Raw genomic sequence first — 55590 nt, 5'->3', positions numbered from 1 at the left:
GTGTCGCCGAGGTATTCGGCCGGGTAGTACGCGGCGAACAGTTTGATCGCGCGCGGGCCCATCGCCTTGAACCCGGAGGTCACGTCGGTGAGCTTGGTCTTCCCGAGCCGGGAGAAAACGACCGAGAGCGCGACCATCGCGTATTTCCGCGGGCCGCTCGCCTTGTACGAACCCTTGCCCGCGAACCGCGAGCCGATCGCGATGTCGGCGTCGTCGAGCGCGTCCAGCAGGGCGGCGACCTCGTCGGGATCGTGCTGACCGTCCGCGTCCACCTGGACGACGACGTCGTAGCCACGGGCGGCCGCGTACCGGAAGCCGGTGCGCATCGCCCCGCCGACGCCGAGGTTCACCGCCAGGCGGGCCACCTCCGCGCCCGCCGCACGGGCGAGCTTGGCCGTGTCGTCGGACGAGCCGTCGTCGACCACCAGCACGTCCATGCCCGGCAAGGACTGCTTGACCTGGGAAATGACCGCGCCGACACTGGCCTGCTCGTTCAGAGCGGGCATCACGATGAGTACGCGGCGGGTGGTCACGGACGTACTGGACACTGGATCACTCTATCTTCTTACTGGCCGTGAGCGGTGTCGGACCCGGCGGGGGCGCCGGCGGCGACCACACCTTGCTGACCTTCGATTTCGTAAACCGACGCGTCGAGGTTGTGGAAGACGCGCTTGAAACCCGGAGTGATGTCGAGGCGCTGGAGACCCACCGCGGACTGCGCGTTGGGGGCCACCTTGCCCTTGCCGACCAGCACGTAGCGCACCTTGAGGTCGGTGAGCGCCTCGCGCACACGCGGCTCGCGGTTGATGTCGTTGAGGAACACGCTGAGCCAGCCCGCCTTGGTGGTGAACTCGGCGCCGTAGTTGGTCCACTCGACCGGCTGAACCCCCGCGAGCGCGTACAGCCACACCGAGCCGTCGGCCTTGTCGTTCATCACCCGCTCGCCCGGGACGACGTGCTTCCCGAGCCAGGCGTAGGCCTCTTCCTCGCCCTTGCTGACCGAGGGACCGTCCGGGCCGTAGTTCATCGCGAGCCGTGCGGAGTTGCGGCCGATGTAGCCGCCCTTGCTCAGCACCGCGACGACCAGGCCGACCACCAGCGCGCCGGCGACGGCCGCGGTGAACGGGTTCAGGTTCGGTTTCCGCTCGCCGATCTTCTCGGCGAACTTGCCGGACGCGGTGTGCACGAACTCGCCGAACGCGACGGCGCCCGCCAGCGGCACGAGCGCGCCGATCCGCCAGTGGTCGTTGTAGAACACGCCGGTCAGGGTGTGGATGAGCGGGGTCTCCAGCGAGATCGTCGCGGCGAACAGGCCGCCGAGCACGACGTACGCGCCGACCATCCAGAGCATCCGCCGGTGCTTGACCAGGAGGAAAACCCCGATGATCGCCGGGATGCCGATCCACCACTGCGGGAACGACGCCATCGGCGAGAACGTGATCGTCTGCCCGAGCGCGCCGGACACGCTGGTCTCCGAGGCCCAGAACGCGCTCGTCACACCACCGGCGTTGTAGAGCGCGGGAAGGACCTGCGGGACGCCGAGCACGACCGCCATCACGACCGTGGCCACCAGCGAGGCGGCGCTGCGGCGCCAGCCGATCTTCTCGAAGCGGAACAGCACAGCGAGCAGGATCAGCAGGAAGTAGACCATGATCACGAAGATCAGGCTGGTGTGCAGGCCGGCCAGCCCGGCGACGCCGACGCCGATCGCGAGCGGTCCGGCGACGCCGTTCGGCTTGAGCAGCAGGCGGGCGAGCGCGAGCATGGCGGGCACGAGCGCCACCCCGGCGACATACGGCCACAGCGGGCCGCGCCACAGCGAGTCGTACGGGAACGCGGTGAACCAGGTGGACACGGCCGCGGCGGCGGCGGTCGCGAGGACCGGCATGCGCCAGGCGCGGCACATCGCCGCGACCCCGACCGGGACGGTCAGCACGACCGCGAGCGCCGCCAGGTTCAGCGTCGGCATCATCGTCAGGCCGCCCTTGCCGAAGATCAGGGCGAGCAGCGCGTGATAGGTGTCCGGATAGAAGTAGTCGTGCTGGTTCGGCAGGTTCGCGATGGTGCCGACGGTCGACGCGCGCGCGTCGCCGTGCTCGGCGATCCAGCGCACCAGGTTGCCGTGGAACGGTGCGTCCCAGCCCTGCTGGACGTTCTCCAGTGAGTGCGAGCCGCGCAGGAAGGTCACCGTGCCGACGCCGAGGCCGACCACGACACCGGCGCCGATCAGCAGGTGGTCGCGCAGGGAGCGCTTCGTCTCGTCGTCGTCTTCGTCCTCGGCCCACTCGGGGTGCCGCTTCGCGGTGAAGCGGAGGACGAGGAACGACAGGGCGAAACCGACGACGGACAGCAGCAGGACCCAGAGGCCGACGTTCAGCATGGTCCAGCGGATGCCGAAGCGGCCGAGGATCGGGATGCCGATGGCGACGAGACCGAAGGTCAGCAGCGGGGCCGCGGCGGCGAGCGTCCAGCCGCGCAACCTGATGGCGGCACCGAAGACGAGCCCCGGCAGCCAGAACGCCAGCAAGACCAAAAGAACGTTCATCGAATTCGCTGTCCAACCCTATTCGGCGTCAAGGACGCCACCTCGTTCGCGGCGCGCGATGCGCGGCCACACTATCGAGACGTTTCGGAAGGTCGCGCGTTGCCCGTCGCGGGGGTGCCCCTCACCACGAACGCCATGACGACCAGCAGGCCGACGGTCGGTCCTGCGGCGAGGCCGACGACGGCGCGCACGACCGTGTCGCCGGGGAAGAACAGCAGGACCAGCGCGGTCGCGACGACGACCGCCGCCCAGGTGATCAGCACCTTCGTGGCCTTGGCCTGCGCGACGAGGACGGCGGCGAGCAGCTGCATCGCGGCCAGCAGAACCGACGACCAGACCAGTCCGGCCATCCACCAGGCTTCGGGATCGTTCTTGGCGCTGTAGACCAGGCGCACCACCCACGGGCCGATCAGCCAGCCGATCAGCGCGCCGAGCGCCGCGAGCGCCAGCGCGCCGGCCGAGCCGAGCGCGAGCAGCCTCCGCAGCCGGTGCTTGCCCTCCTCGGTGCTGGACAGGCGGACCACGGTCGGGACCGCGAGGGCCTGGACCGGCGCCATCAGCGTGAGCGGCGTCCTGGCCACGAACAGGGCGACGAAGAGCACGCCGAGCTTGTCCTTGTCACCACCGGGCGCGAGCAGGCTGACCAGTGCCGGATACCCGGTGATGACACTCGCGGTGAGCCCCGCGCCCGCGAGGAGCATCAGCATGTTCTTGACGATCGGCTTCGCGGGCACGTCGGCTTCGAGCTTGGGATCGACCAGCTTGGCGGCGCCGCGGGCGAACAGCAGCCAGGCGAACGAGCCGGTCGCGGCGGCGATGGCGAACCAGTACAGCTGGGTGAGCCCCGCGACCACCAGCGCGGCGACCACGAGGATCCGCACGGCGGCCTCGACCAGGATCAGCCACGAGTAGGACCGGACGTGGTCCTGGCCGATCAGCAGGCCTCGCGCGGCGAACTGGAAGGCGAACGACAGCCCGCCCGCGAGCACGATCACCGCGAGCGCGAACTGACCGCCGTAGACCTTGTCGGTCACCGGCGGGATGAGCGTGAACAGGGCCGCTACGGCGACCGCGACCAGGCTGGTGACGAAGGCGATCACCGCCGGGCGGCCCGCCTTGCGACCGGCGAGCGCGGCGTGCGCGGACTGGCGCGAGATCTCCTGTTCGAGCGGGGACAGGGCGGCGCCCAGCCCCATCAGCATGCCCCAGAAGGAGAGCAGGACCGCGTTGTCGGCCGTCGACAGCGTCCGGCCCCAGACGACGGTGAGGACGTAGCCGAGCGCGATGGCGATCAGCAGGTAGACACCGATGCGACCGGCGGATTTCCCGGTGTCCTTGGCCAGTTTTTCGCTGCTCACCGTGCTGCTCATCGACGCAGCCGGGCCCGCAGCGCCATGAACAGGCCGCGGAGCGCCCCGGCCCCGAAGCCGGCGGCGAACACCGGGGTGAGCTGGGCGACGGCCTTGGCCTCGGCCTTGGTCGCGCCGAACTTCGTCACCGCGAACCCGGCGGCCGTCGACCCCGCGGCGGCCAGCGCGACGGCGGTCTTCGGCCGCTTCGCGGCGACACCGAGGCCGAGCACGCCGACGGCCATCGCGGCGAACAGGCCGTTGCGCGCGGGCCCGGGCGACGCGAGATACGAATCGACGAACGTGGTGCCGCGGAAATACGACTGCCCGACGAACTTCTTGAACGAATCGCGGCCGTGGTAGGTCGCGGAGAACTCGGGCGCGAGGAAGATGCGGTGGCGTTCCGCGATCCAGCGCAGAACACCCGTGTCGTCACTGGCGAAACGGACGTCTTCGAAGAGTGACTCGAACGCGTTGGACGAATCCTCGAGAACGTCCTTCGGCGCGGAAAAGAATCCGGTGCCTTTGGGGAAGACGTCGAACTCCTCGATACCGAACGACATCAACCGCGGGTTCGCGCAATAACGGCGCCACGGGATCTTGACCAGTCCCGCCATGAATCCCGCATACGGATTGTGTTCGGACGCGACGTCGATGTGACCGTTCCACACGGTGCGCCCGGGATGGTCGACGAGCTGGTCGCGAAGGAAGGTGAGCGAACCGGAATCCACGATCACGCGGCTGTCGAGCAGCAGGATCTGCCGCCCGGACGCCTTCGCGATCCCCGCGCGGCGGGCTTCGAACCGGCCGCTGTTCGGCTGGGTGAGGACGGTGATGCCGTACAGCTCCCGCAGCTTGGCGAGCTTGGCGCCGGTGCCGTCGGTGCTGCCGTCGTCGACCACGACTACCTCGACCGGCCAGTTCGCCGACTGCGCCGACGCGATCAGCGCGCCGACACTGCGATCGATCCAGTCCTGCTCGTTGTAGACGGGGATCACGACGGACAGGGCCGGGAGGAGCGAATTCGCACTCACCCCGGCGAGGCTACCTTGCGCGGCCCACCAGTATCCTTCGGGCACCGCAGACCCCGACAGAATGGCTCTTCCGGTGATTTCCTTCATTCTCGGCACCACGGCGGAACTGATCAAAATCGCGCCGGTCTACCACGGCATCCTCGAACGCGGGGTCCGGCCGAAGATCTGGTTCACCGCGCAGCACGTCGACGAGGTCTCGGACGTTCTCGCCGACCTGAACCTCCCGGAGCCCGACGTCTGGCTCGTGCCGAAGGAGAAGGCGCACAACCTGGAGTCGCCCGCGCAGGTGCCGGGCTGGGCCGCGCAGGTGCTGCGGACCGCGTGGAGCCGCCGCGCCGAACTGAAGGCCGCGCTGGTCGAGGACGGGCGTCCGCCGCTGGTGCTGGTGCACGGCGACACCTTCACCACGCCGTACGGCTCGCTCATCGGGAAGCGGATCCTCAAGTCGCGGGTCGGGCACGTCGAGGCGGGCGCGCGGTCGGGCAGCATCATGTCGCCGCTGCCGGAGGAGCTGAACCGGAAGATCGCCGCGAAGATCGTCGACATGCACTTCGCGCCGAGCGCGCGTGAGGTGAACAACCTCCGCAACGCGCGCGGCGTCGTCGTCGACACCGAGGCGAACACCGCGATCGACGCGATGCGGATGGCCATCAACGGGCCGCTCGACGTCGAGGGCCTGCCGGAGAAGTTCGGCCTCGCCACCCTGCACCGGTTCGAACTGGTCTCGCGCGCGGAGAAGTACCGCGAGGCGCTGGAGATCCTGCGCGAGCAGAGCAAGCAGATGCCGATCCTCTACATGGCGGGCGCGCCCGAGCGGGAGAAGATCCGTTCGCTCGGCCTGGCGAACCTCTTCGACGAGAAGAACTTCATCATCCAGCCGAAGATGCGGTACCTGAAGTTCCTGCCGCTGGTCGCGCGCGCCGAGTACGTCGTCACCGACTCGGGTGGCCTGTCGGCCGAGTGCTACTACCTCGGCCTGCCGTGCGCCGTGCACCGCGAGCGCACCGAGACGCCGCAGCACCTCGGCGAGACCGTCGTGCTGACCGAGATGCGCGGGGACAAGCTGCAGAACTTCCTCGACACCTACCAGAACCGCCGCGGCGAGTCCTGGGTCGACAAGTTCCACCCGTCGGAGATCATCGTCGACACGCTGGCGCGGCTGGGCTACTGCTGACGCTTCGCGCTCGCTTACGAACGCTATGAAAGGTCCTTTCCTCGCAAAATTTGCGAGGAAAGGACCTTTCATAGCATCGGGGGACTAGAGAGCCCGCCGGCCCGAGAGCGCCCGGCCCAGCGTCAGCTCGTCCGCGAACTCCAGGTCACCGCCCATCGGCAGACCCGACGCCAGCCTCGTCACGGTCAGCCCGGGGAAGTCGCGAAGCATCCGCACGAGGTACGTCGCGGTCGCTTCGCCTTCGGTGTTCGGATCGGTCGCGATGATGATCTCGCTGATCTCCGCGCCACCGATCCGCGCGAGCAGCTCCCGCATGCGCAGCTGCTCGGGTCCGATGCCGGACAACGGGTCCAGCGCGCCGCCGAGCACGTGGTAGCGGCCCTTGAACTCGCGCGTCCGCTCGACCGCCAGTACGTCCTTTGGCTCCTCGACCACGCAGATGACCGTGAGATCGCGGCGGGTGTCGCGGCAGATCCGGCAGGTCTCCTGCTCCGAGACGTTGCCGCAGACCTCGCAGAACTGCACGCCTTCTTTGACCTTGCCGAGCACTTCCTGCAGGCGCGCGATATCCGCGGGATCGGCGGCCAGCAGGTGGAAGGCGATCCGCTGCGCGCTCTTGGGACCGACGCCGGGCAACCGCCCGAGTTCGTCGATCAGATCCTGGACGACACCCTCGTACAAGCTAGCCGCCGAGCCCGGGGAAGCCGCCGAGGTCGGGCATCCCGCCACCGAGGCCGCCGGCGAGCGGGCCGAGCTTCTGCTCGGTCAGCTTCTGCGCGTTGGCCGAAGCGTCCCGCACGGCCGCGACGACCAGGTCGGACAGGGTCTCGACGTCGTCGGGGTCGACCACCTTGGGGTCGATGGACAGCGACTTGAGCTGGCTGTCGCCGGACACGGTCGCGGTGACCAGGCCGCCGCCGGAAGTACCGGTCACCTCCGTGTTGGCCAGCTCTTCCTGGGCCTCGACCAGCTTCTGCTGCATCTGCTGGGCCTGTTGCATGATCTGCGACAGGTCGAAGCCGCCACCGGGTTGCACCATGATCCGATCGGTCCTCTCCTGGAAAATCCCGTGCCGCCTACCAGCCTAGCCGTCACGCGTGTGGCACCGTGGGCGCCGTGCGACGACGGCTGGGCCTTGTGGTGGCGATCGGATTGACGCTGTTCACGGCGTGCGGGGTGGACACCCCCGCGTCCTCGCCGTCGAGTCCGGCCCCGCCCGGCACCACGACGGTCTTCACCACCCTTCCGCAGCCGAGTCCCACGACGAGCACGCCGCCGTCTTCGAGCGCGCCGCCGCCTCCGAGCACGCAGCAGCCGAAAACGGGCAAGGTCGTCGTGCTCGATCCCGGTCACAACGGCGGGAACTCCGGCAAGCCGGGCGAGATCAACAGGCAGGTCCCGGCGGGGCGCGGCAAGACGAAACCGTGCAACACCACCGGAACGTCGACGAACTCCGGCTATTCCGAGCACGCGTTCACCTGGGACGTCTCGCAGCGGATCTCGCAGGCGTTGACGGCCAAGGGGATCCGGGTCGTCCTCACGCGGCAGAGCGACACCGGGGTCGGGCCGTGCGTCGACGAACGCGCCGCGATCGGGAACGACGCGCAGGCGGACGCGGTCGTGTCGATCCACGCGGACGGCTCGAATTCCGCCGGGGCGCACGGTTTCCACGTCGCCTACTCGGCACCGCCGCTGAACGCCCAGCAGGGCGAGCCCTCGGTGAAACTCGCGACGGCGTTGCGGGACGGGCTCCGCGCGGGCGGCTTCCCGACGTCGACGTACCTCGGGTCGAACGGGCTCGCCCCGCGCGCCGACCTCGGGGGGCTCAACCTCTCGACGCGGCCCGCCGCGCTCGTCGAATGCGGGAACATGCGCAACGCCGCCGAAGCCGCGGCGATGGCGAGCGAAGAAGGACGTCAGCAGTACGCCGCCGTCATCGCGAAGGCCATCGAGGACTACCTCGCCGGGTCGTGAGTGGCGATTCGGGTGAGAACCCGAATCGCCACTCACGACCACCTGGACCTAGGGCTTGAGCAGCGCCGGGCTGCCCGTGACCTCGACTAAGCCCGACCCGGTCTCCGGCCGCGTCCGTCCAGGGGTTCCACCGTGCCTGGGGCGGACAAGCGCGGTGCCGGCGGGCGCCCACGCGATCCGGAACTCCTCGCCGTCCCGCTCGAACCGGCATCGCCGACGGCGGTCCGCCTGGCCCGCGCCGTCGACCATTCTGTCCAAAGTGGACCATTCCGGCCTGCCACGCCGCGGTTCCAGGTTCTGCCAGCGGGTTCCCGAATCCCAGAGCCGGACGGCCCCGGCGCCGAACGACGGCATCAGCCCCGTCTCGCTGTTCGCGGTCACCCCGAAGAACTCTTTGCCCACCGGGGCCGGGAGGTCCGTCCACATCGGGGCGTGGACCGTCCGCGCGACCGGTTCCGCCGCGGGCACGGCGCTCGCCCCGACCAGGGTGACCATGACGAGCGAGGCCACCAGCGGCCACCATCCGATCCAGTGCCGCGCCCTGGACTCCGGCACCGGATCGGGCGCGGGAGGCGCGGACGCGACATCTCCCCTTGCCGCGTCCGCGCGTTCCCACAACCGGAAGAGCGCCGACAGTTCGTCGCGCCCCGCATCGCAGGCCGTCGCGATCCGTTCCAGCGGCCCGAAAGCGGCCGGGACGCTGGCACCGCTGCAGTAGCGGTGAACGGTCGAACGGCTCAGATGTGCCTTGACGCCGATCCGTTCGTAGCTGTGGCCGCTACGCCGTTTCAGCTCTTCGAGCAGTTCCGCCAAGGCCCGGCCGTGTCCTCCCCCTGCCATGGATCCCTCCCCGCGTGGTGCCTACTAAGCGTCACCGATGGACCCAGCGACGGGACACACCTTTTCGTCCCAGCGAAAACACCCCCCGGTGTGAGACCTCCCGATGTCGTCCCACGCGCCGGTGTCTCCGCAGGTCGGCGCCGGGTTTCCGTCCCACCCTCCCGGATTGGGCCGAATGGCTTGTCTCGGCATGTCCGGCACGTTTGAGTTACCGGCGGAGAAGAAAATGCCGTCTTGAGGGGGACTGGGCATGACTCTGCGCATGATCTTCGATCGGAAGGATCTCCAAGGGATCCGGATAGCCGAAGCACCCGACCCGCTGTGGGAGCTGGTCCTCGGTTCGCATCAGCTGAGGGAGGACCGCCCGTCGGCCTGGCGGCAGCGGGTCCGGCTGAACCTGCGCCAGAACGAAGAAGCGGCACGATCGCTGAAGACCTTGTTCACGCTGGTTCCACCGAAGGGGAACTTTCCCGACTTCCTGACCCCGCCCACCTCGGCGGGTTCCTTCGAAAGCGGGCTCGAGGCGGTGGCCTGCACGCCTCGAGGGCGGTTGCGCGCCGATCTCCGGACCGTGTTCACCGGCGCCGCGCCGCCCTGGGTGAAGCGGCTCGCCGACGGTGATCGCGAGGAGGTCAGCGGGGTCGTCGGCGCGCTGCGGGACGCGTACGGCTTGGTGATCGAGCCGTTCTGGCACAGCATGCGCGAGACCGTCGCCGCCGACCGGGCACGGCGGGTCCGCACGCTGGCCACCGAGGGGGCGGGGGCGATGATGCGCGGCATCCCCGGTGTCCGCGGCTGGGACGGCGAGGTGCTGGAGATCGCGTACCCACGGGAACGGACCGTCCATCTCGACGGCCGGGGGCTGACCTTGATCCCGAGCCGGTTCTGCGCGAACACGCCGGTCACGTTCATCGATCCGGCGCTGCCGCCGGTGCTGCTGTACCCGGCCAGGGTGACCGGTGCCCACCCCGCGGACGTGTCCCCCGAACTGGTGGCGCTCCTCGGCCGGACCCGCGCCGAAAGCCTCGGCGCGCTGCGTGTCCCGCGCACGACCAGCAAGCTGGCCTCATGCCTCGGCACGTCGATCGGCACGGCCAGCAAACAGGCCGCCGTGCTGCGCGAGGCCGGGCTCGTCACCAGTGCCCGGCAGGGCAGCGCCATCCTGCACCACCTCACCCGGCTCGGCACGGCACTGCTCGCCGGGGAACTCCACGAAGGGACCGCTCCATGAAATCGGTACTCGCCGCCGTCGCCCTGATCGTGGGCACGGCCGCCCCAGCCGCCGCGGCGACGGGCTTCCCGGTGCTGCAGATGAACCTGTGCCGGAGCGGGGTCGCGAACTGCTTCGACCAGGGCGGGACGAACCCGATGGCGAAGGTGGCGAGCACGATCGTCGCGGTGAACCCTGCCGTCGTGACCTTGAACGAGGCCTGCTCGTCGGAAACGACGAAGCTGGCCGCCGACGTCAAGGCGCGGTCCGGCCGGGCGTACACGGTCGTGTGGCAGCCCGTCGGCAAGAAGGAGAACGGCCGGACGTCACCGTATCCATGCACGTCAGGGCGTGGCGAGTACGGCATCGCGGTGCTGGCCAGGCAAGACCTCGGCGCGGTGAAGGCGCGCGAAGGCGGCTACTACGGGCCTCAGGACGGCGGCGCGGAACAGCGCGCCTACCTGTGCGCGAAGTTCGGCACGGTCACCGCGTGCACGACGCATTTGTCGACAAAGCGACCCGCGGTCGAGCGGCAGTGCCAGGACCTGAAGGGCCTGCTGGCGAAGTACGGCACCGGCACCGTGTTCGGCGGTGACCTGAACCTGCGCTACCCGGGCGACCCCAGCGCGCAGGCGTGCGTCCCCGCGGGCTCGTTCCGGAAGGGCGACGGCGGCGTGCAGCACATCATCGCCGGTGGCGCCTTCCGCTTCGGAAGCTCCGGGAAGACGTCGATCCCCGGCACCGACCACCCGGCGTGGCGGGTCACCTTGACCCGCTGACCCCGCGTTTCGTCCTCTGGATGCGGTCGTTGCGCGTGCAAGGACCGCATCCAGAGGACTACTTGCGCTCGTCGAGCGGGCGGGCGTTGAGATGGTCGGCGAGCAGCTTCCGGGCGATCTCTTCCGGATCCTGCTCGGGCGGGAGCGGCGGAGGCGGCGGGGCGGGGCTCGCGTCCTCGTTGTAGAGGTCCTCGTCCTCCTCGACCGGCTCGGGCGGGAGCGGGATGTCCGGCTCGGAGGTCGTCACCTTCGGCCGCTGGGGCTCCGGCTTGGGCGCGGGCGGCGCAGGAGGGGCGGCGGGCGCTTCGACGGACCGGCGGGTGAAGGACCGCTCGGGCGCCGGTGGCTGCGGCGCGGCCTTGGGCGCGGCGGCCTGCCGGGCCTGTGCGGCGCCGTGGACGCAGCGCACCTGCCAGTCGCCGCCGAAGACCTCCTTGAACGCGGTCGCGACGCGCTCCGCGTTGTGCGGCTCGGAAAGCCGTCGGGCCAGCGGCTCGGCGCTGTGCGTGAGCGTGACGGCGTTGCCCTCGACACTCACCACGCTGGCCTGCGTGAGCATTGCTTCGGTGCTGCGGCCGCCCGGCACCTTGCGGATCGCGGCGAGCACCTGCGGCCAGCGGCCGCGGATCCCGTCCACGTCCGTCGCGCCATCGGAAGCCGCGGCGGGAGCGGGCGCGGCGGCCGGGGGCGGGGTGGGCCGCTCGATGACCGGCTCGGGCCGCGCGGCGGGCCGTGGAGCGGGCTGCTGGGCGGCTTGGGGAGCCGGTGCGGCCTGCGGCTGCGCGGGTGCGGCGGCCCGTTGCGACGGCCGCTGGAACTCGCGCACGGGCTCACCCGCCGGAGCGACCGGAGCGGACTGGGCCACCGGAGCGGCTTGAGCGGCCGGCGACGGAGCGGCGGCGACGGCCGCCGGAGCCGAAGCGGCACGGCGTTCGAGCCGTTCGAGCCGGGCGAGCAACGCGTCGGTGCCCTCGGCGACCGACGGCAGCAGCATCCGCGCCGTGAGCAACTCCAGGACCAGCCTCGGCGAGGTCGCGCCCCGCATCTCCAAAAGTCCATTGTGGACGATGTCGGCGTAGCGCGAGAGCGTGGCGGGCTCCAGTTTGCCCGCCTGCTCCTTCATCTTCTTGAGTTCGTCGTCCGGCGCGGCGACGAGTCCGCGCTCACCCGCGTCGGGCACGGAACGCAGCATCACCAGGTCGCGCAGGCGGTCGAGCAGGTCGGTGGCGAACCGGCGCGGGTCGTGCCCGGCCTCGGCGAGCCGCTCGACGGTGCCGAACACCGCGGCGGCGTCGTCCGCGGCCAGCGCGTCTACCATGCCGTCGATGAGCGCGACGTCCGTGACGCCCAGCAGCGACACCGCGCGCGAGTAGTCGACGCCGTCCGGCCCGGCCCCCGCCAGCAGCTGGTCCAGCACCGACTGCGTGTCCCGCGCCGAACCCCCGCCCGCGCGGATGACCAGCGGATACACCGCGGGCTCGACCTTCGCGCCCTCGGCGGCGACGTTGCGTTCCAGCAGCTCGCGCATGGAACTGGGCGGGATGAGCCGGAAGGGGTAGTGGTGCGTCCGCGACCGGATGGTGGGAAGCACCTTGTCCGGTTCGGTGGTCGCGAAGATGAAGATCAGGTGCTCCGGCGGCTCTTCCACGATCTTCAGCAGGGCGTTGAAGCCCTGCGTGGTGACCATGTGCGCCTCGTCGATGATGAAGACGCGATAGCGCGAGTCGGCCGGGGCGTAGAAGGCCCTGTCCCGCAGCTCGCGGGCGTCGTCGACGCCACCGTGGCTGGCTGCGTCGAGTTCGGTGACGTCGACACTGCCGGGGCCTTCGGGCGCGAGGTTGCGGCACGAGTTGCACTCGCCGCACGGATCCGGCGTCGGGCCCTTCGCGCAGTTCAGTGACCGCGCCATGATGCGGGCACTGGACGTCTTGCCGCAGCCGCGCGGGCCGGAGAAGAGGTAGGCGTGGTTGATGCGGCCGGCGGACAGCGCCGTGCGCAGCGGATCGGTCACATGCTCCTGCCCGACGACCTCGGCGAAGGTAGCCGGACGGTACTTTCGGTATAGAGCTAGAGCCACGGCCGCGAGACTACCGGGAAGGTCCGACGGTGAGACCAGCACCGACCCCAGGCACGTATCCGGTCCGCTTCGGCACCGCCGAACTGCTCCAGGACGCCGACCGCCCCGACGCCTGGCTGATCTCGGTCGACGGTGTGGCCCAGTCGCACGTCAATCTCGACGATCCCACGGATCTCGAGTTCGACTACATCCGCCGGATCGCCGACGTCGTCGACTGTCTCGGCGAAGGCCCGCTCGACGCGCTGCACGTCGGCGGGGCGGCCTGCACGCTGCCCCGCTACATCGCCGCGGCGCGGCCGCGGTCACGGCAACTGGTCTTCGACGCCGACGGTGAACTCGTCGCGCTCGTCCGCGAGCAACTGGGCCTGAAGGGGCTGAAGGTCCGTGTCGGCGACGGCCGCGAAGGCGTCTCCGGCAGGTACAACGCTTCGGCCGACCTGGTCATCGTGGACGCTTTCGAACGCGGAGTCCTGGCCGGTGGGCTCGCGACCGTCGAGTTCACGAGCGAGATCGCGCGGGTCCTCCGCCCGGCCGGGACCTACGTCGCCAACGTCTCCGACGGGCCGAACCTGCCGTTCCTCCGCCGCTTCCTGGCGACACTGGCGAGTTCCTTCCCCCACCTGGCCCTGCTCGCGGAACCGGGCGTTCTCCGGGGCCGCCGGTTCGGGAACATCGTGGTCGCCGCTTCTCGCGTCGAACTCCCGGTCACGGACCTGACCCGCCGAGCCGCGTCGTCCGCCTACCCGGCTCGCTGCGTCGCGGGAGAAGACCTCCGGACGCTTCAGGGGACGGCCCGCCCCATCACGGATGCGGAGGCCCTACCGTCCCCAGTACCGCCGAAGGATGTGTTCGGGATCTTCTAGAACCCGCACGCGGTCACCCAAGCGACCAACCGTGGGGTCCGGGGGCGGAGCCCCGCCGGGCGGGCCTGGGGTCGCACCCCCAAAATAAGGCGGATCCCGCGCACCCGTCAGAGCTTGCTTATCCTTGCTGCCTTCCGGCCCTGGGGAGGTTCACAAGATGGACGCCGCGCGGGATCCGGGGACCAGTGTAGTCACTCCCGTCCATGCATGGAGGACAGTGGGGGGTATGAGCACTCCGACCTGGGCAGATGTCCGCAAGGCCGCCGAGGCCGTCCACCCGTTCGTGCGACACACGCCGCTGCTGCGCGCCGAGGTCGACGGGCGGCCGCTGATCCTCAAGCTGGAGCATCTGCAGCGAAGCGGATCGTTCAAACTGCGGGGCGCGGTGAACGCGCTGGTGAGCGGGCCGTTGCCGGAGCGCGTGCTGACGGCTTCCGGCGGCAACCACGGACTGGGCGTGGCGACGGCGGCTTCGCGGCTGAATCTGCCTGCGACGGTGTACGTGCCGGAGTCGGCTCCGCAGGCGAAGACGGCTCGGATCGAGGCGACGGGCGCCAAGCTGATCCGTCACGGAGCGACGTACGCGGAGGCGGCCGCGAAGGCGCTCGAAGCCGCCTCAGAGCCGGGTACGCGGTACCTGCACGCGTACGACGATCCCGCCGTCGTCGCCGGTCAGGGCACCGTGGCGGCCGAAGCGGTCCAGGACGCCCCGGACGTCGACGCGTTCCTGGTCGCGGTCGGCGGTGGCGGGCTGGTCGCGGGGACGTCGCTGGCCGGGGTGCCGACGTTCGCCGTCGAGCCGGAGCGATGCCGTGCGCTCAGCGCGGCGTTGGAGGCGGGCGAGCCCGTGGACGTGGAGATCGACTCGGTGGCCGCGTCCGCGCTGGGCGCGACCAGGATCGGGAGCGTCCCGTTCACCGTGCTCCGCGAGCGGGTGACGTCCGTGCTGGTCAGCGACGCGGAACTGCTCGCCGCGCGGGACCGGCTGTGGGACGAGTTCCGCCTCGCCGTCGAACCGGCGGCCGCGGTCCCGTTCGCCGCGTGGCTGGCGGGGCGGACCGAGGGCGAGCTGCCCTGCGTCGTCCTGTGCGGTGCTAACAGTGACTGGACGCCCTGAGCACGACCCGGAACTCCGTCCGCCCCGGACGGCTGGCGACCCCGACCTGCCCGCCGTGCGCGGCGACGACGGCCGCGACGATGGCGAGGCCCAGACCCGTGCTGCCGGCGGCCCGCGATCGCGAGTCGTCGCCGCGGGCGAAACGTTCGAAGACCTCCGGGAGGATCTCCGGCGGGATCCCCGGTCCACCGTCGACAATGGACAGTGTCACCGTCGAGTCCACTATGGACAAAGCGGTGGCGACCTCTGTCCCCGCCGGGGTGTGCGTACGCGCGTTGCCGAGCAGGTTGATCACCACCTGGTGCAGCTGATCCGCGTCGCCGAGGACGATGATCGGCTCCGGCGGGACCTCCAGCAGCCATTTGTGCTCCGGCCCGGCGACGTGCGCGTCGGCGACGGCGTCCGCGACCAGCCGGGAGAGATCGACCGGCTGGTGCACCACCGGACGACCGGAGTCGAGCCTGGCCAGCAGCAGCAGATCCTCGACCAGGCCGGTCATCCTGGTCGACTCCGACTCGACCCGGCCCATCGCGAACGCGATGTCCGGCGGCACCTCGGAGCCGGAGCGCCGGGTGAGTTCCGCGTAGCCGCGGATGGCCGCGAGCGGCGTCCGGAGTTCGTGGCTGGCGTCCGCGACGAACCGGCGCACCCGGCTTTCACTGGCCTGGCGGGCGGAAAGCGCGTTCGAGATGTGGCCGAGCATGCGATTGAGCGCGAAGCCGACCTTCCCGACCTCGGTCCGCGGATCGGTGTCCACTTCGGACACTCGCTCGGACAGGGCGACCTCGCCGCGGTCGAGCGGGAGCTCGGCGACCCTGGTCGCGGTGGCGGCCAGTCGATCGAGGGGTTTCATGGTGCGCCGCACGGTCACCGCGCCGAGCGCGCCCGCCAGCAGGATGCCGCCGACGGCGACCCCGCCGAAGATGAAACCCAGGTTCCACAAGGTGTCCGTGACGTCCTTTGTGGGCAGTCCGGTGATCGCGACACCGCCGTTGGACGACGGCTTGGCCACCACGCGGTACTCCCCGAGTGATCCGAGGTCCACGTCGGTGGGCTTGTCGGTGGGCGTCGACCGCAACAGGGCCGAGAGCTGGGCCGGGCCGATCGGGTCGTGGGGGAACGGGTCGGCGACCTTCGCGTCGTAGCTGGACCGCAGCACCGCCGCGACCACCCGCCCGTCCGGGAGGATGTTCACGAACAACGAACCGGTGCTCTGGCCGTACGCGCGCAAGCCTTCCGGCACCCGTTCCCCGCCAGGGCGCCCCGGCGGCGGCGGACGGCTGGCGCGTTCGCTGGTCTCGGCGATCCGCGCGTCGAGCTGGTCGATCAGGAAGTCCCGCAGCGCCAGTTCGGTCACCACGCCCACCACCAGGCAGACGAGCGCGAGCAGCCCCGCGACCTGCGCGATCAGCCGCCGCCGCAGGGACCAGGGCCGCCTACCCCGCGGGTTTGAGGACATACCCGGCGCCGCGCATCGTGTGGATCATCGGTTCCCTGTCGGCGTCGATCTTCTTGCGGAGGTAGGAAATGTACAGCTCGACGATATTGGCCTGGCCGCCGAAGTCGTAGCTCCAGACGCGGTCGAGGATCTGCGCCTTGGACAGCACGCGCTTGGGATTGCGCATGAGATAACGCAGCAGTTCGAACTCGGTCGCGGTCAGCGGCACCAGGTCGCCGCCGCGGTGCACTTCGCGGCTGTCCTCATCCAGGGTCAGGTCCCCGACGACCAACATCGATCCGCGCGGCCCGGCGACGCCGCCCGCGCGCCGGAGCAGCGCGCGCAGCCGCAACGCGACCTCCTCCAGGCTGAACGGTTTGGTGACGTAGTCGTCGCCGCCCGCGGTGAGCCCGGCGATCCGGTCCTCCACCGCGTCCTTCGCGGTCAGGAACAGCACCGGCAGGTTCGGCACCTCGGAACGCAGGCGCCGCAACACTTCCAGGCCGCTCATATCCGGCAGCATGACGTCCAGCACCACCGCGTCCGGCCGGAACTCCCGCGCGACGCGGACGGCCTCGGTGCCGTCGGCGGCGGTGCGGATGTCCCAGCCCTCCATGCGGAGCGCCATCGACACGAGTTCGGACAGGGTCGCCTCGTCGTCGACGACCAGCACCCGCACGGGGCTGCCGTCGGCACGGCGCAGGCCGGCCTTCGCGGAACCGGACGATGGGACGTTCACACTGGTCATGCTGCCATCCTGGGCGGCGGCGATGAGGCTTCTCTGTGTGCCGCCTGTGCGTTTCCTGTGAACGATCACCCTGCCGGGGCGGAATCACAGCGCGTGCCCACCGATGGCACAGCTCCCGCACAGCGACGGCGCCGAGCATGGCCGCAACCGACCACACGGAGGCGACCAGATGACCGAACCGACCCAACCCGCCGATTGGGGCGCGCCCGCCCCGGAAGGCGAGCACAAGAAGACCTGGTCGGGCCGCAAGACCGCGATCGCGGCCGGGGTGGCGGTGGTGATCGCCGTCGGCGGCGGAGCCGCGATCTGGGCCGGAACCGCCGCGAACGGCGCCGTCCAGGGCGGGATGATGGGCGGCCCCGACGGCGGCCGGGTGCTCATGGGCCCTGGCGGCGGCATGCCGCGCGACGCGCTGCACGGCGACTTCGTCGTCTCCGACGGCAAGGGCGGCTACAGCACCGAACGGATGCAGACCGGCGAGATCACCGAGATCAGCGCGACGTCCGTCAGCCTGACCAGCAAGGACGGCTACAAACAGGTCTACACGATCGACGCGTCGACGAAGAAGACCGGTGATCCCAAGACCGGCGAGACGGTGACGGTGAACGCCAAGGTCACCGGCGACACCGCGACGGTGACGAGCATCGGCAAGCCCGCGCAGAACCAGCGCGGCGGGCCGCCCGGCCAGCGGCGCTACTGAGCCACGACGGCGAGCAACGCGGCGGCCGTTTCGGCGGGTTCCTGTCCGGAGGTGTCGAGGACGACGCGATCGCCGCCGGAGCGCCGCATCCGGGCCGCCTCGGCGACCGCGCGCGCGGCCACCCGGTCCCGTACGCCGGGTGGCGCGCCGCGTAGCTCGTCGCCTGCCAGCAACGCGGACTCGCCTTCGGCCCGGCGCCGGACTCGCTCGGTGAGCGCCGGTTCGTCCGCGTCGAGGTGGACGACGGTGACCGCGTCGAAGACCCGCCGGTGCTCCGGGCGGAATTCCCGGGCCACGACGATCAACCGCTTCGCCCCGGCGTCGCGATAGCCGCGCCAGACCGCCGACAGGTGTGCCGCCTCCAGCGCCGGATCCGGGCCGGGGTGCGCGAACCCGAATTGGGCGAGATCGACGTACGCGACGGGCAGGTCGCGCCCCCACAGGTCCCGCAGCGCGCTGAACGCGGCCGTCGACTTGCCGACCGCCGTCGGGCCGGTCACCACGGTCACCGGTCCGGGCTGCGGCTGTCCGGGGTCCGGCGGCCGAACACTCCCGGCGTCCACGACGCAGCGGTGGAACAGCGCTTCCACGGTGTCCTCGGGTCGTTGCCCGGTCGTGTCCAGCTCCTCGCCGAAACCGGCGCGGTCGTAGGCGTCCGCCACCGCGAAGAGGTCGGGCAAGGCCGCGGCGGGTGAGCCACGCCCGAGGAACCGGCTCCGGAGTTCGTCGCGATCACACGTCAGGCGGACGAGCGTGAGGTCGAGGTCGCGGCTCTCGATGTACGGCTTCGCCGGATCCACCACACCGGACACGACGAGTTGCGCGGCACCCCGCGCGCGCAGGATTTCCAGTACCCGCAGCAGGTTGGCCGCCTTGATCGCGTGCGCGGCGTCCCCGCCGCCGGGCGGCGGGCCGATCAGCCCGAGCTGGTCGATGTCGACGTACGCGACGTTGCCGCCGGCTTCCACGACCCGGCGGTACAAACCCCAGGCCGTGGTGGATTTCCCGGCACCTGGCGCGCCTGTCGTCCAGAGCACGGGCGTCTTCGCGGTCCCCATGGCTTTCGATCTTAGGAACCCCTGTCCAGCGAAATAGGGCAGAGTTGAGCGCGTGCGGGACATCAGTGGTTCGCTGGCGAGACAGGCCTGGGCGGTCGCGGCCGTCTGCCTGGTCGCCGACGCCGGCCTGTTCCTCATCGCCGGACCGCCGCTCTCGCTCGGCTGGCAGGCGTGGGTGGTGCTGCTGGGCGGAATCCTCGCGAACGTCGCGCTCGCCGGGCCTTCACGGTATTCCGGCTGGGTTTCGGCCGCGCACGGCGTGCTGCTCACCGCCGCACCGCTCCTGCTGTACCCGTACGACCGCTACCTGCAGGCCACCAACGCGGGCGTGCTGATCGCGGGTTACCGCGCGGGCGCTTGGCTTTCGGCCAAACCGGCGCTGGCCGCGCTGGCGGTGATGCTCGCCGGGCTCGTCGCCTGCAACCTCATCCCGGCCGACCGGGACGACCGGGACTGGCGGCTCCTGCTCATCGAAGTCGGTGTGAGCGGCCTGCTGCCGTGGATGGTCGGCCGCTACACGACCGCGCGGCGCGCGTACATCGCCGATCTCCAGCGCGTGGAGGAACAACGGCGACAGCACGAAGCCGAAGCGGTCCGCCGTGCCGTCGCCGAGGAACGCACGACGATCGCCCGCGACCTGCACGACGTGATCTCCCACCATGTCAGCGCGATCGGCGTGCACGCGGGCGCCGCGCGGCTCGGGCTGCCGGAGGGCGGACCTGCCGTCCGGCGTTCGCTCTCGGCGGTCGAATCGTCGAGCCGGGCCGCGATGGCCGATCTGCGGCGTCTGCTGGATCTGTTGCACGGCAAGGAGAACGGTGACGCGCAACGGCAACCGGGGCTGGACAACCTCGACGAGCTGCTCGACAACCTCCGCACCGCCGGGCTGCCGGCGCGGCTGACGAGCCACGGCGGGCCGAGGGAGCTCCCGGGTTCGGTGGACATCGCGTTGTACCGCATCGCGCAGGAGGCGCTGACGAACGCGCTCCGGCACGGCTCCGGCGGGATCGTCGAGATCGACCTCGCCTACCGGCAGACGGAGGTGATCCTCACGATCACGAACGAGATCGGCCACGCGAACGCGGCGGCCGAGTCGACGAAACGCGGGCTCGCCGGGATCCGGCAGCGGGTCGCGTTGTTCGGCGGACAGGCGGAGTGCGGCCCGCTCGACGACGGCAGGAGCTGGCGGGTCCGCGTCGGTTTTCCTTTGGAGGCACAGTGATCCGGGTTCTGCTCGCCGACGACCACGCGATGTTCCGGTCCGGGATGCGCGCGGTGCTGGACACCCAGGCGGACTTCGAATGCGTCGGCGAGGCCGCCGACGGACGCGAGGCCGTCGCCCACGCGGCCGAGCTGCGCCCGGACGTCGCCGTGCTCGACGTCCGGATGCCCAAATTGGACGGTCTGGCCGCGACCGAGGCGATCATGTCCGCGCCGGGGAACGACACCCGCGTCCTCGTGCTGACGACCTACGACTCCGACGAGTACGTCTATCGCGCGCTTCGGGCCGGTGCGAGCGGGTTCCTGCTGAAGAGCCTCGCCCCCGAAGAGCTCGTCTCCGCCATGCGGGTGGCCGCGCGCGGCGACGCGCTGATCGACCCGACGGTGACCCGGCGGCTGGTCTCGACCTTCGCCACCAGCATCGAACCCGCGGCCGCCGAACCGGCGGAACTGGAACGGCTCACTTCCCGCGAACGTGAAGTCCTCCTCCTCGTCGCCGACGCCTCCAGCAACGCGGAGATCGCCGCGCATCTGCACGTGGGCGAAGAGACGGTGAAGACCCACGTCTCCCGGATCCTGGCGAAGCTCGGGCTGCGGGACAGGGTGCACGCCGTCGTCTACGCCTACCGGAACGGTCTCGTCGGCGGACGGTGATCGGTTCGCCGGACAGGGCTCCCGGTGCCAGAATCGCCGCAGGGCACGTCGAGGCGGGGAGCTGTGCATGAAACGCTGGGTCACGCTGACGGTCGGGCTGGTCTTCCTGCTGGTCGGCGGCGTCTGGGTGCTCCAGGGCGCCGGCGTGCTGACCGGCAGCTTCATGACCGGTCAGAAACTGTGGTTCCTGATCGGGCTCATCGCGTTCCTGGTCGGGGTGGTGCTGCTGGCCGCCACCGCCCGCCGCACGCGCCGGGCACCCACTGACGACTAGCCCGCGCGTTCACCGGCCGTGACACGCGTGTTTGAAAACGTGACTCACGTGCTTGGAGACGTGACTCGCGTGCTTGGGCGGCGAACACGCGTGATCGAAGGCGTGACTCGCGGCATCAGGTGAGCTTGAAGATCGGGTAGCCGGGCGCGATCTCCAGCAGCTTCTCGTCGGACGCCTTCGCGTCGACACCGTCGAAGAACACACCGACCTCGAACTTCCAGCGCTTGAGGTACGCGCGCAGGATTTCGGGCTTCTCGGCGTCGGCGAGTTCGGTGTAGGTGAACGTCTCGGTGCGGCGCCCGACGGTGAGCTGTCCTTCCCCGGCGACGCGCAGGTTCCGCACCCACTGCGTGACACCGCGCGGCGCGACCAGGTAGCGCTCCCCGTCCAGCTTCAGCAGGTTGACCGGCACCGAGCGCAGTTCGCCGCTCTTGCGGCCGCGGACCGAAAGCACCCGGCTGCCCAGGACGCTGACGCCCAGCCTCGTCAGCTTCAGCACGAATTCGTTGAACGCGCTGGTCGCCTTGGCGGGCTTGAGGTAGCGGGGCGTGCTGGCGGTGGCCATCTCGTCTCCTCGAAGTCGGCGAGAGCAGTGCTCTCTGTTAAGAGCAGTGAACACCAGAGCAGTGCATCATGTCAAGAGCGGTGCTCTCGTTTAGGTGCGATGCTCTATGGTGAGAGCATGGCCGCCACTCAGACCGCGCGGGAACGCGCCCGCGCCGAGCTCACCCGCGAGATCAAGGACGAAGCCCGCCGCCAGCTCGCCGAAGTGGGCGCGCTCGGTCTCTCGCTCCGCGCGGTGGCGCGGGAGCTGGGCATGGTCTCGTCGGCGCTCTACCGGTACTTCTCCAGCCGCGAGGAGCTGCTGACCGCCCTGATCGTCGACGCCTACAACGCCGTCGGCGAAGCCGCGGAGGCAGCCGATGACCCGAAGAAGACCTCACTGGAGCGATGGGAGTCGATCTGGCACGCGGTCCGCGCCTGGGCGAAGGCGCACCCGCACGAGTACGCGCTGATCTACGGCTCGCCGATCCCCGGCTACCAAGCCCCGCAGGACACCGTCGCTCCCGCCGGCCGAGTGGCGTTCGCACTGGTCGCCGTCCTGCGTGACGCGAACCTCCGCGTCGAGACCGAGGTCGGCGAGATGCCCGTCGCGCTCCTGCACCAGCTCGGCGCCCTCACTGGGATCCTCAAGATCAACCTGGCCCCGGAGACGGCTTCCCGGCTGATCATGGCCTGGACCCAGCTGTTCGGGATGATCAACTTCGAGCTGTTCGGCCAGTACGTCGGCTCGGTGGACCCCGCGGACGACTTCTTCGCGCACGGGATCCGTCAGATGGCCGAGTTCACCGGGATCAAGATGACCGGCTGAGCGCGGTCCACGACCTCATCAGCAGCTGGACGGCGTCCACCACGTCCTCGTCCCCGGTCCCTTCGGGGCTGAGGAAGCGCTGCAACAGGAGGCCGTCCTCGAGCGCGTGCAGGATCAGCGCGAGAAAGGCCGGGTCTGCGGGCGGTTCCACGCCCCGCGCCGCGAGTTCGGTCCGGACCGAGGTCTCCAGCAGCGCCCTTGTCGACTTCTCGCCTTCGCCGACCAGCGGGCGCGCGTCGGGATTCCGCAGCGCGTAAAGGGCCAGCTCGGTGCGCAGGGTCAGCCAGCCGGCGAGGTGCTCGGCGCGCTCGACGTTCCACGCGCGCAACCGGTCCATCATCTCGGCGAAGGAGCCGACGCCCTCCCGCAGCGCCGCGACCTCCTCGGCCTCGCGCTGGGTCCGGCGGCGCAGCAGTTCGACAACCAGCTCGTGCTTGCCGTCGAAGTTGCCGTAGAAGGCGCCTCGGGTGAATCCGGCCCGTTCGGCGATCTGTTCGACGGACGTGCCGTTGACCCCTCGTTCGGAGAACAGCTCGGCGGCCGCCGCGAGCAGGCGCTGTCTGGTCTGCTCGCGGCTTTCTTCCCGCGTCAAGCGTTTCGCCGTCACATGGCGATCTTAGAGTTCGGTGTCCGCCTTCCGGCCGGTCAGCCACACCCCGCCCGCGAGGACGGCGGCGGCGGCCACGACGGCCAGTGCGGTGAGCGACCACAACGCCTGGCTCGCCAGGAACGCGGCGACGGCGCCGAAGAGAACGGCGACGAGGAGCAACGGCGTGGTCCGGACGGCTGTGGCGGCGGGGACGGTGGCCATGGGAGCTTTCCCTTCGGGGTGGGGCGCGGAACACTCGGTTTTCGCGGAGGGGACCGCGCCCGGTCGGTGGCCTTACGCCGAGCAGGGCACGGATCACCCTTCCGGGCGAGGTATCGGCGTGGCGGCTAGCGTCACGCCGGGAACGACTTCGAGGGAAAGGCGGCTCGCGGTGGAGAAGTGGGCGGAGCAGGTCGGCAGGATCCGGGTCATCGGAACCGGGGTGATGGGCCGGGGCATCGTCCAGCTCGCCGTGACGGCGGGGCTCGAGGTCGAGCTCGCCGACGCCCGGCCCGACGCGGTCGGCGAGGCCATCGAGCACGTCGGCGCGATGCTCGGCAAGCTCGCGTCGAAGGGCAAGATCACCGAGGAAGCCGCCGAGTCGGCGAGGGGCAGGCTGATCGCGGCCGAGGGCCCGCTGGCCCCCGCCGAGGGCGTCGACCTCGTCATCGAGGCGGTGCGCGAGGACCTGGAGATCAAACGCACGCTGTTCGCCGAGCTGGAACGCGTGTGCGGGCCGGACACCGTGTTCGCCACCAACACCAGCTCGCTTTCGGTGACCGAGATCGGGGCCGCGCTGACCGATCCCGGCCGGTTGCTCGGCCTCCACTTCTTCAACCCGGTCCCGCTGATGCGGCTGGTCGAGGTCGTGCCCGGCGCGCGGACCGCCGCCTGGCTGCCCCCCGCCGTGACCGAACTCGTCCGCGGCTGGGGACACGAACCCGTCCTCGCCCGCGACGCGCCGGGCTTCCTGGTCAACCACGCCGGTCGCGGGCTGGGCACCGAAGCGCTGCAGATCCTCGCCGAAGGGATCGCGAGCCCGGCCGAGGTGGACCGCGTCGCCCGTGACGTGCTCGGCCTGAAACTCGGCCCGTTCGAACTGCTCGACCTCACCGGTCTCGACGTCTCGCACGCCGTGCTCGAAAGCATCTGGAGCGGTTTCCACGGCGAACCGCGGCTGCGGCCGTCGTGGCTGACGCGTCCGCGCGTCGCCGCCGGGCTGTTCGGCCGCAAGAACGGCGAAGGCTTCTACTCCTATGTCGACGGACAGCAGCAGGTCGAGCCGGAACCGGCCGCGCCGGTAGCCCCGGCCACTCCGGTGTGGGTCGACGACGAACGGCTCGGCACGCTGCTCTCGTCGGCGGGCATCCAGGTCGTGCACTCCGCCTACCCGGACACGGTCCTGATCGTCAGCCCGATCGGTACGTCCACTGTGGACGCCGCACGCGCGGCGGGCCTCCCGGCGGAACGGGTCGTCGGCGTCGACCCGCTCGGCGGCTACGGGAAACGCCTGACGCTTTCGGTCCACCCCGCGCTCGACCCGGCCGCCGGCCGCACCGCATGGGGCGCGCTCGCCGCGACCGGCCTGCCGGTGACCGTGGTCCGCGACGGTCCCGCGCCGATCGCGCAGCGGTTGCTGGCGTCGATCGTCAACACCGCCTGCTTCATCGCCGGGCAGCGGCTCGCGACACCGGAGGACATCGACATCGCCGTCCGGCTCGGCCTCGGCTACCCGCGCGGACCGCTGGCCTGGGGCGACGAGGCGGGCGCGGATCTCGTGCTGCGGGTCCTGCGCGGACTCGTCGCGAGCACCGGCGACCAGCGCTACCGGCCGAGCGCCTGGCTCACCGAACGCGTCGCGCTCGGCCTGCCCCTCACCTCGACCGGAACCTCACCGGCCGACCTCCTCCCCTGAGACCTCTACGCGCGTGAAGGCCCCCTTCCCCTTGGGTCAGCCCAAGGGGAAGGGGGCCTTCACGCGCGATCACCGCTTACCAGGGGCGGTCGGTCACCGCGCCGGTGGAGGAGTTCCAGAACACGTAGCCGCCCTGGAAGTTGTTCTGCCGTCCACCGGTGGCCGCCATCTCGTCGGTGGTCGGGTAGCGCAGGTACGAACGCTCCCAGCCGAGCGAGGCCCAGCGCTTGCGGATCTCACCCCACACACCGTGCGCGTCGGTCGCCGACGTCCAGTAGATGGAACCACCCTTGGTGAAGTGGTTGTAGCGGCCGACGCCGTCCGGCGTGCTTGTCTCGTCGGTGGTCGGGTAGCCCATCGGTCCGCGTTCCCAGTCGAGCGCGGCCCATCGGGCGCGGATCCGTCCCTGGATCGCCTTCACGTCCGTCTGCGCCGTCCAGTAGATGGACGCGGCCTTGCTGAAGTGGTTGTAGCGGCCGACGCCGTCCGGCGTGCCCATCTCGTCGGTGGCCGGGTAGCCCATCGGTCCGCGCTCCCAGTCGAGCGCGGCCCACTTCTGCCGGATCCTGCCGTAGATCGCGTTCGCCCCGGTTTCGCCGGTGTAGTAGATCGACGCCTGGATGATGCCGGGCCAAGCCGGGAAGTGGTTGTACCGGCCGACACCGTCCGGAGTGGACCGTTCGTCGGTCGCGGGCGGGCCGAACTTCGCGTGCCCGCCCGCGGCGAGGTACTTCTTCAGGATCTCGCCCTCGATTTGCTGCACGCCCGTGTCCTTCGACCAGTACAGCCGTCCGCGCTCGTAGGTGCGGAAGCGGACCGTGCCGTCGACTGCCTCCGGCGCGGTCGGCGCGCCGAGTCGTTGCGCCAGCGCGGGTTCGTCGCGGTAGCGCTTGTCGATCGGGGTGATGTAGTTCGCCGTGATCGTCTGGTCGGCGGCGCCCATGGTGATGCTGGTCAGCCGCTCGGTGGCCCCGGTGGACCAGCCGGTGAAGGTCGACGCGCCGTCCGAAGCGACTTCGGCCGCCTGGATCTCCACGGTCGCGCCTTCGACCACCATCGCCGAAGCGGCCCCGCCTTCCGGCGTGATGCCCAGCGCCGCGGCGACGTTGCCGATCAGGGTCAGCCGGTGTTCCCGAGGCTTCGCGACGTAGGTCTTCGAGACCGTGACTCCGGAGCTGTCGGTCGCCGACGCGGTGAACTCCAGGTTGGAGTCCGTGTGGTCGGTGAACGGCATGGCGAACTGGGGGCCGGTGCCGCTCTCGGCCGGATGCGCGTGGCAGACCGCGTTCTCCGGGCAGTGCCGGACCAGCGTGGTCCAGGTGACCGGGAGGTCTCCGTCCTCGGTGTCGGTGACGGTCGCGCCGATCTTGACCTCCTCGCCGACCGCGAACAGGCTGCCGCCTGGGTCGGTCATGGTCAGCTTCGGCGAGTGGTTCCCGGGTGCCACGGCGACGTCCGTGCTCCCGGACGCCTGCAGTCCGTCCTTCACGGTCAGTTTGGCGGTGAATTTCTCGGTCCCGGCCGCGTAGGTGTGGCTGACCTTCGCCCCGGTACCGGTGGTGCCGTCGCCGAAGTCCCACGCGTAGGTCAGCTGGTCACCGTCGAAGTCGTACGAACCGCTGCCGTCGAAGGAGACCGTGCGGGTTTCGGGGTTCGTCTCGGAAGTGGCGACCGCGACCGGCGCCTTGTTCCCGGTGGTGTAGCTGAGCCGTCGCAGCAGGCCGGTGTAGATGTCCGCGTAGACGATGTCGCCGTTGGCCGCGGCCTGGAACTTGACGGGCCCGCCGATACCGGTGAACTTCGGCGGCGTTTCCTGCGGGCGGACGACCCGGCCCTGCGTGTCGTACTTGGCCGTCCACAGCTTCTGGGTGGCGTAGTCGCCGAAGAAGTACGCGCCCCGGTATTCCTCCGGGTACGACTCTCCGTTGTAGACGATGCCGCCGGTGACGCTGTTGCCGTTGTCGGGGCCCTGGCCGTGCGGGACCACCAGCATCGGCGGGGTGTTCACGGCCGAAGCGCACTGCGGCATCGCGGAGAAACCGTCGGTCGGCTGGTTTCCCTCGAAGCACGGCCAACCGTGGTTCGCGCCCTTCTGGACGAAGTTGACTTCTTCCCAGGTGCCCCAGCCGACGTCGCCGACCACCGGCAGACCGGTGGTCGCGTCGAGGCTGAACCGGAACGGGCTGCGGAAACCGCTGGCGAACACCTTGGAGCGCATCGAGGTCGGGCTCGCGGCGAGGTAGTACGGGTTGTCCGGCACACCGGCGCCGTCGGTGGTGATGTGGAAGATCTTGCCGAAGATCTTGTCGACGTCGTACACGTTGAACGCGAACGGGTCCGCCGCGCCCTGGAAGCGGGCGCTGTCGCCGGTCGAGACCCACACCGTGCCGTCGGGGGCGGCCACGACACCGGTGATGCCGTGGACGTCGGTGTTGCCGGGGCCTTCGATCAGGATCTTCTCGCCGGTCAAACCGGTCGGCTCCGTGGTGCCGGACACCGTCCAGCTCGACGCCCGCAGGAGGAAGCCGCCACCGGCCTGGCTCACCGCGCGCGCTGTGTAGATCTTGCGCGAGGTGGCGAAGTCGGGCGCGATCGCGATACCGGTCAGGCCCAGGTCGCCGGAGGTCCGGACGTCGGTCAGGTTCGCGATCTCCCGGATCTGCCCGGTGGTGGACACCCAGGCGACCTTGCCCGCCTTCCCCGTGGTCAGGATCGAGCCGTCGGGCAGGTAGGCGAAGTCGGTCAGGTCGTACGGAGCCTGCCCGCTCTGCTGGTCGCGCAGGACGAAGCCGGACGGCAACAGCGGCGCCGCGGACGCCGAAGTGGTCGTCAACGGCACCAGCAAGGTCGCCAGCAGCACCGTCACGACGGCGTGACAGAGCGCACGGAATCTCGAAGGCATGCAAGGGCCCCTTTCCCCAGTCGAACGTCTCATCGACGGAGCCCACGTGGGCATTTCACACTTTCGAGTGGCTTGACCGAACTGTGATCACCACCGTCGGTCGATCACCTGGCCCGTGGTCCGGTTCCAGGTGACGTAGCCGCCCTGGAAGCTGTTCTGCCGTCCGATGTGGATGCCGAACTCGTCCGTCGTCGGGTAACGCAGGTACGACCGCTCCCAGCCGAGCGCGGCCCAGCGCTGCCGGATCGCCCCATAGACGGCGTGCGAGTCGGTGGCCATCGTCCAGTAGATCGAGCCGGCCTTCGTGAAGTGGTTGTACCGGCCGACGCCGTCGGGGGTGCTCGTCTCGTCGGTGGCCGGGTACCCCATCGGTCCGCGCTCCCAGTCCAGCGCCTCCCACCGGACGCGGATACGGCCCCAGATCGCGCGCGCGTCCGTCTGCGGGGTGTAGTAGATCGACGCCTTCTTGCTGAAGTGGTTGTAGCGGGCGACGCCGTCCGGGGTGCCCATCTCGTCGGTGGCCGGGTATCCCATCGGCCCGAGCTCCCAGCCGAGCGCCGCCCACTTGACCCGGATCCGCCCGTACACCGCGTGCGCGCCGGTCGACGGGGTCCAGTAGATCGACGACCGCATCGGGCCAGGCCGGTGCGGGAAGTGGTTGTACCGGCCGACGCCGTCCGGCGTGGCGGTCTCGTCGGTCGCGGGCGGCCCGAACATCCGGTGCCCGCCCAGCGCGAGGTACCTCGCCAGGATCTGGCCCTCCATCTGCTTCACACCGGTCTCGGCGCTCCAGTAGAGCCTGCCGTTCGTGTACGGCCGGTAGCGCACGGGCCCGTCGGTGACCTCCGGCCCGATGGGCACGCCGAGCCGTTGCCGCAGCGCGGGTTCCGCCTGGTAGCGCCGGTCGATCGGGGTGAGGTAGTTCGCGGTCAGGGTCAGGTCGCCCGCTGGGGCGGTGACGGTCACCGTGCGCGTGGTCCGCCCGTCGGACCAGTTCGCGAATGTCGAAACGCCGTCCGCGGCGACCTCCTCCGCCACGACCTCGAACGTCGCGCCCTCGGTCACCATCGCGGTGTTGACCCCGCCCTCCGCCGGGATGCTCAGCGCCGCGGGGACGGTGGAGGTCAGGGTCAACCGGTGCTCGCGTGGCATCGCGACGTAGGTCCTGCTCGCCGTCACCCCGGCGCGGTCGGTCACCGTCGCGGTGATCTCGACGCGGGAGTCCTGGTGATCGGTGAAGGGCACGGTGAAAACCGGCCCGCCGCCCGGCGAACCGGGATGCGCGTGGCAGGTCGCCTCCTCCGGGCAATGGCGGATCAGCGTGGTCCACGCGACCGGCAGCGCACCGTCCTCGGCGTCGGTGGCCATCACCTCGGCGACGACCGGTTCCCCGACGGCGAACGTCCGCGAACCGGGATCCGTCATCGCGAGTTCCGGCGAATGGTTGCCCGGCACCACGACGACGTCGGCGCTCGCGGACGCGCCGAGCCGATCGGTGACGGTGAGGCGCGCTGTCGCCCGTTCGACCTCGGCGCCGTAGGAATGGGTCACGCGGACACCGGTCCGGCTCGTGCCGTCGCCGAAATCCCAGTGGTACGTCAGCGGATCGCCGTCGAAATCGTAGGAACCGGCGCCGTCGAAGGTCACCGTCCTCGTCGACGGCTCGGCACTCGACGCCGCCACCGCGACCGGATCCGCGTTCGTCCCCGGATAGCTGAGCCGACGCAGGTTCCCGGTGTGGATGTCGGCGAAGACGATGTCGCCGTTGGCCGCGGCCGCGAACTTGACCGGCCCGCCGACGCCGGTGAACTTCGGCGGCCGCTCGGGCGCGCGGACGAGCCTGCCCTGGCTGTCGTACGTCATCGTCCAGATCTTCTGCGTGACGTAATCCCCGAAGAAGAACGCGCCTCGGTATTCGTCCGGATAGGACGATCCACTGTAGACGATCCCCGCGGTGACGCTGTTCCCTTCGTCGGCACCGGAACCGTGGTGGTACGCGGTGACCGGCGGCGTGTTGACCACTCCCGCGCAACCCGCGAGGCCGGAATACCCCGGTGTCGGGGCGTTTCCTTCCCAGCAGGGCCAGGCGTGGTTCGCCCCCGGCCGCACGACGTCCACCTCTTCCCAGGTGTTCCAGCCGACGTCACCGACGACCGGCAGGCCGAGCCGCGGATCGAGGGAGAACCGGAACGGACTGCGGTAGCCGCTGGAGAAGACCTTGGAACGAGTGGCGTCCGGCGCGGCGGCTGAGTAGTACGGGTTGCCGGGGACGCCGGCGCCGTCCGGGGTGACGTGCAGGATCTTGCCGTAGAGCTGATCGAGGTCGAGCGAGCGCAGCGCACCGGGATCCACCCGGGTGAAGTCGGCGGCGTCGCCGATGGAGATCCACAAAGTCCCGTCGGGTGCCGCGACGAGCCCGCTGATGCCGTGGACGTCGTGGAACCCGGGAAGGTCGACGAGCACTCGTTCGTTCGCGAGACCCGTGGGGACGTCCGTGCCGGTCACCGTCCAGCGCGCCACCCGCATGGTGAACGCGCCGCCGCCCGTGTCGAACGACCACGTGAGGTAGATCTGGCGCGAGGTGGCGAAATCCGGCGCGACGGCCAGTCCGACGAGACCGAGGTCCCCGTCGTCGTGGACGGGAAGGTTCGCGATCGTCCGCGCCGGACCGGCGGCGGGCACCCAGGCGAGCTTGCCGCTCTTGCCGGTGCTGAGTACCGAACCGTCCGGCAGATAAGCGAAATCGGTCAGGTCGAACGCGGCTTGACCGCTCGGCTGGTCACGCAGGACGAAGCCGGAAGGCAGGGAGGGCGCCGCGGTCGCTTCCGGCGCGCCCACCCAGCCCGGGAGAAGAAGGATTGAAACCGACAGTGCGACAAGTACGCGAGTGAGTGCCCTGCTCGGCTTCATCGGCGCTTCCCCATTTCCGGCGTGTCATGACACGTCGCCGGAGGCGGGTAAGTCATTGCCCTCAGGGGCTTTCGTTTATGTCAAAGCAATCGAACCGAAATGATCGTCACGCGGTGGAGCGGTCAGGCCACGACCTGTACGACGCCACCCTTCTGCAGCATCGTGAAGTACTTCTGCGAAGCCGCGGCGGACAGGTGGATGCAGCCGTGCGAGTACACCGAGAGGCTGCCGGTGTGGAACGCGATACCCGGCAGGAAGAACACGGAGTTCGGCATCGGCGCGTCGAAGGCCTTCGAGTGGTAGTTCTTGACCTTCGCCGAAACGTGGAAGACACCCGTCGGCGTCGCGTACCCCTTCTTGCCGGGCAGCTGCTTGACCGGGCCGTAGATGACCTTGCCGTCCTGCAGCAGCCACGTCTTCAGCGCGGAGAGGTCCACGCAGGCACTCACACCCGGCGAGGCCAGCGCGGCCTTGCAGGGAATGTCGGCGGCGTTCGGGGCGGGCTTGGGCGCCGGCTTCGGCGTGGGTTTCGGCGTGGGTTTCGGCGTCGGCTTGGGCTTCGAAGACGTCGGCTTCGGCGTGGAACTGGAGCTGCTCGGCGTCGGCGTCGGCGTCGGCGAAGACGTGGCAGGCGCGGACGTGGTCGTGGTCCCGCCCGCCGGGTCGCCCTGAGCGACGGCCCCGCCGCCGGGCGCGCCGCCGCCCGCGCCGCCGGAACACGCGGTCAACGCCAGCGCGGTGGCCAGTGCGGTCACGCCAACCAGGAACTTCTTCACGACCCGTACCCCCGTTTGCCCGTGGTCCGTCCGACATGGGTAAAGACGGAGCTCACCCGTCCGGGGTTGTTGATCGGAAGGTCACGATCGCGTCTCAGGGCACGCGGCCGACGACCCGCGCGTACATCCGGCCCGGATTGGCGCCTTCGTCCAGATATCCGGGCAGCGGCGGCAGCTCCCGCGCGAACCCGGCCAGCCTGCCGAACAGTTCGTTCGCGTCCACGGGACGCCGTTCCGGGTCCTTCTCCAGGAGGTCCGCGAGCAGGTCGTTCAGTCCACGCGGGACACCGTCCACTTCGGCCGGACTCTCCTTGACCTGTTTCTCGAACACCGCGTACGCCGTGGGCCCGGTGAACAGCTGCCTGCCGGTCAGCATTTCGTGCAGTACGCAGCCCAGCGCGTACAGGTCGCTGCGCGGTCCGGCGATTCCCCGCTGGATCTGCTCGGGCGCCATGTACGCGGGGGTGCCCAGGATCTGCCCGGCGCGGGTGAACTGGGCGACGTCGGTCTCGCGCAGCATCGCGAGGCCGAAGTCGAGCACCTTCACGCTGCCGTCGGGGCACAGCATCAGGTTGGTGGGTTTGAGATCGCGGTGGCAGATGGACAACGCGTGCGCGGCGGACAACACGGCGCAGGCCTGCGCGGCGATCGCGGCCGCCCACGGCACCGGCAGCGGGCCGTGTTCGGCGGCGAGATCCGCGACGGTCACGCCTTCGATGAACTGCATGACCTGGTACAACCGCTCGTCGTAGGTGCCGAAGTCGTACAGCGTCGGCGCGCCCGCGTGTTCCAGGGTCGCGAGGATCCGCGCCTCGCGGATGAACCGCTGTTCGAGTTCGGCGTCGGGACCACCGGGAAGGCCGAGGAACTTCACCGCCACGCGGCGGCCGAGATGCCGGTCGTGGCCGGCGTAGACCGCGCCCATCCCACCCCTGCCGAGCGGCAGCTCGTCGAGTTCGTAACGGTCCGCGATCAGCACCTAGTTCTCCGGCTTGAGCTGGCCCTCAGTCAGTCCCGTCAAGCCTAGCCTCACCAGCTCCAGGCCCGATTCCGCCGCCTCGCGCAGGGCGGCCTCGAAGGCGGCGAGCCGGGTGAACGCCTCCCCGTGGGCGCGCTGCGCATCGATCGGCAGGCGCGGGATCCGGGTGCGCTTGAGGTCGATCCTGGTCGAGGAGGTCGGGGCGATCTGCCCCGCCGCGCGCAGGCATCCGGCGAGGAACGCGGCGTCCAGCCGTTCGGGATCGGTGCGGTACTTCGACATCGTCGGCTCGGCCGCGACCGTCTCTCCACTGTGGACATGAGCGGGCGCGGAGGGCGACGCGACGACGTCGCCTTCTTCCACCGATTCCGGCACGGTGAGCACGCCGGACTTCAGCAGCTCGCCGATCGTGACGAACGAGGGCTTCTCGTCGGAGACCGCCAGCGACGGCAGCTCCGGCCGGATTCCCTCGAAACACCTTCGGACTTCGAGGAAGGCCTCGCCCGCGTGTTCGTCCCGATCCTGGTACCGCGCGGGGGAAAGGTCGATCTCCTCGTCGAGCAGATCGATGATCCGCACCGCACCCGGCACCTCGACGCCGCGCAGGTGCTCCCGCCACTGTTCCTCCACAGTGGACGGATCGGCCAGCAGGAGCACCCTGGACGGCGGCCGCTCCCCGGGCTCCGGCCGCCGCAGCAGCCAGAGATCCGCCCCGCCGACCGTGACCACGGCACGCAAAGCCCCGGCCCGCAACAAATTCCCGCGGATCCGCCGTCCGGTGCGGCGTCCGGCGGCGGCGGGCGGCATGCGGATCGCGACCAGCCCGCCGGGTTTCACATGCGCGAGACAGTGCTGCACCCAGGCCAGTTCCGGCTCGCCACGCGGCGGCTGGCCGTACACCCAGCGTGGGTCGCCGACGAGTTCGTCGTAGCCCCATTCCCGTTCGTTGAACGGCGGATCGCAGACGACGGTGTCCGCGAGAACCCCCTCGTAGGAGTCCATCGACAGGGCGTCCGCCCCGTACATCTCCATGTCCGCGCCCGCGAGCAGCAGCCGGTGCGCCGCGATGCACGAGGTCGCCGGATCGTCGACCTGGCCGAGCAGCCGGGTTCCGCCGGAGGCGAGCAGCAGCGTCCCGAGGCCGCACGCGGGGTCGAGCACCACGCCGGGTGCGGGACCGATGAGCCGGGACATCAACGCGGCCACCGGCCCCGCGGTGACGGACAGCTGCCGGGAGTGCGCCTCGACGTAGCGATCGCACAGGAACTCGTAGGCCTCGCGCGCGCCTCGCTCGGCGGCGAACCGGTCCAGCAGTTCGAGCAGCTCGGCGTCGTCGTAACGCGGCGAAAAGGTCCACGCATGCCGCCGCGAAAGGTACGACCCCACCCTGCCGACCCGGTCGCCGAGCGCCAGGTCGTCGCCGAGGTTCCGCAGCCGCTGCCAGATCCGGTCCCCGAGCGAGATCTCGACCGGCTTCCCCCGCTCACGCAGCCACTTTTCGACGGCGACCAGGGAAAAGAAGGGGCTCGACGCCGTCCCGCCGACAGGCGGCGGAAAATCGCCGTAACGTCGACGCCAGTTGCTGACGGCGGCGCGGCCGACGCCGGCGATCCGCGCGATGTCCGCCGCGGTGACGGTGGCTTGCTCCTCCATCGCCGCATCGTAACCGACAGCCGACTATTCCAACCCTTTGTTTGTGAACTCAGTACACAACTGCTTTACTGGGCTCCATGAGGTACACCCTTCGGTACGCCGCCGGCTCGGACGTCGGGCGGCGGCGCCAGGTCAACCAGGACTCGGTCTACGCCAGCACCAGGATGCTGGCCGTCGCCGACGGCATCGGCGGCCAGCCGCACGGCGAGGTGGCCAGCGCCGAGGCGGTGGGTGTCCTGTCCCGGCTCGACAAGGACCTCCGCGGCTTCGACCTCGCGGACGTCGACCTGGTCGAGGTGCTCTCCGGCGGCCTTCGCGCCATCGACGACCGGCTCGCCGCGACGGCCGAGCAGGAGCCCGAGACGCGGGGCATGGGCACCACTCTGACGACAGTGCTGTTCGACGGCTCCCACTTCACCGCCGCCCACATCGGCGACTCGAAGGGCTACCTCCTCCGCGGCGGCACGCTTCAGCGCTTCACCCGCGATCACACGCTCGCGCAGGCCCTCGCGGACGACGGGCGCATCGACCCGTCGGAGGTCGAGGGACACCCTCGCGGCTCGCTGTTGATGAAGGCGCTCTTGAGCACCGGCAGCGGCGAAGCGGACATCTGGACCTTCGACGCCGCGCCCGGAGACCGTCTCCTGCTGTGCTCGGACGGGTTAACGGCAACGGTTGTCGAAACCGTTATCAAGGACGTCCTGGGGGCCTTCCAAGATCCCGCCGAGACCGTCCCGAGGCTGATCGACCTGGCCAACGAAGGTGGCGGGCCGGACAACATCACCTGCGTCGTGGCCGACGTCGTCGACACCACCGTCCCCGCGGCCACTTGAGCCGCAAACGCAGGTCAGACCCGCCTTCGCGGGGGCGAAAGGGCATCCGGTAAAGTTCCCCACGGAGGATTGGCCGAGCGGCCTAAGGCGCACGCTTGGAAAGCGTGTTGGGTTCACGCCCTCGCAGGTTCGAATCCTGTATCCTCCGCCGTCAGCAAGGCCCCGGACGTTCCGACGTCCGGGGCCTTGTTGATTACTTAGCAGGACCTTCACTTAACAGAGTCAGTTGATCACGCTAAGTTTAATAGTGGTCGTTCCAGCCCCCCGACGTCCCAAGGGAGTCCGCCAAAATGGCCGGAGTCGAAGAGATCCGCGCTGGTATCGCGCTCGCGAACGAGAAGGCATCCGCGAGCATCGCCGCACTTCAGCAGGCAGCGCAGTCTCTCGAAGAAGCCCAGCTTTCGCTTTCCCAGGCCACCCAGGGCAGCACCCAGCACGAGGTGAGCCAGGCACACGGGCTCCTCGCCGAGGCCCTGCAGGGCATCACCGGGATGCAGAGCACCATCCAGGCGGGCATCTCGTCGGCCGAGTCGTACTCGACCCGTCTCTGACATGTACTTCGAGGAGCTGCACCAGCTGCTGACGGCGGTCCAAACCGGCCTCGCCGACGGACGCGCCCATGCCGAGCGGGCGAGGAGCCTGCTCGAGGAGTCCAGGCGCGCCATAGTGGAACCCCAGGCCCAAGCCGTGCCCTGGGTGCCGCCGCAGCTGGCGCAGGCCGACGAGGGAATGGAAAATCTCCTGACGCGCCTTTCCGCCGCTGACGACCTGGTCAGCGGCTACCAATCCCGCCTCTGAGATCGGCGAGCCGGTATGGGCAGCAAAGCGAGTGAACAGCGCAATCGCGTCGTTACGGCGCTGGAACGGGTCCGGCACCAGATCGGGCTCGTCCTCGGCGCCGCCGCCGGCGCCCGCCAGTACGCCGAGGCGGAACTGGCCAAACTGGAGCTGGAACAGCACATAGTCCGGGTGGGGATGAACAACTCCACCTCGGAGCAGTACGCCGAATGGTCCCGGCATCCCGCCGCGAACGAGGTGTTCGGCCAGCTCGGCAGCGTGCGCGGCCAGTTCTACGCGGACTGGGAAGCCGGCCCGAACGCGTTGCGCGAACTCGTCGCGCACAACGCGCCGGGGCCCGCGAGCCAGCCGCCGGGCAACTGGCTCGGCCGCGTCGGCGGAAATCCCGGCATCACCGCGCCGGGACTGTGGCGCGTCGGCTCGGCGACCGTTTCGGGCAAGGACGTCCCGCGCACGTTCGACGTCGCGGTGCCCCTGCTCGACGAGTCGCACCTGTCCATCACGTCGGCGCCCAAGACCAGGGCCGCGGTGGACGGCATCGTGCAGAACCTGCTGATGCGGATCCTGAGCACGTTCGAACCCGGCGCGGTGCGCGTCCACCTGTGGGATGTCGGGCAGCTGACCGCGATCCTTCCCGACCTGTACCCGCTGAGCCGCACGAGCGCGCTCACGCTTTACGACCCGGGACGGCTCGAAGACCTCCTCGACGAGCTGGCGGGTCACATCCGCCGCATCCACGCGACCGGGATGCAGGCGGGGCACACGTCGCTGAGGGAGATCCGGCGGGCGAGCGGCCAGCGCGTCGAACCGTTCCGCGTCGCGGTGCTGTACGGCAACGGCGAGACCCTCGAACCGGAGCGCGCCCGCGAACTGAAACGAGTCGCCACCGGGGCGCTCGCGGCCGGGATCTGCCTGATCCTGATCGACGTGCCGACCATGCTGTCGACGTCGGTCGAATCGCTGAGCCTGCACGACGAGCGGCGCGCGAAGAGCAGCATGACCGGCCCCGACCTGATCGTCGACCTCGACCCGCCGATGCCGTCCGGGCAGGTCATCCGCGCCGCCGGGCGGATCGCCGAGGCGCTGATCGCCAAACAGGGCGGGCCCCGCGCGTTCACCGACCTCCTGCCGACCGAGCTGGGCAAGGAGAGCTCGGCGCGCGAGCTGCGGGCACCGGTCGGGTTCTTCGAGGGCGAGCCGGTGGAGGTCGTCATCGGTGACGCCAGCCCGCACGTGCTCATCGGCGGTCCGAGCGGTTCGGGTAAGACGAACTTCCTGTACTCGCTGCTCGGCAGCCTCGCGGCCAGGTACTCGCCGGACGAGCTCGCGCTGTACCTGCTGGACTTCAAGGAGGGCGTGTCGTTCGCCGGGCTCGCGCCGGGGCGGCGGGACGCCAGCTGGCTGCCGCACGCCAAGCTCATCGGGGTCAACGTCAACACCGACCGCGAGTTCGGCCTGGCGCTGCTGCGGTTCCTCGCCGACGAGCTGCGCCGCCGGTCCGCCGCGGCGAAACTGCACGAGGTCACCAACCTCGCGGACCTGCGCGAACAGGACCCCGGCGGGCACTGGCCGCGGATCGTCGCGGTGATCGACGAATTCCAGTACCTGTTCGCCGGCCGCGACGGCGTGACGGCGACCGCGACCCAGCTGCTGGAGGACATCGCGCGGCGAGGCCGGTCTCAGGGCATCCACCTGGTGCTGGCGAGCCAGGACGTCGCCGGGATCGAGGCCTTCTGGGGCAAACCGGCGGTGTTCGAGCAGTGCACGCTGCGGATCGCGATGCCGAAGGCGCGGCGCGTGCTGGCCGAGACCAACAACGCGGCCGTCTCCGCGCCGAAGTGGCACGCGGTGATCAACCACGATTCCGGGGTGGCGCACGGGAACCAGCTCGCCCACGTACCGGACGCGAGCACCAAGGACGTCTTCAACAAACTGCAGCACCGGCTCTGGGAGCAGTACGCGGAGTCGTTCAAGCGGCCCCGGCTGTTCGACGGGGCGCATTCCCCTGTGCTGGAACAGTTCCCGGCGTTCGCCGACCTGAAGCCGACGGATCGGCCGCGGGCGCTGCTCGGCCAGTCCATCGACGTCGACGAGGCCGCCTGCGGGGTCGAGCTGCCGAAGGCACCGGGACGCAACGTCGCCGTCCTCGGCGCGGCCACCGCGGAAGCATTGTCCATCATGGACTCCGCCGCTCGATCGCTGGCTCGCCAGTATCACTGCGGGTCGGTGGAGTTCGTGCTCTCGTGCCCCATCGAAGCGTCCGTCCCCGCGGTGGCCGAACTCGCCGAGCGGCTGCGCGCGGAGGGACACCAGGCCACCCTTGTCGACGATTTACCCGCCCGGGTAATCGATATCGCGGAAAATCTGTCCTCTTTGGACAAAGCACAGGTTCTGCTCCTGTACGGCGTCGACGCGTCGATCCCCGCGCTGGAGGCGAAGGCACCCGGACAGCTCAAGAGCGGTCTGGATCAGCTGCGGGTGCTGCTGAAGCAGGGCCCGACACACGGCGTTCACACCATCGGCTGGTGGCGCAGCATCGCCCGCCTGAAGGACACGCTCGGTTTCGCGGGCACGGACGACATCGGGACCTGGGCGGCGTTGGACGTCCAGGGCAACGAACTGTCGCCGTTCGCCGCCGGCCAGGTCGTGCACTGGTCACCGCGACCGGGCCGGGCGCTGTTCTTCGACCGCACCACCCACGGCGCCCCCGAGGTGATCATCCCGTTCCAGCGTCCGGAAGGGCTTCTCGATGGATGACGGCATCACCGCGGCCATGCGGTACAAGGAGATCGTCGGCCTGGCGCGCGCTTCGGCGGAGAACCTCCGCAACTGGGAGATCGGCCGCGCGGACGAACTGGAGGCACGGCTCGCCGAGGCGCACCAGGCCGTCGCGGACGCCGCCGAACGCGAGCAACGCGCCGTCGACCGGTGCACGCGCTGGTGGAAGATGGCGCAGCACAACGTCGAAGGGCTCTCGTGGCTGCCCGAAGACGAGGACCCGAAACCGGTGCCGACCGCGCGGCCCGGGTACCTGGAGAAGTACCTGGAAGAGGTCAAGCCGAGCTACCAGGAACTCGTGCAGGCGGTGCTTTCCCTAGGGTGGCGCGCCAAACGCTCCTGACTTCACCCGCGTTTCGTCCTCTGGATGCGGTACTTGCGTGTGCAACTACCGCATCCAGAGGACTAATTGCGGATCACAGCTGGCCGAGCACCTTCTCCAGGTAGTCCGCCAAGTCGTAAAACGCGTCCTGGACGGGGTTGCCCGCACTCGGCCGGAACCGCAGCACCTGCGGGTCGTGGTCGCTAGCCTGCTTCGCGAACTCCGCGTTCAGGTGGACGACGTCGTAGTCGAGCCCGCGCGGCGCCTTCGACGCCAGGATGTGGTCCAGCACCTGCGACTGCCCCTCGAAAACGTAGCTGTACCGCTCGTTCTCGGGCAGCGACGCGATGAGGTCCTTCAGCGCGCCACCGGCGGTCAGCGTCTGCACGGCGGGCGAGAACGGGTAGTCGTTGATGTCACCGGCGACCACGATGTTCGCGTTCTTGTCCGACGCGAGCAGCTTGTCGACGAAGCCGCGTAGCACGGTCGCCTGCTTGGCCCGCTGCACCTCGGAACTCCGGACCGGCGGCTGGTTGCGGCCGTGGGTCGGCTGGTCGCCGCCCTTGGAGTTGAAGTGGTTCGCGATGACGAACACGGTGCGGCCCTTGAAGACGAACTCGCCGACCAGCGGCTTGCGGCTGGCTTCCCACGCCTCGTTCCCGGGCTCGACGCGGCCGGGCGAGACGGTGAGGTGGGTCTTGCCGCGCTCCTTGACCACGCCGGCCGGAGTGGTCGCGTCGCCGCCCTTGCGGTCCACAAAGGACACCCGCGCCGGGTTGAACAGGAAGCCGACGCGGATGTTGCCGCCCGGCTGGCCGCCGTCCTTGCCGTTCTCCGGGTCGATCTGACGCCACTCGTAACGCGGGCCGCCGGCGGCGACGATCGCGTCGGCGAACTTCTGCAACGTCTGGTCGGCGGCGACGGTACCGTCGTTCGCCGGCCCGTTGTTGTCCTGGATCTCTTCCAGGTTCAGGATGTCCGGCTTCGCCAGGTTCCCGACGACGGCCTTGGCCAGCTCGCCGAACTTCTCCGCACTGTCCAAAGCGGACAGGTTCTCGACGTTGTAGGTGGCCACCGAAAGCTCACCACTGCGCTGGGCGCGGGTGCTCTCGCGCTGCAACCCGTTGTCCTTGGCGGCGCCCAGCTTCGTCGCGAACAGCGTGTAGCCGCCGAAGTTGCTGTACTCCACCGGGCCGGAGGTCTCGCCGGTGAGCACGTCGCCGGTGTTGACCTTCGGGAACGGCTGCTGGGCGAACGGGATCAGCGACGCGACCTTGAGCACGCCGGTGTTGAGCCGGTCGTAGTCCAGGTACACCGCGCCGCCGCGGACGCTCGGGTTCTGCTTCGGCTTGGTGGTCACGTAAAGCTCGTTGAACCTCGACGTCGGGCCGACGACGCGCGCGTCGGAGACGCTGACGATCTCGCTCTCGTGCGTCTCCCAGAAGTCCAGCGAGTACTTCGCGGGCTCCAGCGGCAGCGGTTCGATGCTGCCGCCCGGAGCGGGGGCGACGGTGTCCGGGACCGTGTCCGGCGAGACGACGGTCGGGGCGGGCAGGGCGTTCCCGCTCGACTGGACCGTCCATTGTGCACTGGTCAGCTCGGTGAGCGACTGGTACGGCGAGGTCGCGGGAGCGTCCGGGTAGAACTCGCGGACGGTGCCCGCGGCGGTCACCGCGTCGCCGACGGCCACGGCGGGCGTGGTCGAGCCGGTGAAGACGAACAGGCCCTCGCTGGTGCGCGGGTCGGCGTCGGGCGCGGTGTCGGTGATCCAGAACCCGCGCGCCGAACCAAAACTCCGGATCGCGGTGACGACGCCGGTGACCCCGGCGACCTTCCGGTCCTTGAACGGCGAGATCCGGGTGGTGCCCTGGATGTCGTGGATCTTGGCGTCGACCGGCGGCGGGCCGGTCTCGCCCGGCGTCTCACCCTTGCCGTTGGTCGGGGTGGGCGAGCCTGAGGTGAAGTCCGCGGCGTTGTCGTCGGTGTCCGCGAGCGTCGTCCCCCTGGCGACGGAGGCGGTGTTGGACGGCGCCGGCGCCGTCGAACCCTCGCGGATGACGGCGGCGGCGCCGAAGCCGACCAGATCCTTGATCCGGGTGTCGGCCGCGCAGTCGGCGGCCGTCTTGCAGGTCAGCGCCGTGGTGCCCTGGACGAGCGCGATGGTGCCCGCGGTCGCGGACAGGGCCAGCGAACCGGTGGCGTCCGGTGACGGCAACGCGACCGTGCCGCCCGAGCCCTTCGCCTGCGCGATGAGGTACCGCGCACCCGGCGCGACACTGCCGGCCAGCGGCGTTACCTGCCAGCTGTTCCCCGACGCGGGCGCGTACTGGACGCTGAAGCCGTCGAGGCTCACGGCGGCCGTGCCGCGGTTGGCGAGTTCGACGAAGTCGTTGGTCAGCGTGGCGCCCGAATTGCCGCCACCGCCGTAGACCTCGGCGATCACGGCGTCGGCGCTGGGCGCGGCGAGCGCGGCCGGAGCGGAGACGCCGCTCACGACCAGGCCGGAGGCGACGGCCACGGTCAGGGCCCGTCTCCGGGCGGCACGTCGGGATGTGGTCACGCTGAGTCCCCTTTTCACAAGATCGGTCGAGGCATACTCCCCCGAACAAGTGAAATGAGGAAGACGACAAGACAACGATTCGTCACCGCTAGCCCGTTCGGACCCTGGTCGCGCCGAGTCACCGCGTGCGAAGATCAAGCTCCGCCGCCTGTTACACACCAGGAGGCGTCTTCATGCGCAGACTGCTTTGCGCGCTCATCGCGGCCGGTCTCGTGATCCCGGTTCCCCTGGCGGCCGCCAAACCACCGGAGAAGGCCGCGTTCGAGGTGATGACCCCGGCGAGCACGGTCGCGTCGCGCACCGACCGGCGGCCGAACGCGGGCGGGATCTTCGACCCGATCGCGCGCAAGACCTTCATCTCGTGGTCCGGCAAGGCCGCGGACACCTACGTCCAGGCCTACGACCACCGGACCGGCGTCTGGACGGCGCCGAAGAAGATCGCCGACGGCGAGTCCGATCCGCACAACTACCCCACGATGCTGCTGGCCGGCGACGGGCATCTGCTGATCTTCCGCGGCATGCACAACACGCGGACCGTGATCAGCCGCGCGCCGCTCGCCCATTCCCTCGACGGCACCTGGACCGGCGTCGAGGTCCCGGAGGGGGACGCGGCGAGCTATCCGATGCCGGTGAAGACCGTCGACGGCACGCTGTTCCTGTTCTACCGCGAGACCACGAAGGAACGGGATCCGACGGCGGACTCCGACTTCCGCCCGATGAAGTACCTCGTTTCCCGCGACCACGGGAAGACGTGGAAGAACTCCGTGCGGTTGACCGGGAAGCGGTGGGCGTTCGGCTCGCTGGGCCGGGCCGACCACATGGACGAGATCTATGTCGGGCAGCTGCGATACCTGCCGTCGAGCGGGCGGATCCAGTTCGTCTACACGCTCGCGGGCGGTGGGCCGTCGCAGCACAAGCACGACGTCTACCACCGGAACGTCTACCACCTGTCGTTCGACGTCCGCACCCTGCGCTTCTTCTCCGCCGCGGGCCACGACCTCGGCACGCAGGTCGACGACGCCGAACAGGAGCGGTATCTCAAGGTCGCCGAAACGCCGCTCGAACTCCCCGGCGGGCTCAAGTCGCCGGACTACATCCTGCAGGTCGGCACCCAGCGCGACGGCAAACCGTTCGTCACGTGGTTCCAGTTCGACGCCGCGGGCTCGCCGCGCGATTTCGCGGCCGCGTGGAACGGCCGGAACTGGGAGGTGCGCGAGGTCGCGAACGGGCTCCGATTGCGCGAGATCGAACAGCTCAATGGCGGCACTTGGCGCGTTTACGGAACCCGCGACGGAAAACCGGGCATTGAAACGTTCCTGCTCGAGAACGGCCGCGTCTGGCGGCCGGAAACGGTGATCACCACACCGAAACCGGTCCAGCGCGTCGAAGTGATCACCGGTTTCCGGGACCCGGCCCGCATTCTGGCGACCGGCGCGTCCAGTGCCCGTGACGTCTCCGTGGCCGACGGTGACATTTATGTCGCGGGAGTCCCGCGCAAATAGCCCATTGGTGTTCCGCTGCCTTAAATGAACCTCAAGTCCGGGTACGACCCGGCATTCCCGGAGCTACCTTTGGCGACGTGAGCGAGGACACAAATCCTCGGCTCGCGTCGCCGGAGGAGGTGTCCGATGAACTGGCTCATCGTCGGTACGGCACTGGTTCTGCTGCTGACCATCGCGCTCGCCGTCGATCTGCGCGACCGGAAACGCGGCGGGCGGCAGGTGGCCCATTTCGGCGGAGCGCGGCTCGACGCCGTACTGCGCGAGGCCGACATGGCCGACCGGCACACGACCTTCTGACGCTCGCCGGGGAGGGCGAGCAGGGGGAACTGGGGGCGCACCGCCGGTGCACGGGACCCGTCGGGGGAGGACGGAGCCCGTACACCGGCGGTGTGTCGTTTCGCCTCGTGAGTGGTAAGGACGGTTCTAACCGTCCTTGCCACTCACGAGGCGTTCGGTGGGCCCGTTCCGGCGCCCGTGCCCGCCTGAAGTACATGAAGGTCGAGTTCCCTCGGCTGACCCTGAAGGTCCGTGAAGGCCTCCTTCACTACCCTCAGGGTAGGCATGGAGGCCTTCACGGACACATGATCAGCCCCAGCCAAATCCAGTAGGCACCCAAGACGCTCTTGGCCCTAACCGTCCTTGCCACTCACGAGTCTTTTCGCGCCGGCGACCGCCGCCTTGCCCGCGCCCTTCGCGCTCGCGGCCAGGAACGTCATCCAGTCGAAGTAGTCGCGCCACAGCACGATCCGGCCGTCGCGCACTTCGAACGTGCCGCACACCCAGAACTCGGCCTCCCACGATCCACGTCGCAGGACGTCGGTGCGCTCGGTCAGCACGATCGGCCCGTCGGCGGCGATGTGGTGGGTGCGCGCCTCGAACCCGCTGCCGTAGCGGGCCATGGTGCGCAACTGCTTCTCCACCGCCGAAAGGCCGCGGGCCGGGGGGCAGCGGGACGTTCTGATAGACGATGTCGATCGCCACGAAGCCGAGCGCCCGATCGACGTCGAACTCTTCGAGGGCCTGAAGGAAACCGGTCACCACTGTCTTCGGATCCGTCATGCCCGCCAAGGCTGATCCGATTTTGAACCGCCGGAAGGTCACAGCCGTATCACAGGAGGAGAGGGGCCGCTTTCCCCTGACTACGGAGGTATCGATGCGACGGCGACTGCCGATGGCCCTGTTCGGGCTGGTCGTCTGGGTGCTCGCGGGCTGCTCGACGGCCACGGGCGCCGCACCGGCGACACCGGGCGCCAACCAGGCCGACATCACCTTCTCCCAGCAGATGGTGCCGCACCACCAGCAGTCGATCCAGGTCGCGAACCTGGCCTCGGAACGGTCGGCCTCGGAGTACGTGAAGGCCACCGCCGCCAAGATCGTCAAGGCCGAGTCGGCAGAGGTCCAGACGATGACCGGCTGGCTGCAATCGTGGAACGCGGCCGTTCTCCCCGCGGCGGGTCACGCCGGGCACGCGATGCCGGGGATGATCACCGAGGGACAGGTCGCCTCGCTGCAGAACCTGTCCGGCGCCGAGTTCGACAAGGTGTGGCTCCCGCTGATGGCCGAGCATCTGCGCAACGGCGTCGCGATGGCCAAGACCGTGCTGTCGTCGGGCGAGCACGCCGAGACCAAGGCGCTCGCGCGGGAGATCGTGGAGAACCAGACGGCGGCGATCGACGAGATCACCGCGCAGCTTTCCTGACCCCCTGAAGGCTCCGGAAGGCCCTCCGGTATTGTTCTCGGCGGTGGCGTGTCCGAGCGGCCGAAGGAGCACGACTCGAAATCGTGTGACGGTTAATACCCGTCCGTGGGTTCAAATCCCACCGCCACCGCAGCGAAGAGCCGGTCTCCACGGAGACCGGCTCTTCTGCGTCCGGGACTACTTGTTGAACTTGTCCTTGAGGTCCTGCACGCCGCCTTCCGCACGGTCGCGCAGGTCGTGCCCGGCCTCCTTGACCTGGCCTTCGGTCTGGTCGGCCCGGCCGGAGTTCGCGAGGTCCTGGTTGCCGGTCTTCTCGCCGAGCTTCTCCTTGGCGGCGCCGATGGCCTGTTCGGCCTTGTCCTTCGCCTTGTCGAAAACGCTCATGGCGGATGTTCCTCCTTCGACCGCGGCCGCCGTTTGCGGCCGCCTGCCTCCGGATTACCCGGGCCACGGGATCCGACACATCTGTCACCCGGTGCGGTTACCCCGTCGCCCGTGGAAGAACTCTTCGAGCAGGGCCGCGCATTCGGCCTCCAGCACGCCGCCGACGACCTCCGCGCGGTGACTGAGCCGCCGATCGCGGACGACGTCCCACAGCGACCCCACGGCCCCGGTCTTGGGTTCCCAAGCGCCGAAGACGACCTTCGCGACCCGGGCCATCACGAGCGCGCCGGCGCACATCGTGCACGGCTCCAGCGTCACCGCGAGCGTGCAGCCTTCGAGCCGCCAGCCGTCGCCATAGCTCTCGGACGCGGCCCGCAGCGCGAGGATCTCCGCGTGCGCCGTCGGGTCGCCGAGTTCTTCACGGGCGTTGCGCGCGGAAGCGAGCGGGGTCCCGTCCGGCGACAGGACGACGGCGCCGATCGGCACGTCGTCGCCCGCACCTCGCGCCGCCGCGATCGCCGCCCGGACGGCGGCGATGTCGGCGGCGGAGGCGGCGGGGCTCAGATCTCGTCCAGGATCTTGGAGAACTCGGCGGCGAACCCGCACCGCTGCGCGACCATCTGGAGCTGTTCGTCCGGATAGAGGTCGACCTCGCCGACGATCACCTGCAGTTCGGCCCCGGGGAGTCCGAGGTCGGACAGGATCTCCAGGTCGCCTTCCGGCCAGACCGCGTCGTCGTCCTCGTCCGGGGGATCGACTCTCAGCACGTCGAGGACGTCCGCGGCGATGTCGTAGTCGAGCGCCGCGGCGGCGTCGGACAACAGTAACGAGGGACCTCTGGGGCTCGGCCGGACGATCACGAAGAACTCGTCGTCGACCGCCAGCAGCCCGAACGCGGCACCTGTGGAACGCAGTTTCCCGAGCTCGGTGATCGCAGCGTCGAGTTCGGCGAGCGCCCCCGGATCAAGAGAGCTGCACCGCCACCGACCGTCCTCCCGCACCACGGCCACCGCGAACCCCGTGATCGGCTCTTGCACCGCCATGCGCACACCGTATTCCGCCCGCATTCGGAACGCACGCACGGTGCGCCCGAAGCGCCGCATGCGCCACTATCGAGACATGACCGGACCCACCGACCTGCCCACCCTCCCCGACGCGCGCTTCGCCGGATTGCTGGAGGAGGCCCGCGCGCTCCAGGCGAAAACCGTAGAGCTCCGCCGGGAGATCCACCGGAATCCGGAGATCGGGCTCCACCTGCCGAAGACCCAGTCCTCGATCAAAGCGGCCCTCGAAGGCCTGCCGCTCGAGATCATCGAGGGCAAATCGACCACCTCGCTGACCGCCGTCCTCCGCGGCGCGAAGCCGGGCCCGGCGATCCTGCTCCGCGGCGACATGGACGCGCTGCCGCTGCACGAGGACACCGGCCTCGACTTCGCCTCCGAGGACGACGGCGCGATGCACGCCTGCGGGCACGACACCCACGTCGCGATGCTGGCGTCGGCGGCACGGCTGCTCAGCGAGCACGTCGACGAGCTGGCCGGGTCGGTGGTGTTCATGTTCCAGCCCGGCGAGGAGGGCGAGCACGGCGCGCGCCACATGATCCACGAGGGTGTGCTCGATGCCTCGGGCGAGCGCGTCGAGAAGGCGTTCGGCCTGCACATCTTCACCTCGGCCGCGTCCGGCGTCGTGCAGACGCGGCCGGGGCCGATCATGGCGTCGGCCAACAGCTTCCACGTCACCGTCACTGGCAGGGGCGGGCACGGCTCGGCGCCGCACCAGGCGATCGACCCGGTGCCGGCGGCGGCCGCGATGGTGAGCGCGCTGCAGACGATGGTGACCCGCAAGGTCAGCGTGTTCGAGCCCGCGGTGGTCTCGGTCACCCGGATCGAGGCCGGGACGACGACGAACATCATCCCCGAGACGGCGTTCCTGGAGGGCACGATCCGCACGCTGTCCGAGCGGACGCAGGCGTTCGTCCGTGATGAGCTACCGAAGGTGTGCGAGGCGGTCGGCGCGGCGCACGGCGTCCGCGTGAGCGCCGAAGTCCTCCCCGGCTACCCGGTCACGGTGAACGACCCCCAGGTCGCGGCGCGGGTGCTGGATCTGGCGGCCGAGGTCCTCGGCGCCCGCAACTCCGAGGTCATGGAGAACCCGGTGATGGGCGCGGAGGACTTCTCCTACGTCCTGCAGCGGATTCCGGGCGCGTTCGCCTTCCTCGGCGCCTGCCCGCCCGGCGCCGACCTGGCCACGGTCGAGGCGAACCACTCGAACCGGGTGGTCTTCGACGAGGACGCGATGGCCAACGGCGTCGCGATGTACGCCGCTTTCGCGCTGGACGCCCTTCGGTAGCCATTACACAACAGCGTTGATTTAATGGGTGCCATGAGCGATGACACCCTGGCCGTCCTGGCCGCACAGGAGGAGCGCCTGGTCTTCCGCCGGTTCGACAACGAGACCGCGCTGAAGCTGGGTGCCCACCTGCTCGCGGCGGCACGGGACCGCGCCCTCCCGGTGACGGTCTCCGTGCGCCGCGGCGGGCAGCGGCTGTTCCACGCGGCGTTGCCGGGCACCTCGGCCGACAACGACGCGTGGATCGACCGCAAGAGCCGCGTCGTCGACCGTTACGGGCACAGTTCGTTCCTCGTCGGTGAGCAGTTCCGCGCGAAGGGCACGACGTTCGAAGCCGATTCCCGGCTCGACCCGGATCTCTACGCCGCGCACGGCGGCGTGTTCCCGGTGATCGTCGAGGGCGTGGGCCCGGTCGGCACCGTCGGCGTCTCGGGATTGCCGCAGGCCGACGATCACGCGTTCGTCGTCGAGCAGCTGGAACTCTTCCTCGCCACGCGGTCCTGAGCGGACTCCGACCCGCCTCTGACCTGCCGAAAGAGAGCAAGGGACCTTTGCTACCACCTCCCGCTGGGGAGCGCGGCAGCAAAGGTCCCTCGCTCTCCGCACCCGCCCGCTCCGACCACTCGTCCCAAGTTTCAGGACGCCCGGTCCATTTGTCCGCAGTGCTACCGTAAGGCGTCACATCATATATCAGATAGGACATGCCAGTGATCTCCTCTTCCCGCTTCGGCGAGCGGAAGCGGCGGCTGTCCGGGGTCGTGGCCATCCCGGTGACCCCGTTCGACGCCGACGGCGCCGTGGATCCGGACGCCTACGCGAAACTGGTGGACCGGGTGATCGACGGCGGGGTCGGCGTCGTGACACCGAACGGGAACACCGGCGAGTTCTACGCGCTGGACGCGGCCGAGACCCGGCACTGCCTCGAACTGACGGTCAAGGCCGCGGCGGGCCGGGCGAGCGTGGTCGCCGGGGTCGGGCACGACGTCCGGACGGCGATCGGCGCGGCGCGGCACGCCCGTGAAGTGGGCGCCGATCTGATCATGATCCACCAGCCGGTGCATCCGTATGTCTCGGCGGAGGGCTGGGTCGAGTACCACCGCGCCATCGCGGCGGCGGTCCCGGAGCTGGGTGTCGTGCCGTACGTGCGCGACGCGCGGATCGACGGCGAGCGGCTGGCCAGGCTCGCCGACACCGCCGAGAACGTCATCGGGGTGAAGTACGCGGTGCCGGATCCGGTGCGGTTCGCCGCGGTGGCACGGGACGCGGGGATCGATCGCTTCACGTGGATCGCCGGGCTGGCGGAGCTGTCGGCACCGGGTTACTTCGCCGTCGGCGCGACCGGGTTCACGTCGGGTTTGGTGAACGTCGCGCCGTCGCTCTCGCTGGAGATGTTCCGCGCGCTGCGCGACGGCGACTTCCGCGGCGCGATGTCCTGCTGGGAACGCGTCCGGCCGTTCGAGGAGTTACGGGCCGCGGACGGCAACGCCAACAATGTGAGCGTGGTGAAGGAAGCGTTGGCACAGCAGGGTTTGTGCCGCGCCGACGTCCGGCCGCCGAGCCGCGCGCTGACCGGTGGGGAACGGGAGCAGGTCTCCGCGGCACTGGCCGGCTGGGGCCTTTTCTGACCGTGTCCGCGCCTACTGGGGCGGGCGCGGACACGGTGACAGGTCAGAGGTCGTGGCCATCGACGATCGCGGCGTGGCCCTGATGGGCGCCTCGGGGCGCGCTGTAGCGCGGCGGGCGGCTGCTCACCGGCGAGGCCGGTGGGACCATGAGCGCGAAGAACGATGTCTGGCCGGTGCTCCTGTCTCCGATCGATTCTCGCGACCGGACGGAATCGGGGGAAATTTCCCTCGATGTCTTCGACTGTACGCCAGATCGTGCCGCTTTGGTGAATTGCTTCCGCTCCGTCGCCGTGGAACACTGGAAGCAGGCCACGGAGCGACCGTGGCGTGTTGTGGTACCAGTGCCCTTTCTCGGCCGAACCAGACCCTTTCGGTGTTTGTGAACCCGTTGCTGGATTGTCCACTTTCACGAACCAGAACGGTGTGATCCCCCATGACCTCCACACAGACGAGGCAGGGCAGCGACTTCGCCGAACTGTCCAAATTGGTCAAAGACGCCGGCCTCCTCGACCGGCGGCGAAAGTACTACGCGGTGAAGATCTCCTTGAACCTGCTCGCTTTCGCGGGCGGCTGGGTCGCCTTCGCGCACCTCGGGGACTCTTGGTGGCAGCTGTTCCTCGCCGCGTTCTTCGCGATGATGTTCACACAGCTGTCCTTCATCGGCCACGACGCGGGACACAAGCAGATCTTCCGCGGCCGCAAGGCGAACGACGTAACCGGTTTCGTCCACGGTGGACTGACCGGGCTTAGCTACGGCTGGTGGATCGGCACGCACACCCGCCACCACGCCAACCCCAACCACGAAGACGAGGATCCGGACGTCAACCTCGCCGCACTCATCTTCACCAAGGCGCAGGGCACCGAACGGCGTGGTTTCCTGCGCTGGATGGCGAAATACCAGGCGTTCCTGTTCTTCCCGCTGCTGTTGCTGGAAGGCCTGAACCTGCACGCGTCGAGTGTGACGGCGATCTTCCAGCGCGGCTTCAAACGGCGGAAGCTCGAGTCGGCGCTGATGCTGGCCCACGTCGCCGCGTACCTGACCGCGGTGTTCGTGGTCCTCTCGCCCGGTGTCGGCTTCGTCTTCATCGCCGTGCACCAGTGCCTCTGGGGCGTGTACATGGGCTGCTCGTTCGCCCCGAACCACAAGGGCATGCCGACACTGTCGGCCGGACACAACCTCGACTTCCTGCGCAAGCAGGTGCTCACCTCGCGCAATGTGCGCGGCGGCCCGGTCGCGGACTTCGCGCTCGGCGGCCTCAACTACCAGATCGAGCACCACCTCTTCCCGAGCATGGCGCGGCCGAACCTGAAGCACGCGCAGGTGATCGTGCGCGAGTTCTGCGCGAAGCACGGCATCGACTACGCGCAGTGCGGCTGGGCGGCGTCGTACGGCTACGTGCTCCGGCATCTGCACGAAGTCGGGGCACCCCTCCGTGCTCAACCGGCGGGTGCGCGATGACCTCCGCTTGCTCCCCCGGCGACGTCGCCGAGCCCGCCGCCGACGACCGGTGCCCGAGCTGCCCGCATCCGTTGTCCGCGCACGACGCGATCGCCCGCCGGTTCTGCACCGCGACCGCGGCCGGCGGCTTCAGCCGCGGCTGCACCTGCGCCACGAAGCCCGAAACAACCGAATAGAGGATCGCCATGAACGCCGACACCGTCCCCGTCTCCCGGTACGAAATCCGGGTCGACACCGTGAAGAAGATCGTCAACGAACACACCGACCTCGACAACGAGGCGGCGTTCGCGCTGGCCGTGCACATGGTGCGGGCGCTCGACACCGTGCCGGAGCCCGTGCGCTAGACGGTGTCCTGTAAGTCTGTTCGATGGGCTTCGTGATCCAGGTGGTTTCTGGCGGTGCGGACGGATCGGCCTCGTACCGGGTCGTACTCGGCCGCGTCCGCCCGTGCCGTCAGGGACCGCCTGAGCGCGGAGACCGCGAACAGGACTTGCAGGGCACCGCCTAGGTGTGGCCGGGGTTACTCACGCGTTAACAAGGCGTCAGCGAGGCCTCGCGAAGCGTCAGGGAGACGTTGCCGGAACGGCCGGGCCGGGTCGATCGGAGTTGTGCTGACAAGGCACTGACCGATCGACGCGGAGGTAACCGTGACGCTCAGCGAGCTCCTGCCCAGCCTCGGTTGCGAGGCCGCCGACCACCTCGAACCCGGGGTCTGGCCGCGGAGCACCCGGCTCGGCCCCGGCGGCGAACTGCTGTTCGCCGGCGCGCCGGTGTCCCACCTCGCCGCGAGGTTCGGGACACCGGCGTACCTGCTCGACGAGGACGAAGTCCGCCAGAACGCCCGCGCGTACCGGAAGGCGCTGCCGGACGCAGAGGTGGCGTACGCGAGCAAGGCGCTGTGCACCCGCGCGGTCCTGCGCTGGGTCGCCGAAGAAGGGCTTTCCCTCGACACCTGCTCGGCGGGCGAGATCGCGGTGGCCCGGTCGGTCGGCTTCCCCGCCGAGCGGATCCTGCTGCACGGCAACGCGAAAACCCCCGAAGACCTCAAGGCGGCGCTGTCCTACGGCGTCCGCCGGATCGTGGTGGATTCGCTCGACGAGATCGAGCAGCTCGGCGCGCTGGCCACCGGCGCGCAGCAGGTGCTGATCCGCGTGACACCCGACGTCGCGGCGGGCACGCACGCGGCGATCACCACCGGCACCGAAGGACAGAAGTTCGGCTTCTCGTTGCGTGAGGGCGTCCGCGACAACCTCGGCCGGGCCGTCTCCGCGGTGCTCGCGCAACCCGGGCTGCGCCTGGCCGGGCTGCACTGCCACATCGGCTCGCAGGTGTCGCGGGTGGACTTCTACGAACTGGCCGCCCGCAAGATGATCGGGGTGCTCGTCGCACTCCGCGAGACGCACGGTGTCACCCTGCGCGAACTGGATCTCGGCGGCGGGCACGCCGTGCGTTATCTGCCCGGGGACACGGGTTTCGACATCGACGGCTATGTGCGCCGTCTGCGTGTCGCGCTCGCCTACGAATGCGCGTCGCACGGCTTCCCCCTGCCGAAACTGACGATCGAACCCGGTCGCGCCATCGTCGGACCGGCGGGTATCACGGTGTACCGGGTCTGCGCGGTGAAACGCGGCTCGCGCACTTTCGTCGCCGTCGACGGCGGGATGAGCGACAACGCGCGGCCCGCGCTCTACGGGGCGGCGTACACCGCTCGCCTGATCGGCAGGCGCAGCCGCGCGGCCAGGCGGCCGATGACGGTGGTCGGACGGCACTGCGAATCGGGTGACGTCCTCGCGGACGGGCTCTCGCTCCCCGACGACGTCCACCCCGGCGATCTGCTCGCCGTCCCGTGCACCGGGGCGTACCACCACTCGCTCGCGTCGAATTACAACCTCGTCGGCAGGCCGCCGGTGGTCGGGGTCTCCCGCGGTACGGCGACGCTGCTCGTCCGCCGTGAAACCGAGGAAGACCTGCTCAAACGCGACCTCGGCTGACGTGCCGTCCGAAATCCTCACCGCCCGGCCTGTCACGCGACAGAATCCTTTGCCCGAAGGGGCGGCGAAAGAGAATCACGACAAACAACTTAACGGCGGTAGCATTCTGGACACTTATCGATACGCTGCGCGACAAGAATCGCATGCCGAAACAAAGGGAGGGACGGCATGGGTGACGAACCACGCGCGCAGATGGAGCAGCGCACGCCAAGAGGTCTGGACAATACCGATCGCACTCTGATCGCACTGCTGCAAGTCGACGGGCGGGCCTCGTTCACGGCCTTGGCCAAGGCCGTCGGGCTGTCGGAGGGCGCCGTGCGGCAGCGGGTACAGCGGCTGCTGCGGGACGAGACGATGCAGATCGTCGCGGTCACGGATCCGGCGAACGTCGGGCTCGGCCGTCAGGCGATGGTCGGGATCAAGGTCCAAGGCGATCCGCGGGCGGTCTCCGACCAGCTCTCCGGAATGCCGGACATCCACTACGTCGTCCTCACCGCGGGAGGTTACGACCTGCTCGCCGAGGTCGCCTGCCGGGACGACGAACACCTCTTGAGTGTGCTGAACGACGACATCCGGCCCATCCCGGGTGTCGTCAGCACGGAGACACTGGTCTACCTGAAACTCGCGAAACAGACCTACGCCTGGGGCAACCTCACGCGGTAGACCTTGTCCGGTCGTGAGTGTTTTGGGTCGCCGGAACGCCCCAAAACACTCACGACACTTCGAAACCCGCTAGACGCAGTGCAGGAACGCGTCGGGAGTCCGCCGCCTGGAATCAAGACCGCGGAGGACTTTCGGCAGCGTCCCGCTGTACAGGACCCCGAGCCGCTGCGTCGCCCGCGTCAGCGCGACGTACAGTTCCGCCTCACCGCTCGGGCCTTCGGCGAGGATCCGCTCCGGCTCGACCACCAGGACGGCGTCGTACTCCAGCCCTTTGGTCGCGGAGGGCGCGATCGCACCGGGCACTCCCGGCGGCCCGATGACGACCGACGTCCCCTCGCGACCCGATTCCACGCGGGTGAACTCGGCGACGGCGTCTTCGATGTCCATTTCGGACAGCCGACGCGCCCACGGCCGAACACCGCACGAACGCACCGAGTCCGGGGGAACGGCGCCTCCCGCGAAACTCGCCAGCAGTGAAGCCGCCACCGCCATGATCTCCGAGGGCGTCCGGTAGTTGACGGTCAGCTTCCGGTACACCCAGCGATCGGCGACGTACCGGGAGAGCATCGAGTCCCACGACCGCGCGCCCGACGGCGACCGCCGTTGCGCGAGATCGCCGACGACGGTGAACGAACGGCTGGGACAACGCCGCATCAGCACCCGCCAGTCCATTTCGGACAGTTCCTGTGCTTCGTCGACCACGACGTGGCCGTAGGTCCATTCCCGGTCGGCGGCGGCGCGTTCGGCCAGCTCTCGCTCGTCTCGTTCGGCGAACCGGTCCGCCAGCTCCTCCGCCATCAGCACGTCCGTCGGCCGGAGCGCGAACTCGTAGTCGTCGTGGTCCTCTTCCACCTCGACGATTTCCAGCACCCGCTCGGCGTATTCCTTCCGCGCCAGACGCTGCCGTTCCGCCGCCCGGCGTTCGGCGGTGCGGTCGACGCCGAGGAGTTCGACGGCTTCGTCAAGCAACGGCACGTCGGACACCGTCCACGCGTCCGCGTCCTCGCGGAACAGCGCCAGGCCGGCCCCGGCCGCCCGCAACCGCTCCGGTGAGGCGTAGAGGTCGGCGAGCAGCCGCTGCGGCGTCAGTGACGGCCAGAGTCGATCGAGCACCGCGCGGAGCCCCTCGCTGGCCTCCAGGTCGCGCCGGGCGTTCCGCAGCAGCTCCGGACGCGTGTGCTCGTCGTCGGACGGCAACCAGCCCGCGCCGAGCCGGTCGACCGCGCGCGTGGCGAGCGCGGCGATCACCTCCCGTTCGAAGACGGCCTTCGCCTCGTTGTGCAGCAGGCCGCTTTCCCTGGCGACCTCGCGCGCGGCGGCCGCGACCTCGGCGTCCAGCGGCACGGTGACGTCGTCGAGTTCGATGGACTCCGCCTCGACGGGGAGTTCCTGCCGGTCCGCCACCGCCGCCGCGAGCACGTCCAGGATCGCCAGTGAGCCCTTGAGCCGCTGCACCGGCGGCGGATCCTCGCGTTCGGTGCGCAGGCCGGCGACGAGGTCACCGGGCGTCGCGAAGACGGCGCTGGTCTCGCCGAGCGACGGCAGGACATGGCCGATGTGGTCGAGGAAACCGCTGCTGGGCCCGACCACGAGCACGCCGCGCCGTTCCATGCGCTCCCGTTTCGTGTACAGCAGGTACGCCACCCGATGCAGCGCCACCGCCGTCTTCCCCGTGCCCGGACCGCCTTCCACGACGACGACACCCGCGTGCTCCAGCCGGATGATCTCGTCCTGCTCGGCCTGGATCGTCGCGACGATGTCCCGCATCCCTTCGCCGCGCGGCGCGTTGACCGCGGCCAGCAGTGCGGCGTCGCCGCGTTCCCCCGTCGATTCCGGACGGCCGAAGACCTCGTCGGTGAAGTCGAGGACGTCACGGCCGAGGGTGCGGAATTGACGGCGCCGAGCCATTCCTTCCGGGGACGCCCCCGTCGCGCAGTAAAACGCGCGGGACGCCGGCGCCCGCCAATCGAGCACCAAGGGTTCGTAGTCGTTCTCTTCGTCGAAAAGACCGATCCGGCCGACGTACGAACGTTCTCCCGAAAGGGCGTCCAACCGGCCGAAACAAAGACCCTCGTCGGCGATCTTCAGCCTGGCCATCTCGCGCGCCTTGGCGCCGGCCGAGACCTCACGGTCGGAAAGCGCGAAGCCTTCTCCCCGCAGCGCAGCGGCATACGCCTCCTTCACCCGCGCGCGTTCGGCGTCCAGCCGCCGGTAGAGCGACGCGACGTACTGCCGTTCGGATCGCAATTCCTCGTCGTACCCCTGATTTGACAAGTTCCCCTCACAGCGGTTAGACTGGCAACACATTCGGCGCGTCGATCGGTAATTCTGATTCGGGCGCCGATTTTTTATTGTCCACCGCTTGTCAAGAGGGACCCGGTATTCCCCGGGAAACGATCGTGCGCGATAATGGGGACGAACATCCGCCATTACCGCGCACGATCCGCTCAGCCGAGCATGAACTCGCGGGGGTCCA

The 55590-nt window shown here is 69.7% G+C and carries 53 protein-coding genes, 2 tRNA genes, 1 other RNA gene and 1 pseudogene (2 of these 57 only partly in view); 30 read left to right on the top strand and 27 right to left on the bottom strand.

Annotated features, from left to right (window positions below; translation table 11 throughout):
* From AC069I_RS08460 to AC069I_RS08445, 4 genes are all read right to left on the bottom strand, one after another.
* Positions 1–506, bottom strand: the 5' portion of a protein-coding gene (locus AC069I_RS08460; RefSeq protein ID WP_257489823.1) for a glycosyltransferase family 2 protein. Its footprint begins 196 nt before the window's first position; 506 of the gene's 702 nt are visible here — the first part of the coding sequence; it begins with the start codon at positions 504–506; its stop codon lies beyond the left edge, outside the window.
* Positions 507–565: 59 nt separating this feature from the next.
* Positions 566–2545, bottom strand: a complete 1980-nt coding sequence (locus AC069I_RS08455) for a DUF6541 family protein (protein WP_478265077.1) — start codon at positions 2543–2545, stop codon at positions 566–568.
* 71 nt (positions 2546–2616) lie between these two features.
* Positions 2617–3915, bottom strand: a complete 1299-nt coding sequence (locus AC069I_RS08450) for a polysaccharide biosynthesis protein (protein ID WP_478224311.1) — start codon at positions 3913–3915, stop codon at positions 2617–2619.
* On the bottom strand, positions 3912–4928 hold the full coding sequence (locus AC069I_RS08445; protein WP_478224310.1) for a glycosyltransferase family 2 protein: 1017 nt from the start codon (positions 4926–4928) through the stop codon (positions 3912–3914). The genes AC069I_RS08450 and AC069I_RS08445 overlap by 4 nt, the downstream gene beginning before the upstream one ends.
* A gap of 61 nt (positions 4929–4989) precedes the next feature.
* Here AC069I_RS08445 and AC069I_RS08440 point away from each other — a divergent pair, with 61 nt between their 5' ends.
* A complete protein-coding gene (locus AC069I_RS08440) occupies positions 4990–6102 on the top strand; it encodes a UDP-N-acetyl glucosamine 2-epimerase (protein WP_457959305.1) in 1113 nt (370 codons plus the stop codon).
* Positions 6103–6186: 84 nt separating this feature from the next.
* Here AC069I_RS08440 and recR read toward each other — a convergent pair whose 3' ends face one another.
* The gene (gene recR, locus AC069I_RS08435; RefSeq protein WP_005166260.1) at positions 6187–6783 is read right to left on the bottom strand and encodes a recombination mediator RecR; all 597 of its coding nucleotides are present in this window, start codon (positions 6781–6783) and stop codon (positions 6187–6189) included.
* 1 nt (position 6784) lies between these two features.
* The gene (locus AC069I_RS08430) at positions 6785–7141 is read right to left on the bottom strand and encodes a YbaB/EbfC family nucleoid-associated protein (protein ID WP_007035126.1); all 357 of its coding nucleotides are present in this window, start codon (positions 7139–7141) and stop codon (positions 6785–6787) included.
* 68 nt (positions 7142–7209) lie between these two features.
* Here AC069I_RS08430 and AC069I_RS08425 point away from each other — a divergent pair, with 68 nt between their 5' ends.
* Entirely contained in the window at positions 7210–8076 is an 867-nt protein-coding gene (locus tag AC069I_RS08425) for an N-acetylmuramoyl-L-alanine amidase (protein WP_478224309.1), read from the top strand.
* Positions 8077–8124: 48 nt separating this feature from the next.
* Here AC069I_RS08425 and AC069I_RS08420 read toward each other — a convergent pair whose 3' ends face one another.
* Positions 8125–8916, bottom strand: coding sequence for a helix-turn-helix domain-containing protein (locus tag AC069I_RS08420; RefSeq protein WP_478224308.1), 792 nt, complete (start codon positions 8914–8916; stop codon positions 8125–8127).
* A 250-nt stretch (positions 8917–9166) separates the two neighbouring features.
* On the opposite strand from AC069I_RS08420, the gene AC069I_RS08415 reads away from it, so the two are divergent.
* Both AC069I_RS08415 and AC069I_RS08410 read left to right on the top strand, forming a co-directional pair.
* Positions 9167–10147 carry an ArsR/SmtB family transcription factor gene (locus tag AC069I_RS08415; protein WP_478265076.1) on the top strand — a complete coding sequence of 327 codons (981 nt, stop codon included), beginning with the start codon at positions 9167–9169 and terminating at the stop codon, positions 10145–10147.
* Positions 10144–10905, top strand: coding sequence for an endonuclease/exonuclease/phosphatase family protein (locus AC069I_RS08410; protein ID WP_478265075.1), 762 nt, complete (start codon positions 10144–10146; stop codon positions 10903–10905). The genes AC069I_RS08415 and AC069I_RS08410 overlap by 4 nt, the downstream gene beginning before the upstream one ends.
* Before the next feature lie 58 nt (positions 10906–10963).
* On the opposite strand, the gene AC069I_RS08405 is transcribed toward AC069I_RS08410, so the two are convergent.
* The gene (locus AC069I_RS08405) at positions 10964–12982 is read right to left on the bottom strand and encodes a DNA polymerase III subunit gamma and tau (protein WP_478224305.1); all 2019 of its coding nucleotides are present in this window, start codon (positions 12980–12982) and stop codon (positions 10964–10966) included.
* A 29-nt stretch (positions 12983–13011) separates the two neighbouring features.
* On the opposite strand from AC069I_RS08405, the gene AC069I_RS08400 reads away from it, so the two are divergent.
* Entirely contained in the window at positions 13012–13845 is an 834-nt protein-coding gene (locus AC069I_RS08400) for a spermidine synthase (RefSeq protein ID WP_478224304.1), read from the top strand.
* Between the two features lie 84 nt (positions 13846–13929).
* On the opposite strand, the gene ffs is transcribed toward AC069I_RS08400, so the two are convergent.
* Positions 13930–14026: signal recognition particle sRNA small type (ffs, locus tag AC069I_RS08395), an RNA gene on the bottom strand.
* A 45-nt stretch (positions 14027–14071) separates the two neighbouring features.
* Between ffs and AC069I_RS08390 the strand changes: the two genes are divergently transcribed.
* Positions 14072–14962, top strand: a complete 891-nt coding sequence (locus tag AC069I_RS08390) for a serine/threonine dehydratase (RefSeq protein ID WP_478265074.1) — start codon at positions 14072–14074, stop codon at positions 14960–14962.
* On the opposite strand, the gene AC069I_RS08385 is transcribed toward AC069I_RS08390, so the two are convergent.
* Entirely contained in the window at positions 14940–16421 is a 1482-nt protein-coding gene (locus AC069I_RS08385) for a sensor histidine kinase (RefSeq protein ID WP_478265073.1), read from the bottom strand. The two genes, AC069I_RS08390 and AC069I_RS08385, sit on opposite strands and share 23 nt — an antisense overlap.
* Positions 16399–17148 carry a response regulator transcription factor gene (locus AC069I_RS08380; protein WP_478224301.1) on the bottom strand — a complete coding sequence of 250 codons (750 nt, stop codon included), beginning with the start codon at positions 17146–17148 and terminating at the stop codon, positions 16399–16401. The genes AC069I_RS08385 and AC069I_RS08380 overlap by 23 nt, the downstream gene beginning before the upstream one ends.
* Positions 17149–17317: 169 nt before the next feature.
* On the opposite strand from AC069I_RS08380, the gene AC069I_RS08375 reads away from it, so the two are divergent.
* The gene (locus AC069I_RS08375) at positions 17318–17848 is read left to right on the top strand and encodes a hypothetical protein (protein ID WP_478265072.1); all 531 of its coding nucleotides are present in this window, start codon (positions 17318–17320) and stop codon (positions 17846–17848) included.
* Here AC069I_RS08375 and AC069I_RS08370 read toward each other — a convergent pair.
* A complete protein-coding gene (locus AC069I_RS08370) occupies positions 17842–18906 on the bottom strand; it encodes an AAA family ATPase (protein ID WP_478265071.1) in 1065 nt (354 codons plus the stop codon). The genes AC069I_RS08375 and AC069I_RS08370 overlap by 7 nt on opposite strands.
* 52 nt (positions 18907–18958) lie before the next feature.
* Between AC069I_RS08370 and AC069I_RS08365 the strand changes: the two genes are divergently transcribed.
* From AC069I_RS08365 to AC069I_RS08355, 3 genes are all read left to right on the top strand, one after another.
* Positions 18959–20128: a sensor histidine kinase gene (locus AC069I_RS08365; protein ID WP_478224298.1), complete on the top strand. Its 1170-nt coding sequence runs from the start codon at positions 18959–18961 to the stop codon at positions 20126–20128.
* Entirely contained in the window at positions 20125–20781 is a 657-nt protein-coding gene (locus tag AC069I_RS08360) for a response regulator (protein WP_478224297.1), read from the top strand. Before AC069I_RS08365 ends, AC069I_RS08360 begins: the two co-directional genes overlap by 4 nt.
* 67 nt (positions 20782–20848) lie before the next feature.
* Complete coding sequence (locus tag AC069I_RS08355) at positions 20849–21055, top strand: hypothetical protein (protein WP_478224296.1); 207 nt, start codon at positions 20849–20851, stop codon at positions 21053–21055.
* A 115-nt stretch (positions 21056–21170) separates the two neighbouring features.
* Here the strand turns inward: AC069I_RS08355 and AC069I_RS08350 are convergent, their stop codons facing one another.
* A complete protein-coding gene (locus AC069I_RS08350; RefSeq protein ID WP_478224295.1) occupies positions 21171–21620 on the bottom strand; it encodes a nitroreductase family deazaflavin-dependent oxidoreductase in 450 nt (149 codons plus the stop codon).
* Positions 21621–21737: 117 nt separating this feature from the next.
* Between AC069I_RS08350 and AC069I_RS08345 the strand changes: the two genes are divergently transcribed.
* Complete coding sequence (locus AC069I_RS08345; protein WP_478224294.1) at positions 21738–22427, top strand: TetR/AcrR family transcriptional regulator; 690 nt, start codon at positions 21738–21740, stop codon at positions 22425–22427.
* On the opposite strand, the gene AC069I_RS08340 is transcribed toward AC069I_RS08345, so the two are convergent.
* Both AC069I_RS08340 and AC069I_RS08335 read right to left on the bottom strand, forming a co-directional pair.
* Positions 22411–23034 (bottom strand): TetR/AcrR family transcriptional regulator, encoded by a 624-nt coding sequence (locus AC069I_RS08340; protein WP_034314557.1) that lies wholly within the window; start codon positions 23032–23034, stop codon positions 22411–22413. The two genes, AC069I_RS08345 and AC069I_RS08340, sit on opposite strands and share 17 nt — an antisense overlap.
* A 9-nt stretch (positions 23035–23043) precedes the next feature.
* Positions 23044–23238, bottom strand: a complete 195-nt coding sequence (locus AC069I_RS08335; RefSeq protein ID WP_478224293.1) for a hypothetical protein — start codon at positions 23236–23238, stop codon at positions 23044–23046.
* Positions 23239–23407: 169 nt separating this feature from the next.
* On the opposite strand from AC069I_RS08335, the gene AC069I_RS08330 reads away from it, so the two are divergent.
* On the top strand, positions 23408–24931 hold the full coding sequence (locus AC069I_RS08330; protein WP_478224465.1) for a 3-hydroxyacyl-CoA dehydrogenase: 1524 nt from the start codon (positions 23408–23410) through the stop codon (positions 24929–24931).
* A 76-nt stretch (positions 24932–25007) separates the two neighbouring features.
* On the opposite strand, the gene AC069I_RS08325 is transcribed toward AC069I_RS08330, so the two are convergent.
* The 5 genes from AC069I_RS08325 to AC069I_RS08305 form a co-directional block, all read right to left on the bottom strand.
* Entirely contained in the window at positions 25008–27833 is a 2826-nt protein-coding gene (locus AC069I_RS08325; protein WP_478224292.1) for a PQQ-dependent sugar dehydrogenase, read from the bottom strand.
* 87 nt (positions 27834–27920) lie between these two features.
* Positions 27921–30743: a PQQ-dependent sugar dehydrogenase gene (locus AC069I_RS08320; RefSeq protein WP_478224291.1), complete on the bottom strand. Its 2823-nt coding sequence runs from the start codon at positions 30741–30743 to the stop codon at positions 27921–27923.
* Between the two features lie 122 nt (positions 30744–30865).
* Complete coding sequence (locus tag AC069I_RS08315; RefSeq protein WP_478265070.1) at positions 30866–31519, bottom strand: L,D-transpeptidase; 654 nt, start codon at positions 31517–31519, stop codon at positions 30866–30868.
* A gap of 94 nt (positions 31520–31613) precedes the next feature.
* A complete protein-coding gene (locus AC069I_RS08310; RefSeq protein WP_478230867.1) occupies positions 31614–32498 on the bottom strand; it encodes a serine/threonine-protein kinase in 885 nt (294 codons plus the stop codon).
* A complete protein-coding gene (locus AC069I_RS08305; protein ID WP_478265069.1) occupies positions 32499–34151 on the bottom strand; it encodes an N-6 DNA methylase in 1653 nt (550 codons plus the stop codon).
* A gap of 77 nt (positions 34152–34228) precedes the next feature.
* On the opposite strand from AC069I_RS08305, the gene AC069I_RS08300 reads away from it, so the two are divergent.
* From AC069I_RS08300 to AC069I_RS08275, 6 genes are all read left to right on the top strand, one after another.
* Positions 34229–34984, top strand: a complete 756-nt coding sequence (locus tag AC069I_RS08300; protein ID WP_478265068.1) for a PP2C family protein-serine/threonine phosphatase — start codon at positions 34229–34231, stop codon at positions 34982–34984.
* Positions 34985–35047: 63 nt separating this feature from the next.
* Positions 35048–35132 (top strand) — tRNA-Ser (locus tag AC069I_RS08295).
* A gap of 142 nt (positions 35133–35274) precedes the next feature.
* Positions 35275–35535 (top strand): hypothetical protein, encoded by a 261-nt coding sequence (locus AC069I_RS08290; RefSeq protein WP_005167132.1) that lies wholly within the window; start codon positions 35275–35277, stop codon positions 35533–35535.
* A 1-nt stretch (position 35536) separates the two neighbouring features.
* Complete coding sequence (locus AC069I_RS08285) at positions 35537–35782, top strand: hypothetical protein (protein WP_478265067.1); 246 nt, start codon at positions 35537–35539, stop codon at positions 35780–35782.
* Positions 35783–35797: 15 nt separating this feature from the next.
* A complete protein-coding gene (locus AC069I_RS08280) occupies positions 35798–38539 on the top strand; it encodes an FtsK/SpoIIIE domain-containing protein (RefSeq protein ID WP_478265066.1) in 2742 nt (913 codons plus the stop codon).
* Complete coding sequence (locus AC069I_RS08275; protein WP_340686313.1) at positions 38532–38903, top strand: hypothetical protein; 372 nt, start codon at positions 38532–38534, stop codon at positions 38901–38903. Before AC069I_RS08280 ends, AC069I_RS08275 begins: the two co-directional genes overlap by 8 nt.
* A 73-nt stretch (positions 38904–38976) precedes the next feature.
* Here AC069I_RS08275 and AC069I_RS08270 read toward each other — a convergent pair whose 3' ends face one another.
* Complete coding sequence (locus AC069I_RS08270; RefSeq protein WP_478265065.1) at positions 38977–41442, bottom strand: endonuclease/exonuclease/phosphatase family protein; 2466 nt, start codon at positions 41440–41442, stop codon at positions 38977–38979.
* Between the two features lie 173 nt (positions 41443–41615).
* On the opposite strand from AC069I_RS08270, the gene AC069I_RS08265 reads away from it, so the two are divergent.
* Positions 41616–42944 (top strand): BNR-4 repeat-containing protein, encoded by a 1329-nt coding sequence (locus AC069I_RS08265; protein WP_478265064.1) that lies wholly within the window; start codon positions 41616–41618, stop codon positions 42942–42944.
* Positions 42945–43070: 126 nt separating this feature from the next.
* On the top strand, positions 43071–43241 hold the full coding sequence (locus AC069I_RS08260; protein WP_478265063.1) for a hypothetical protein: 171 nt from the start codon (positions 43071–43073) through the stop codon (positions 43239–43241).
* Between the two features lie 332 nt (positions 43242–43573).
* Here AC069I_RS08260 and AC069I_RS08255 read toward each other — a convergent pair.
* Positions 43574–44003 (bottom strand): annotated as a pseudogene (locus tag AC069I_RS08255) (limonene-1,2-epoxide hydrolase family protein).
* A gap of 94 nt (positions 44004–44097) precedes the next feature.
* Between AC069I_RS08255 and AC069I_RS08250 the strand changes: the two are divergent.
* Both AC069I_RS08250 and AC069I_RS08245 read left to right on the top strand, forming a co-directional pair.
* On the top strand, positions 44098–44643 hold the full coding sequence (locus tag AC069I_RS08250) for a DUF305 domain-containing protein (protein WP_478224281.1): 546 nt from the start codon (positions 44098–44100) through the stop codon (positions 44641–44643).
* Positions 44644–44685: 42 nt separating this feature from the next.
* A tRNA-Ser gene (locus AC069I_RS08245) sits at positions 44686–44773 on the top strand.
* Positions 44774–44820: 47 nt separating this feature from the next.
* Here AC069I_RS08245 and AC069I_RS08240 read toward each other — a convergent pair.
* The 3 genes from AC069I_RS08240 to AC069I_RS08230 form a co-directional block, all read right to left on the bottom strand.
* Positions 44821–45027, bottom strand: a complete 207-nt coding sequence (locus AC069I_RS08240; protein ID WP_037320359.1) for a CsbD family protein — start codon at positions 45025–45027, stop codon at positions 44821–44823.
* A gap of 84 nt (positions 45028–45111) precedes the next feature.
* Positions 45112–45564 (bottom strand): nucleoside deaminase, encoded by a 453-nt coding sequence (locus AC069I_RS08235; protein WP_478224464.1) that lies wholly within the window; start codon positions 45562–45564, stop codon positions 45112–45114.
* Positions 45565–45587: 23 nt separating this feature from the next.
* A complete protein-coding gene (locus tag AC069I_RS08230) occupies positions 45588–46070 on the bottom strand; it encodes a tRNA adenosine deaminase-associated protein (RefSeq protein WP_199745611.1) in 483 nt (160 codons plus the stop codon).
* A 76-nt stretch (positions 46071–46146) separates the two neighbouring features.
* Between AC069I_RS08230 and AC069I_RS08225 the strand changes: the two genes are divergently transcribed.
* The 8 genes from AC069I_RS08225 to AC069I_RS08190 all read left to right on the top strand — a co-directional run bounded on the left by AC069I_RS08225 (position 46147) and on the right by AC069I_RS08190 (position 53114).
* Positions 46147–47376, top strand: a complete 1230-nt coding sequence (locus tag AC069I_RS08225) for a M20 metallopeptidase family protein (RefSeq protein WP_478224280.1) — start codon at positions 46147–46149, stop codon at positions 47374–47376.
* A 33-nt stretch (positions 47377–47409) separates the two neighbouring features.
* Positions 47410–47880, top strand: a complete 471-nt coding sequence (locus AC069I_RS08220; RefSeq protein ID WP_478265062.1) for a heme-degrading domain-containing protein — start codon at positions 47410–47412, stop codon at positions 47878–47880.
* 197 nt (positions 47881–48077) lie between these two features.
* Positions 48078–49001, top strand: a complete 924-nt coding sequence (locus AC069I_RS08215; protein ID WP_478265061.1) for a dihydrodipicolinate synthase family protein — start codon at positions 48078–48080, stop codon at positions 48999–49001.
* Between the two features lie 433 nt (positions 49002–49434).
* On the top strand, positions 49435–50460 hold the full coding sequence (locus AC069I_RS08210) for a fatty acid desaturase family protein (RefSeq protein WP_478224277.1): 1026 nt from the start codon (positions 49435–49437) through the stop codon (positions 50458–50460).
* Positions 50457–50636, top strand: a complete 180-nt coding sequence (locus AC069I_RS08205) for an RGCVC family protein (RefSeq protein ID WP_478224276.1) — start codon at positions 50457–50459, stop codon at positions 50634–50636. Before AC069I_RS08210 ends, AC069I_RS08205 begins: the two co-directional genes overlap by 4 nt.
* Before the next feature lie 9 nt (positions 50637–50645).
* On the top strand, positions 50646–50804 hold the full coding sequence (locus AC069I_RS08200; protein WP_167551730.1) for a DUF6307 family protein: 159 nt from the start codon (positions 50646–50648) through the stop codon (positions 50802–50804).
* A 303-nt stretch (positions 50805–51107) separates the two neighbouring features.
* Positions 51108–52451 carry a diaminopimelate decarboxylase gene (gene lysA / locus AC069I_RS08195; RefSeq protein WP_478224275.1) on the top strand — a complete coding sequence of 448 codons (1344 nt, stop codon included), beginning with the start codon at positions 51108–51110 and terminating at the stop codon, positions 52449–52451.
* A gap of 168 nt (positions 52452–52619) precedes the next feature.
* The gene (locus tag AC069I_RS08190; protein ID WP_016337981.1) at positions 52620–53114 is read left to right on the top strand and encodes an Lrp/AsnC family transcriptional regulator; all 495 of its coding nucleotides are present in this window, start codon (positions 52620–52622) and stop codon (positions 53112–53114) included.
* A 69-nt stretch (positions 53115–53183) separates the two neighbouring features.
* On the opposite strand, the gene helR is transcribed toward AC069I_RS08190, so the two are convergent.
* Positions 53184–55388: an RNA polymerase recycling motor ATPase HelR gene (gene helR / locus AC069I_RS08185; protein WP_478224274.1), complete on the bottom strand. Its 2205-nt coding sequence runs from the start codon at positions 55386–55388 to the stop codon at positions 53184–53186.
* Positions 55389–55561: 173 nt separating this feature from the next.
* Positions 55562–55590 carry the 3' portion of a LamG-like jellyroll fold domain-containing protein gene (locus tag AC069I_RS08180; protein ID WP_478224273.1) on the bottom strand. Its footprint extends 1786 nt past the window's final position, so only the last 29 of its 1815 coding nucleotides appear in the window; its start codon lies off the right edge, out of view — the gene reads right to left on this strand; it ends in the stop codon at positions 55562–55564.

The sequence above is a fragment of the Amycolatopsis sp. NPDC043885 genome, assembly GCF_056435685.1.
The sequence above is the reverse complement of the archived record's forward strand: the minus strand, read 5'-3'. Positions and strand labels throughout refer to the sequence as shown.

Excerpts from the sequence above, each read along its gene's own strand:
- AC069I_RS08455 (WP_478265077.1), bottom strand. The coding sequence starts at position 2,545 with ATGAACGTTCTTTTGGTCTTGCTGGCGTTCTGGCTGCCGGGGCTCGTC.
- AC069I_RS08450 (WP_478224311.1), bottom strand. The coding sequence starts at position 3,915 with ATGAGCAGCACGGTGAGCAGCGAAAAACTGGCCAAGGACACCGGGAAA.
- AC069I_RS08440 (WP_457959305.1), top strand. The coding sequence starts at position 4,990 with ATGGCTCTTCCGGTGATTTCCTTCATTCTCGGCACCACGGCGGAACTG.
- AC069I_RS08430 (WP_007035126.1), bottom strand. The coding sequence starts at position 7,141 with ATGGTGCAACCCGGTGGCGGCTTCGACCTGTCGCAGATCATGCAACAG.
- AC069I_RS08420 (WP_478224308.1), bottom strand. The coding sequence starts at position 8,916 with ATGGCAGGGGGAGGACACGGCCGGGCCTTGGCGGAACTGCTCGAAGAG.
- AC069I_RS08415 (WP_478265076.1), top strand. The coding sequence starts at position 9,167 with ATGACTCTGCGCATGATCTTCGATCGGAAGGATCTCCAAGGGATCCGG.
- AC069I_RS08410 (WP_478265075.1), top strand. The coding sequence starts at position 10,144 with ATGAAATCGGTACTCGCCGCCGTCGCCCTGATCGTGGGCACGGCCGCC.
- AC069I_RS08390 (WP_478265074.1), top strand. The coding sequence starts at position 14,072 with ATGAGCACTCCGACCTGGGCAGATGTCCGCAAGGCCGCCGAGGCCGTC.
- AC069I_RS08385 (WP_478265073.1), bottom strand. The coding sequence starts at position 16,421 with ATGTCCTCAAACCCGCGGGGTAGGCGGCCCTGGTCCCTGCGGCGGCGG.
- AC069I_RS08380 (WP_478224301.1), bottom strand. The coding sequence starts at position 17,148 with ATGACCAGTGTGAACGTCCCATCGTCCGGTTCCGCGAAGGCCGGCCTG.
- AC069I_RS08375 (WP_478265072.1), top strand. The coding sequence starts at position 17,318 with ATGACCGAACCGACCCAACCCGCCGATTGGGGCGCGCCCGCCCCGGAA.
- AC069I_RS08370 (WP_478265071.1), bottom strand. The coding sequence starts at position 18,906 with ATGGGGACCGCGAAGACGCCCGTGCTCTGGACGACAGGCGCGCCAGGT.
- AC069I_RS08355 (WP_478224296.1), top strand. The coding sequence starts at position 20,849 with ATGAAACGCTGGGTCACGCTGACGGTCGGGCTGGTCTTCCTGCTGGTC.
- AC069I_RS08350 (WP_478224295.1), bottom strand. The coding sequence starts at position 21,620 with ATGGCCACCGCCAGCACGCCCCGCTACCTCAAGCCCGCCAAGGCGACC.
- AC069I_RS08345 (WP_478224294.1), top strand. The coding sequence starts at position 21,738 with ATGGCCGCCACTCAGACCGCGCGGGAACGCGCCCGCGCCGAGCTCACC.
- AC069I_RS08335 (WP_478224293.1), bottom strand. The coding sequence starts at position 23,238 with ATGGCCACCGTCCCCGCCGCCACAGCCGTCCGGACCACGCCGTTGCTC.
- AC069I_RS08325 (WP_478224292.1), bottom strand. The coding sequence starts at position 27,833 with ATGCCTTCGAGATTCCGTGCGCTCTGTCACGCCGTCGTGACGGTGCTG.
- AC069I_RS08320 (WP_478224291.1), bottom strand. The coding sequence starts at position 30,743 with ATGAAGCCGAGCAGGGCACTCACTCGCGTACTTGTCGCACTGTCGGTT.
- AC069I_RS08305 (WP_478265069.1), bottom strand. The coding sequence starts at position 34,151 with ATGGAGGAGCAAGCCACCGTCACCGCGGCGGACATCGCGCGGATCGCC.
- AC069I_RS08300 (WP_478265068.1), top strand. The coding sequence starts at position 34,229 with ATGAGGTACACCCTTCGGTACGCCGCCGGCTCGGACGTCGGGCGGCGG.
- AC069I_RS08290 (WP_005167132.1), top strand. The coding sequence starts at position 35,275 with ATGGCCGGAGTCGAAGAGATCCGCGCTGGTATCGCGCTCGCGAACGAG.
- AC069I_RS08285 (WP_478265067.1), top strand. The coding sequence starts at position 35,537 with ATGTACTTCGAGGAGCTGCACCAGCTGCTGACGGCGGTCCAAACCGGC.
- AC069I_RS08280 (WP_478265066.1), top strand. The coding sequence starts at position 35,798 with ATGGGCAGCAAAGCGAGTGAACAGCGCAATCGCGTCGTTACGGCGCTG.
- AC069I_RS08275 (WP_340686313.1), top strand. The coding sequence starts at position 38,532 with ATGGATGACGGCATCACCGCGGCCATGCGGTACAAGGAGATCGTCGGC.
- AC069I_RS08265 (WP_478265064.1), top strand. The coding sequence starts at position 41,616 with ATGCGCAGACTGCTTTGCGCGCTCATCGCGGCCGGTCTCGTGATCCCG.
- AC069I_RS08260 (WP_478265063.1), top strand. The coding sequence starts at position 43,071 with ATGAACTGGCTCATCGTCGGTACGGCACTGGTTCTGCTGCTGACCATC.
- AC069I_RS08250 (WP_478224281.1), top strand. The coding sequence starts at position 44,098 with ATGCGACGGCGACTGCCGATGGCCCTGTTCGGGCTGGTCGTCTGGGTG.
- AC069I_RS08240 (WP_037320359.1), bottom strand. The coding sequence starts at position 45,027 with ATGAGCGTTTTCGACAAGGCGAAGGACAAGGCCGAACAGGCCATCGGC.
- AC069I_RS08230 (WP_199745611.1), bottom strand. The coding sequence starts at position 46,070 with ATGGCGGTGCAAGAGCCGATCACGGGGTTCGCGGTGGCCGTGGTGCGG.
- AC069I_RS08225 (WP_478224280.1), top strand. The coding sequence starts at position 46,147 with ATGACCGGACCCACCGACCTGCCCACCCTCCCCGACGCGCGCTTCGCC.
- AC069I_RS08220 (WP_478265062.1), top strand. The coding sequence starts at position 47,410 with ATGAGCGATGACACCCTGGCCGTCCTGGCCGCACAGGAGGAGCGCCTG.
- AC069I_RS08215 (WP_478265061.1), top strand. The coding sequence starts at position 48,078 with ATGCCAGTGATCTCCTCTTCCCGCTTCGGCGAGCGGAAGCGGCGGCTG.
- AC069I_RS08210 (WP_478224277.1), top strand. The coding sequence starts at position 49,435 with ATGACCTCCACACAGACGAGGCAGGGCAGCGACTTCGCCGAACTGTCC.
- AC069I_RS08205 (WP_478224276.1), top strand. The coding sequence starts at position 50,457 with ATGACCTCCGCTTGCTCCCCCGGCGACGTCGCCGAGCCCGCCGCCGAC.
- AC069I_RS08200 (WP_167551730.1), top strand. The coding sequence starts at position 50,646 with ATGAACGCCGACACCGTCCCCGTCTCCCGGTACGAAATCCGGGTCGAC.
- AC069I_RS08190 (WP_016337981.1), top strand. The coding sequence starts at position 52,620 with ATGGGTGACGAACCACGCGCGCAGATGGAGCAGCGCACGCCAAGAGGT.